We start from the raw sequence: 57671 nt of genomic DNA, 5'->3' as shown, positions 1-57671 counted from the left end.
CTTCGGTCGCACGGCCATCACTGCCGGCGCCTATTGGTTCTCTCAGGATGTAACCTACCTGGAAAATCGTTTATTAGCCGATGGTTATGGTGGCATTATCGATTGGACCGGTGGTGGTGTGCAGGATCACAGTACTTATGGATTCTTTACCCAGGCTGATATCGACTTGGACGAAGCCTGGGTGTTGACCCTGGGTGGACGCTACTCGAGTGAGGAGAAAGATGCGAAGATTGCCTCGATCCCGCTGAACTACTGCACCCTAAGTGGCTGCTCTAACTACGATCTTGATGATAGTGAAAGTTGGAGTGCGTTCACTCCTAAACTGGGCCTGCAGTGGACGGTTTCCGATGAAACTCAGCTCTACACTTTCTGGACCAAAGGCTTCCGCAGTGGTGGCTACAACTTCCGCAATACAAGTCGGAACTTCAAGCCCGAGGCAACAGATCAGGAAGAGCAGAGCAGCTTCGAAATTGGTGCCAAGGTAGACTGGCTCGATGGCCGCCTGCGTACCAATATGGCGGTGTTCCACAATAGTATTGACAATATGCAGCGGGAGGAGAATTTCTCCTCCCCAGAGGCTGGAGTGGTACAGGTTATCCGCAACACGGCAGATGCGACAATTCGTGGTGCTGAACTGGAGACCATGGCTGCGCTCAGTGAAAACCTGCTGCTTACCTTCAACGTGGGCTATGTAGATGGCGATTACGATAAGGTACTCGGTGACCTGAATGGTGACGGCCTTGTGGATGATAAAGACCTGGGTCTTGAGATCCCACGCCTGGCGCCATGGACTTATGGTATAGGGTTAGTGCATGACCTGTCCCTGGGCTCCCTCGGAACCCTGACTTCCCGCATTAACTACAATCATCGCGATGAAGCGCCATATACGGATGATAACAAGGGTATGCTGTCTGAAGTGGAAATGCTCGACTTCAGTATTGGTTATACTGCGGATAGCGGCCAATATACAGTTTCTGTATTCGGCAAGAACATGTTGGATGAAGTGAATGAGGCTAATGATACCCAGCTACCAGTTAACCTTGGTGGTATCGGTGCCAGCTTTACCCCGCTGAATAAAGGTCGTGTTATGGGGGTTGAGTTTATTTACGAACTCTAATCTCGGCTGAGAATTTGCTGCTTAGAGAAAATATTTTTTAAGTCAGCAGACTTCGAAACGGCTAGTTCCTTTTCGCAATTAAATGTTGTGATGGGGCTGGCCGTTTTTTATTGGGTTGCGTGTTGAGTAAAAATTGCTTGATGATTTTTGGTACTCTTGTGTCGATAGTGTGGCAATAAAAGTGAACCTATAAAGGGGAAAAATATGCGGTTTATTGATCTGCCTACATTTGGTGGGCCTGAAGTCATGCAATTGCAGGAGATGGATAAGCCTGCTCCCGGCGCAGACGAAGTCCTTATCCGTGTAGCCGCAGCTGGGGTTAATCGCCCTGATATTGTGCAGCGCCAAGGGCATTATCCGGCACCTCCCGGGTCATCGCCGGTATTGGGATTGGAAGTGGCTGGTGAGGTTGTTGAAGTTGGGGAAAAAGTTGTGCGCTGGCAGGTGGGAGATAAAGTTTGCGCCCTGACCAATGGTGGAGGTTACGCAGAGTTTGCAGTGGCTCCAGAGGGGCAATGCCTCCCGGTCCCCGCAGGCCTTAGTCTTATTGAGGCCGCTGCATTGCCGGAAACTTTTTACACCGTATGGACTAATGTATTTGACCGCGCCGGTTTAAAACCGGGCGAGGTGATTTTAATCCATGGTGGTTCCTCTGGTATTGGTACCACGGCGATCCAGCTGGCCCATCAATTGGGAGCCCGGGTTTTCACTACTGCGGGAACAGAAGATAAATGCGCAGCCTGTGTGGCTTTGGGAGCGGAGAAGGCGATTAACTATCGGGATGAAGATTTTGTCTCCGTTGTGCGCGAGATGACTGATGATCACGGAGCTGATGTTATCTTGGATATGGTGGGCGGTAGCTATATCAATAGCAATATTCGTGTGGCCGCAAACGACGGCAGAATCGTAAATATTGCCTACCTGGCTGGCGCTAAAGTAGAAGTAAATATGATGCCGGTGATGTTGAAACGACTTACATTGACCGGCTCAACTCTGAGGGCACGCTCGCCAGAAGCGAAAGCCGGTATTGCGAAATCGCTGGAACAGAAGGTTTGGCCGCTGATTGAAGCGGGTAAAGTGCGGCCGCAACTAGCCGCTGAATTTCCGCTGCAGCAGGCGGTTGAGGCCCATAAATTACTGGAGTCCGGCACTATCACCGGAAAAATCGTTTTAACCTTGTGAGGGCTTGTGGCTGCCTAGGGCGAGGAGTAAGTGGGCATCCGCTGAATGACACCCTCAGGCACATCCCCGGGTTCACAATAGATTTTGCCGGGCAGGCGCTGTAGAGGTGGGCGGACTGTCACATCATCGCTCATCATTTCCACATAGGCTTTGTAGAGGTTGCTGATATTGCGTACATACTGCACGGGCTCAGAGCCTCTCACATAGCCGTATCTAGCCCGTTTAAAGTACTGGGGCTGGGCCAGTTTCAGCATGGCGACTTCCACATTGTCGAACCACACATTGGGATCCAGTCCCAGTTCTTTAGCCAGCCGTTGGGCATCGAGTAAGTGGCCGTATCCTGCATTGTAGGAAGCGAGAGTAAACCAGAGTTTATTTACGGTTGGCAAAGCGGGATTAAAGCGATCTCGCACCCAATCCATATATTTTACCCCTGCCTTAATACCTCTTTCAGGCTCGAATAGCGGGGGAGGAAATCCCATTTCCTCGGCTGTGGCAGGCATTACCTGCATCAATCCCTGCGCGCCAACTGGAGATACGGCTTTAGGGTTGAAATTGCTCTCCTGCCACATTTGCGCGACGATCATGCGCCAATCAAAATCGTATTTAAAGGCGGATTCCTTCACCAACTCATCGTAAGGAGAGAGGTTTTCTCCCGGTATTACCCGGGAACTTACTCGCTGGGTAAATCGTTTGTTCGGCTCAAAATAAGCCTGGTATTGCTTCTGGTATTGGCTCGTTTTTCTGTAATTTTTCAAAAACTTATTCAAGTTCTGTAACAGGTGCCAATTTTGTCTTAATACCATCCAGCCCTGTGGGCGCGGGTCACCGATAAGGGTTCCGAGTACCAGTTGTGGCTGAACGGATGCCTCAATCTTTGCTCGACCGGAGTGGGATATGGTCGCATCTACCAGTCCGTCGGCGATTAGTGAGAAGATTTGTGACTGGGAAATATCTGGCGGCGCCACACGAATATCGACATCAATACCTGCTTCTTTCAGTGTTTCAGCGGTTTCAATAAATGACGAGTAGGCGCGCAGGGTTAACTTGCGACCATTCAGGTCCTGAATCTGGGTGATGGGAGGGCTGCCTTTACCACTGACAATCTGGTCTGTGGATTCGACATAGGGCTTGGTGAAGACCATGCCCTGGTCTTCACGGGCACTGGTAATATTGAGTTCAGCCCCGGCAAAGTCACCGCGACCCGCCCTCAACCAGTCGGCAAGGTCTTCTTCGTAGGGGACAACAATAACCTGGAGTTGGAGTTTGTGCTTATTGGCAAAAGCCTGGGCCAGGTCGTAGTCAAACCCCATTAATACCCCTTTCCATAAGAAATAGGTTGTCGGCCCATTGTAAGTGAGTAGCCTGATTACCCCCGATTTTTTAATACCCTTCCAATCGGTAATGCGTTCTTCCTGGGACTTAACCAGGTTACGGGTCAAAAAATTATCGAGAGTGGTATGTAGGCGTTTGGAGTCTTTGCGTACGCCCCAGGCAATATTTTGCACTTCAGATACATCTGCACCAATCCGCATGTCATCGCGGTAATTGCGCAAATCCTGGGCTGAAAAATCCTCCAAAATAGCAACCCGGTTCTTCTGGCCATTGATGATATCCAGCAGGGTATCTCGGTTACCATTAATATCAATTTCTCGAATAGTTAGGTTTGAGTTTGGATTTTCGGCAACAAGTTGCTCTGCAGTTTCTTTAATAGAGGAGCCGGCGGGGATAATAAATTCCAGGTCCTTTAATTTGCTCGCATCTGAAATATCTGGACCCTCAGGACCAGTGACGAGTACTAACCGCGAATGGCGAAGAGGAACTGTGAAGTCAATAATTTCTTCACGGGCGTCAGTGACAGTCAGGTTATAGGCGATTACATCTGCCTGGCCATCGATCAGCATTTGCACCGCGTCATCGGGTGTTTCAGCTTTTATCCACTTGGGTTCCAGCTTTAACTGTTTGGCCAGTTTGTTGGCAAGTTCGAAGTGACGGAGACTCACTACATCGTCACGAGGTAACAGGTCCTCGGAAGCACCGGTTAAATTAACGAACCGAATTGTGCCGTGTTTTCTTATGTCCCTAAGGTCACCGGCTTCGATGTAGTTGACTTGCTGTTCTTTAGCGGGGGTTACTTCAGGCAGTTGCCCTGATCGCTTGTCGGCATCCTGCGCTTCGGCAGCTGACATGGTGACTGATTCGGCTACTCCAGAATCACGCTCTGGTTCCGTGCAGGCTGCAAGGGCAAGCAGTAGTACTGAAAGTAGTATTAAAGTCCACTGGTTGAGGTGGATAGCAGTAGATTCACTATCCATATATTGCTCCGAAGGCACTCTACCTCAACCATTATAGTGTCGCTTGATTTGGGCTCTTGAATTGTTAAAGAAATCAGTTTTCGATGGTTTTAACTTTTGCAGTGAAGTTCCCTTTGGCCAGCTTAATATGGACTTGCTGGTCGGTATCCAATTCTGCACTATCGCGAATTGCGCGATTTTCTGAATCCAGAACAATGGCGTAGCCTCGCTGCAATACTGCCAGGGGACTGATGTTTTGTAGTAATTGGGCCCCGTGGGAGAGTTTGTCACTGCCGCGCTGTAATATCAGTTGCATCGCACGCTCCAGGTTTCCCTTGAGTTGGATTAACTGCTTTCGACTATTGTCGAGTCGGCGTGTCGGTAGGTTGTGGGCAAAAGCTCTGGAGGCGGAATCCAATTGGGATTTGCGACTTTGGATTTGCTGTTGGCAAGCTGCTACCAGGCGCATCTCCAAATGATCCAGCCGTTGGGCCTGGTTGAGGAGCTGCTCCTTGGGGTGGCGCAAACGGTTGCGTCGCAATTGAACCTGTTGAGATAAATGCTTTAGTTGGTTGTCCATGGCGCGGTGCAATCTGCGCTGGACCTGGTCAAGCCGCTGTAAAATTTCTGCAGCATTGGCGCTGGCTATTTCCGCCGCAGCAGAAGGGGTGGGTGCGCGCAGGTCTGCGGCTAAATCTGCAATAGTCGTATCGGTTTCGTGGCCGACTGCAGAAATAGTGGGAATAGGACTTGCGGCCAGTGCGCGGGCGACAATTTCTTCATTAAAAGACCACAGGTCTTCCAGGGAGCCTCCGCCGCGACCGACAATTAATAAATCGTGGCGACCACTGCGGCCCGCTTTTTCAATCGCTGCCGCGATTTGCTGAGCGGCACCCTGACCTTGAACGGCTACCGGCCAGATTTCAATTTGGGCAGAAGGGTGTCTCCTGCCCAATACGTGAATCATATCCCGTATTGCCGCGCCTGTCGGCGAAGTGACAATGCCGATATTGGTTGGCAAAAACGGAAGAGAGCGTTCTCTGCTTGTGTCGAACAGGCCCTCAGCATGCAGTTTTGCTTTGAGCTGTTCCAGCTGGCGCATCAGGGCGCCAAAGCCGGCCTCCTCCATATGCTCAACGATTAACTGGAATTCTCCGCGCCCTTCGTAGAGGCTCACCCTGGCCCTGATTAAAACCTCGCGACCATTTTGCGGCCGAAAGGCGACACTGCGATTGCGACCGCGAAACATGGCGCAGCGCACCTGGGCCCGCGCATCTTTAAGGCTAAAATACCAGTGCCCGGAGCTGGGCATGGAAAAATTGGAAATCTCCCCACTGATCCATAGAAGGGGCACACTGTTTTCCAGAAGATGTTTAACTTCCCGATTCAGGTCACTGACCGACAGCACGCTGCGCTTGGCATTTTGACTAGGGGGAATTGTCTGCATCGGTGAATCTCGTCGGGCGTATTGGGTGGAGCAATATTGCAGTATCGCCCTTATAGGTAAAGAGCTTTACTGTACAAATCCGTTTTTCTGCAAATTGATGTTTGCGCTTTGGGCGCGTAGGGGTATAATCGCGCCGATACCCAATCCCGCCTATTCGAGGTTTGAGTGTCAACAATGTCTGAATCCAATCTGCGCATCGCGCGCGAAGCCCTCACTTTTGACGACGTCCTACTTGTGCCCGGATATTCCGAGGTCACGGCCAAGGATGTGAGTTTAAAAACCCAACTCTCCCGCAACATTACCCTGAACATCCCCATTGTGTCCGCTGCTATGGATACGGTGACGGAAGCTCGCCTGGCCATTGCGTTGGCCCAGGAAGGGGGTATCGGCATTATTCACAAGAGTATGTCGATAGAAGAGCAAGCTCTTGCCGTTCGCGCGGTGAAGAAGTTTGAAGCCGGTGTTGTAAAAGACCCTATTACTATTGAGTCCGATGCCACTGTGCGCGAGTTGATCGCGCTGACCAGTCACCACAATATTTCCGGTGTGCCGGTAATGGATCGTGGCGATTTGGTAGGTATCGTTACCAGCCGCGACGTTCGCTTCTTAACTGATCTCGATGTCAGTGTCGCCAGCATCATGACGCCGAGAGAGCGTCTGGTGACGGCCCACGAAGATGCGAGCCCCGACGAAGTACGCGAACTGCTGCATAAACACCGTATCGAAAAGGTACTGGTGGTTAACGACAACTTTGAGTTACGTGGCCTGATTACTGTTAAAGACTTTAACAAAGCAGAGCAGTACCCGAACTCCTGTAAGGATTCCGACGGTCGCCTGCGCGTGGGCGCGTCTGTGGGCACCAGCCCGGACACCGATGATCGCGTAGCTGCATTGGTAGAAGCCGGCGTTGATGTGCTGGTAGTAGATACCGCTCACGGTCACTCCCGCAATGTGATTGAGCGCGTGCGCCGCATTAAGGAAATGCACCCCCAGGTGGACGTGATCGGTGGCAACATCGCTACGGCTGACGCAGCGCGTGCACTGGTTGAGGCCGGTGCGGATGCGGTTAAAGTGGGTATCGGCCCCGGTTCTATCTGTACCACCCGCATCGTAACGGGTATCGGCGTACCCCAGGTGACGGCAATTGCAGAGGTTGCCACAGCCCTTAAAGAATTTGGTGTGCCCATGATCGCCGACGGTGGTATCCGTTACTCCGGCGATATCTCCAAGGCAATTGTTGCCGGCGCCTCATCAGTTATGATGGGTTCCATGTTCGCCGGTACCGAAGAGGCGCCGGGCGAAGTTGAGCTCTATCAGGGCCGTACTTACAAGTCCTATCGTGGGATGGGTTCTCTCGGTGCTATGTCTCGCACCCAGGGTTCTTCCGATCGCTATTTCCAGGATGCGAGCAAGGGCGCTGAAAAACTGGTACCGGAAGGTATCGAAGGTCGAGTGCCTTATAAAGGCCCGCTGTCAGCCATTGTTCATCAGATGATGGGTGGTTTGCGTTCAGCCATGGGTTACACCGGCAGTGTCGATATCGAGACCATGCGCACTCGTCCTGAGTTTGTGCGGGTCACGGCAGCCGGTATGGGTGAGTCCCATGTCCACGATGTTCAAATTACTAAAGAAGCCCCCAACTACCCGGTGGGCCGACGCTAAGCCTTCGACCTTCTCCAGGTGAAAAAATTCAGACGGAACAAGCAGCAAACGGACCTTTAAGGTCCGTTTGCCGTTATTTAATCCAGTTATCGAGTAAGTCATGAGCCAAGATATCCATTCCAGCCGAATACTCATTCTCGACTTCGGGTCCCAGTACACACAATTGATTGCCCGCCGTGTCCGCGAGCTGGGCGTATTTTCTGAAATTCGCGCTTTCGATATGACCGAAGAGGAAATTCGTGAGTATCAGCCCAAGGGCATTATTCTCGCCGGTGGCCCCGAGTCGGTACCGGAAGAGGGCTCCCCGCGCGCGCCGGAAGTGGTTTATAACCTGGGCGTGCCGGTGCTGGGCATTTGCTATGGCATGCAGACCATGGCCCATCAGCTTGGGGGCACTGTACAGGGCAGCGATATTCGTGAATTTGGCTATGCCCAGGTAAAAGCTGAAGGCCAATCCAGCCTGTTGAGCGATATCAAAGATCATATCGCTGATGATGGCAGTGCCCTACTGGATGTTTGGATGAGCCACGGCGACAAGGTAGTGGCGATGCCGGAGGGCTTTGAGCTGCTGGCTTCCACCGATTCCTGTCCAATTGCCGGTATGTACCACGCTGAGAAGAATTTCTTCGGTGTACAGTTCCATCCGGAAGTGACTCATACCTTGCAAGGCATGCGTATTTATGAGCACTTTGTGATTGATATTTGCGGGTGTGAGAAACTCTGGACTCCCGCGAACATTATTGAAGACTCTATTGCTAAAGTCCGCGATCAGGTGGGCGAGGGCAAGGTGCTGCTCGGTTTATCCGGTGGTGTCGACAGCTCTGTGGTAGCCGCTTTGCTGCACAAGGCTATTGGCGATCAGCTGACCTGCGTATTTGTAGATAATGGCCTTCTGCGTAAAAACGAAGGCGACCAGGTAATGCAGATGTTCGCCGACAATATGGGCGTCCGGGTTATCCGTTCTGATGCGGAAGAGGATTTCCTTGGGCGCCTCCAAGGTGAAAAAGACCCTGAAGCCAAGCGCAAAATCATTGGTAATACCTTTATTGAGATTTTTGATCGCGAAGCTTCCAAGTTACAGGAGGTGAAATTCCTGGCTCAGGGCACTATCTACCCAGACGTTATTGAGTCTGCCGCCGCAAAAACCGGCAAGGCACATGTGATTAAGTCTCATCACAATGTGGGCGGCCTGCCGGAGGATATGCAGTTTGAGCTGATAGAGCCTCTGCGTGAACTGTTCAAAGACGAGGTTCGTAAGATCGGCCTGGAGCTGGGCTTGCCTTACGACATGGTTTACCGTCACCCCTTCCCGGGACCGGGTCTGGGCGTGCGGATTCTCGGTGAGGTAAAGCGGGAATATGCCGATATTCTGCGAGAGGCGGATGCGATCTTTATCGAGGAGCTGCACAACGCCGATTGGTATCACAAAACCAGCCAGGCCTTTGCCGTATTCCTTCCGGTAAAATCTGTGGGTGTTGTCGGCGATGGCCGCCGATATGAATACGTGGTAGCTCTTCGCGCGGTAGAGACTGTGGACTTTATGACAGCGCGCTGGGCGCATCTCCCCTATGAGCTGATTGAGAAGGTCTCGAACCGCATTATCAATGAGATAGAGCACATCTCTCGTGTGGTCTACGACGTTTCCAGCAAGCCTCCCGCGACAATTGAGTGGGAGTAACTGCAGAATCGAGAGGGGGTGCTTAGCACCCCTTTCTTTTTTTGTTTTGGGCTTCGCGTCTCATTTTCCACAGCGGCCCCTTCTCTCTATTCGATCTTTAATTGGTACGGATTGTCGCTAAACGCTTAGCTAAGTTTTCTCTAACTCGTTGATTTTTTGAGCGTTTCCCAGGTTGTTTATTTTTTCTTCATATTGTCACAAAGACCAAATGGCGGGCCTTTGCGGCCTACTACTCTAAGTTAGTCACAGAGATATCCACAGAATCTGTGGGTAGTGGATAATCCTGGTTAGATTGGGATTGAACTCGTGGGATAAGTTGAGGGAGTGGGAGGCGGGCACCTCCCACAGGGGCAGAGTTAGATTTCTCGACGGAAGCTAATTAGTGCGGCCGTGACCGCCACATTCAAGCTTTCCACACCGTTTTGCATGGGGATACGCACCAGTTCATTGCACTGAGCTGCGACGGCATCGCTAACACCGTGGGTTTCATTGCCCAGCACAAAAATTGTGGAGACTTTACTGGAGACCTCTTTCAAGGTGGTTCGGGCGTGGGATGACAGCCCACAAACCTGAGCCCTCGCTTTGCGGAACTCCCCCAGGGTGGCTGCCAATTTGTCACAGCGCAAAATCCGGGTTTTAAACAGGGTGCCTGTGCTGGCTTTGATAACGAGGGGGTCTATTTGTGCACAGCCTTTCTTTGGCAGGATGATTCCATCGATGCCGCCGGCACAGGCTGAGCGAATAATCATGCCCAGGTTTTGAGGGTTGGTTATGCCATCCAGGGCCAGAAGTTCATAGGTGTTTTTGTGCTCTGGGGCTGCAACCTTCTGTAAAAAGTCCTCCGCTCTGCCGTAGTGCGGTAGGGCCAGGTCGAGGGCTACACCTTGGTCCTGACGGGAATTCTTCGAAATCCGGGACAGGCCCTTGCGATCCCAGTAAGCAATTTCAATCTGACGCTCTTCCGCCAGGGTTTCCATTCGCTGGATTAGCTGGTCGCGCCGGTTGCTGCTGGCCAGATGTAATTTATGGACGGGTACAGATAAATCCTCGAGAGCCTCGAGTACAGGCTTGCGCCCATAAATTGTCAGGAGGCTATCGAAGAAGGCTTTTTTTTCCAGGTATTCGGAGGAGTCTTTCACCGCGTTGGCTCACTCAGCAGTTCGATCAATCTGGCTGCGCTCTCAGGTGAGAGCGAGCCGCGCCGCGCCAACTCTACACAGGCGAGGCCCAGATGGCGATAGCAAAGTGCCAGTTGGCTATCTACTGAGGCAAGGCTTTCCACCTGGGCACCAACGGTTTCCACATCCCCCCTGGCAATGGGGCCTGTCAGCGACCTCTCTGGTCCCAACGTCAAATTGTTTTGCAGAGTCTGTGAAACAATCGGCGCCAGCAGGCGAAGAGCGCTGTCCCGCTCTATGCCGGCGGCTGCAAAGCTCTGTAAACTCAGGTCCATTAGGGTGGTGAGGTAGTTGGAGGCGATCACTGACCCAGCGTGGTACAGAGACTTGTTAAGGGGATCAATAGCCAGTGTTTCACAGCCAATGGCTGCAAAAGCCGCAGAAATAACCTCTACCGCATGACTATCCCCTTCGACAGCGACGCTGGTTTTGGCAAATGTTTGCAGCGAGGTTTCCGGTTCGGCAAAACTGTGGACCGGGTGGGCACTGGCAACCAGGGCGGGTCCCAAGGGGGCTAGTTCTTTAGAGCTGAGAGCGCCACTGCAGTGGAATATAATAGTGCGCTCATCGACCAGCCCGCTATCGGCAAGCCTCTGCGCAAATATAGCGATTTCACTATCGATACAACCAATCAGCCATAGGTCTGCTGACGGCATTGCTGAGAGGGAATCAACAGCATTGCCTGCACCGATAAATCGACAGGCACTTTGTCCACTCTCGAGACTGCGGTTATAAATTGACTGCACCCCAAATACACCGCTCTCCTGCCACAGCCGCCCCAGGGTTTTACCAAGGCGACCTGCGCCAATAATATTGAGGCTTTGCATCAGCTACCAGCGAGGCAGTCGACGTAGGCGTTAACGGCATTCTCCAGGCCCATGCTGATAGCATCGACAGTAAAGGCGTGGCCTATGGAGACTTCCTGCAAGCCCGGTAATGTGCGATAGCGCGGTAGGTTAACCAGGTTGAGGTCATGGCCGGCATTAATCCCCAGCCCCAACTGATGTGCGTGCTCAGCGGCGGCACAGTGGGCAGAAAAAATTGTTTCCAGCTCTGGGCTCTGTTTGGTTACGGCTTCGGCGTAGGGGCCTGTGTAGAGCTCAATACGGTCAGCACCGACCTGTTTGGCCAGGCTGATTTGGTCCAGGTCTGGATCCATAAACAGGCTGACACGTATCCCGGCATTTTTAAGTTGATCAATTATCGGAACTAATCGATCTCCATCTTGCTTGAGGTCAAAGCCGTGATCAGACGTGAGCTGATCATTAGTGTCGGGAACCAAAGTGCATTGGTCTGGTTTGGTTTCCAAAACCAGCGGTATGAGGCCGGGGTAGTCCCCCAGGGGAGCGGCGAAGGGGTTGCCTTCAACGTTGAATTCTATGTTTTTGCGGCTGGCGCAGAGTTCTGCCAGGTCGCGCACGTCGCCGGGGCGAATATGTCGTTGGTCTGGACGGGGGTGTACGGTCAGCCCCTGGGCTCCGGCGTCGAGGCAAATGCGCCCGTGGGCGACCACATCGGGAAAGTTGCCTTCGCGGGAATTGCGAATTAAGGCGATTTTATTGAGGTTTACACTGAGAGCTATCACTGCTTATTCTCCCTTGCTGTGTTCAGCGACACTGTTGTCGCTGGAGGTAACTCGTTTTGCTGAAAGTATGCGGATTGGAATGTTGGGGGCCTCTGGGTGTTGGCGATAGAGGCCGCGGGGTTCCTGTTCGATTTTTTCTACGATATCCATACCCTCGATAACCTTGCCAAAAACCGCGTAGCCAGGCTTGTTCTCGCTGGCATCCAGGCGGGTGTTATCGACCAGGTTTATAAAAAACTGAGACGTGGCGCTATCGGGGTTGTTGGTCCGTGCCATGGAGAGAGTGCCGCGCAGGTTTTGCAGTCCGTTAGCTGATTCATTAGCGATAGCGTCGCGAGTTTCTTTCTTCTGGAAGTCGAAAGTGAAGCCCCCTGCCTGGACGACAAATCCTGGCACAACGCGGTGAAAAATAATGCCATCGTAGAAGCTGCTATCGGTATAGGTGAGGAAATTCTCTACTGTGACAGGAGCTTTCTTGGGGAACAGCTCGACGCGAATAATGCCCAAGTCGGTCTTAAGCTCCACCTGAGGGTTTTGAGCAAATATTGGAAGACTGAACAGAGTACAAAAAAGAAAAGTGAGTAACTTACGCATCATCCGTGTCCTTTGAATGTCCGGGGTCAATCGGTTTACTACTGTGTCAGCGTATGGCTAAAGAGAAAGGATAAATATTTGGGTATCGCTGCCTGCGGGGTGCTTCTCAGCACTCCCGCAGTCGTATAGTAAGCGATTTTGGTTGTAGCGAGGGAGATCAGTTGGCCCACTCGGAATTGCGTTTGCGCGGGCGCACATGGGGGGCAATCATCGCCAGAATAGCGCCTAATGCAACGGATAGGGCACCATACAATTGCCATTTGCGGGCATCGCTACCGGACAGGCGCTGAATTTCCGCTTCCGCCATGCTTTTTTCCTGTTTCAGCAACTCGTACTGATGCAGAAGCTTTTGATGGCGATCGTTGAGCGAAATTGCGTCGGCAGAAAGGGACTTCAGGCTTTTGAGTTCGGCGGCCAATTCCTGGCTCTGCTGCTGGGCAGAGGTCAGGGCGCTATTCAGTTCGCCGTTTTCTGTCTCCAACCGGCGAACTTCTCCCCCCAGATTACCTTCCATTTTTTCAAAGCGGGCCAGGTTGGCTTCTGCGGTTGCCAGCTTTAGTTTTGCCACGGGCTCACTGACAAGGTATTGGCGTCTGATCCAGCCCTCAGTGCCGTTGGGGGTGCGCACTTTTGCCCAGCCGTCCGAGGCGGCATCTTCGAGCAGAGCCAGCTCGGTACCACTGGCCAGGCCGCGGTGCAGAATCCGGAATTCATTGCCTTTGCCAGAGCGCATGGGCACGTGAAGTTGGTCGGTAATATAGCGGGTCTCCGCTGCAAGTGCTGCTGGCGCTGAGTTCAACAGCGCTACAGCGAGCACACCGGACAGTAATTTCTTCATTGTGATGCAGCTTGTTAGTTAGAGTTTTTATCAGGGCAGTACAAGCTTGTAGGGCTTGACTGTAACCGATGCATAGACGCCAGCTTCGATATAGGGGTCACTGTCAGCCCAGGCTTTGGCCTCTTCCAAAGAGGGGAACTCAGCAATTACCAGGCTGCCGGTAAAGCCAGCTTCACCGGGCTCTTCGCTGTCGATGCTGGGGTTTGGGCCGGCGGCCAGGAGACGGCCTTCATCTTTGAGAAGGTTGAGTCGGGCCAAATGACCGGCGCGGGCTTTTTTGCGTAAAGGGAGACTATCGCTAACATCTTCACTGATGATTGCGTACCACATTGTTTTTAATGCTCTTGTTAGTTTTTTTAGGTGTTATTGCGCAACCATCACTTCTTCCAGTTTCAACCCGGTCAGCTTGCCGATACGGGAGAATAGGAAAAAGAGTGCACCCATCAGAATCAGGGTTGATGGGATCGCAATAACCAGATATCCATAGGCGGTCATTTCGCCAAGTTCGGTGTTATAGGCCTCTGTGCCCGGCGGGCTGGTAACGATCATTTTGGCGAGAATGTAATTCAGCGCCGAGGAGAAAAAGAATGACCCGGCAACGATCCATGAAGTCTGGCGCAAGGTGCGGTCGAAGGCTGGCTGGTTACCATTGGCCTGTAATGACTCGGCGATCTTTGTCGTATTCAGAATTTGATCGTTGTACAGCAGGGTTTTGACCAGCGGCCAGCGGGTGTAAACGGATAGTGCCGTGGCAACACCCAGTAGGCCAGGGATTGCAGCTTCCTTAATCGCAATATACTGCGGGTCCAGCTTGAGCAAGCTGATGCCGCCAGTGAGCAGGATGCCAATAAACCCGAGGGCTGAGAAGAAATTGACCTTGCCCAGGCGCAGCAGGTCGCGAAGGCCATAGCCCAGCGGGAAGGCCAGGGCCACTATCAATGCCCAGGTTGGGCCCAACCAGTCATCCCCGGAAAGCTTGGTCAGTATCAATGTCGGAATAATGACATTGAAGGCAATATTGCTGAGAAACCCTTCTTTTTTAGGCTTCTCGGGAGATGTCGTGGTCGAATTCGTTTCGGTCATACTCAATTCCGGTGATAATGCCCGCTGGAAACTGGTGGGGCTGATTGCCCGTTCAATTTCCCCGCTGACAAAACTACTGTCAGACTTCGGCCCTGGCGAGTCACCTGTGAGTGACTGCTAGTCCGGGCCTTATCCCTGAAAACGCCGAGTGCCGCATAGACAGCGCAATAGGGCGATTGTTCCTGAAAAGACGGATATGGCGATCTTTTTCATCGTCGAACTGAGTGAGAGCCTGTTGTTGAAGACCCTTTCAGCCGATTTGAATACAGACCTGGTAGATCTGCACTGCCACAGTACCGCGTCTGACGGTATTTTAAGTCCTGCGCAGCTGGTGTCGAGAGCGAAATCCCAAGGTGTGACGATGCTCGCCCTGACCGACCACGATACGGTGGATGGTGTGCCTGAGGCTCAACAGGAAGGTGACTGTTTGGGCGTAGATGTGGTGGCGGGGATTGAGTTCTCCAGTCTTTGGGGGCGTAGACCCGTACATATTGTAGGTCTGAACATCAATCCCGAATCGGGGCCTCTGCAAGAAGCCATTCAGCTGCGTGAGCAGTTGCGCGAGGAGCGGGCAGAGCGTATTGCGGAGAAGCTGGAAAAACGCGGCTTTAGCGGTGCCTTGGAGGGTGGACGTGCCCTGGCGGGCGACTCGGTACTGGGTAGGCCCCATTTCGCACGATGGCTAGTGGAAGCTGGGCATATAGATGATACCGGTAAGGCATTTAAGCGTTACTTGGGTGCCGGCAAGGTGGGGGATGTGCGGGTCGAGTGGCCCCAGCTGGGAGAGACTATCGCCACTATTCACCAGGCCGGTGGCTGTGCGGTATTGGCTCATCCCCTCAAGTATGGATTGACCCGCACCCAGTTATTGCGATTGTTGGGGGCATTTCTGGAAGAAAAAGGAGATGCTGTCGAATTGTTGTGCGGTCGGCAGAACCCGACACAGACGAGGGAGTTGAGGAAACTACTATTCTCAGCTGCGGAAGCGGCGGGCAAATCAATGCCATATTGCTCTCTTGGCAGCGATTTTCACCAGCCGGAGCAGCCCTGGCGTGAATTGGGTTGTGTCAGGTTGCCCGCAGACGTCGAGCCGGTGTGGAATCTGTGGCACACTCTGCACCGGGAACAGCGGGGTCACGTTTCGCTGCCCTAATTCCGGCTTGTGAATTGGGGGCCATCGTCCGGCTTTAAGCCTGGTGGATGGCAGTGAGGTATTTTCAATCGGTAAGGCTTTTGGGGGGCTTTGTGGCGCAGTTTTTTCAGATTCATCCGGATAATCCTCAAGGCCGCCTGATCACTCAGGCAGCAGAGATCGTCGCCCAAGGGGGCGTTATTGTTTTTCCCACCGATTCAGCTTACGCCATAGGCTGTCGACTGGGAGAGAAGCTGGCGGTTGAGCGCATTCGAGGAGTGCGCCAGCTGGACAAGCAGCACAACTTCACATTGATGTGCCGAGACCTATCGGAGCTGGCGACCTATGCCAAGGTCGACAACCAGATGTTTAGGTTGTTAAAGAATCATACGCCGGGTTCCTATACCTTTATTATGCCGGCGACCGCCGAGGTGCCGCGCAGGTTAATTCATCCGAAGCGCAAGACCATCGGTATTCGTGTGCCGGATAATCCCATCGCCCTGGCCCTGATTGAAGAATTGGGCGAGCCGTTGATGAGCTGTAGCCTGATTATGCCCGGCGAAGAACAGCCCCTAACCGAACCTTACGATATCCGCGATACCCTGGAGCACCAGGTGGAATTGGTTATCGATGGCGGTTTCTGCGGGTTGGAGCCCACCACCGTGATCGACCTGACAGGTGATGAGCCCCAACTGATTCGTCAGGGATGTGGGGCAACTGACGAAATACTCGGCTGAAAGCTGCGGCGCCGTGTATAATCGCGCGTTTGCACGATTGAGGGTGGGGCAGGGTGTCCAGTGATGAGTTACTAGCAGAGGTCGGGGAGCAAGTGCTGGCCGAGGTTGCGGCGAGCGATGATGAAGCTCCTGCCCAGGCTGGCGATGCGGAATCGCAGGGCCAGGACTCGGATGAGGATTCCCCCCTGGCTTTGGTGCAGGGCGAAATCTTTAACGACCTCCCGCAGGATCTCTTTATTCCACCAGATGCTTTGGAAGTTGTTCTGGAGGCTTTCGAGGGGCCTCTGGATCTCCTGCTATACCTGATTCGCCGCCAAAACCTGGATATTCTCGAGATCAACGTCTCCGACATTACCCATCAATATATGGCGTATGTGGAGATGATGACGGCAATTCGCTTTGACTTGGCCGCCGAGTATCTGGTAATGGCCGCTATGTTGGCGGAAATAAAGTCGCGGATGCTGTTGCCGCGACCGCCTGAAGCGGAGGAGGAAGAAGGCGAGGACCCCCGCGCGGCTCTGATTCGCCGTTTGCAGGAGTATGAGCGTTTCAAAACTGCGGCTGAGGATCTCGATGAGATCCCCCGTGTTGGCCGGGATGTCCATCAGGCCAATGCAGAGGCTCCCGATCGCAGTATCACACGCCCCGACCCTGAAATTGACTTGAAAGAAGTCCTGGTCGCCCTGGCTGAAGTGCTGCGGCGTGCGGATATGTTTGAGAGCCACCAGGTTGAGCGGGAGAAGTTGTCCACCCGCGAGCGTATGACCCAGGTGCTGGATAAGATCCGCCACGGCCAGTTTGTGCCCTTTGTAAGCCTGTTTACCGTTGAGGAGGGTCGCCTCGGTGTCGTAGTGACCTTCCTGGCAGTGATGGAGCTGGTAAAAGAGTCACTGGTGGAGCTGGTGCAGAATGAAGCTTTTGGCCCGATCCACGTGCGCGCTCGCGCTGCTACCCACAGCAGTGAAAGCGAAGACGGTGCTGGCAGCGAGCTTGAGGATCAGACTCTCGAAGAGGTTGAAGATCCAGAGGACGCTGCAGAGGCCTCGGATAAAGCGTCAGAAATGTATTCGAGTTAGAAAATAGAAGATGACAATCGCCCCCGAATTACTGCGCAAAATCGTCGAAGGCGCCCTGTTGGCTGCTGGCCAGCCTCTCAGTGAAGAAAAACTGTTGTCTTTGCTGGACGAGGAAGAGCAACCCTCCAAGACTACCCTGAGAGATGTGCTTGAAGAAATCGCCCAGAGTTGTGCTGACCGAGGGTTTGAACTGAAGAAAGTCGCGAGTGGTTGGCGTTTTCAAGTGCCGGAAGACCTGGCCCCATGGGTGAATCGGCTGTGGGAGGAAAAGGCGCAACGGTATTCCCGTGCAACCTTGGAGACCCTGGCCATTATCGCTTATCGACAGCCGGTAACCCGTGGTGATATCGAGGATATCCGCGGCGTTGCGGTGAGTTCGCATATTGTTAAAACCCTGCTGGAGCGCGGTTGGATTAAAGTTGTGGGGCAGCGGGATGTGCCCGGTAAGCCGTCTCTCTACGCAACAACCCGGGAGTTTCTCGATTATTTTAATTTGAGCACCCTGGATGATTTGCCGACTCTGGCGGAGATCCGCGATATCGAGAGTCTGAACCAGATTCTGGAACAGGAAGGTTTGCCTCCAGAGCCGGTTCCAGAGGAGGGGGAGTCCGAGGTGGACAATAGTGCTTCGGAAGATTCTGAGTCAGGGCAAGACTCCGAGGCAGAACCCTCTACTGAAGCCCCTGCGGCTGAACACGAAGATATAGACGATGCCCTGGTGGAGGCTTTGGCTGAGGAAGTTGCTGCTGAAGCATCAGGCGCCGAGACCGAGTCTGAGCCCGGAGTAGTCGCCGAAGCAGTGCCCGCCGAGACGGATGCAGAGGAAGATCCAGTGGAAACTGCGGCAGCAGAGATCCAGTGGGAAATGGAGCAGGAAGACTCTGAAGGTAATTCGGAGTTGGATGTAAATGTTGATCTAAGTGAAGAGAGTGAACTTCACAGTGATGAGGGAAGCAGCGTTGAATCGCTGCAAGTAGAAGAAGAGAGCGAGAACTCTCTAACGGCAACGTTACCACCCAGCAGTATGTTTGCCGAAGACGACACAGTTGAAGAGGTCGCCGAGGAGTCGGTGGAGGCAAATGCTGATGTCGATGAAGATTCCAAAGAAGTAGTACAAGTGGAAAGCACCACCCCATGAGTGATGGTACCCCGCCAGCAGGCGAGAAATTACAGAAAGTATTAGCGCGCACCGGCCTCGGTTCGCGCCGTGAAATGGAGCGCGCAATTGATGCGGGCCGCGTAACCGTAAATGGAAAAGTGGCGGAGCTTGGCGAGCGCGTAACTGACGCGGATCATATCGAGTTTGATGGTAGCCGGCTGCCTTCGGCAGAGCAGAATCGCTGCCGGGTAATACTCTACAACAAACCGGTTGGAGAAATATGCTCCCGCCACGACCCGGAAGGCCGCCCGACGGTCTACGATCGCCTGCCGAGACTGAAAACCGGCCGCTGGATTTCTGTTGGGCGCCTGGATTTCAATACCAGTGGTTTGCTGCTGTTTACCAATAGCGGAGAGCTGGCCAATAAATTAATGCATCCCTCCTCGGTAATCGACCGCGAATACTTGGTTCGAATCCAAGGTGATGTGGATGAGGAAATGAGGCGGCGTCTGCTCAAGGGCGTGTTGTTGGATGATGGGTCGGCGCGCTTTACCGACATCGTAGAGAGTGGTGGTGAAGGTAAAAACCGCTGGTTCTACTGCGTAGTGATGGAGGGCCGCAACCGCGAGGTGCGTCGTCTGTGGGAGTCCCAGGGAGTTAGAGTTAGCCGCTTGAAGCGTGTGCGCTACGGCAGCGTCTTTATTCCCTCCCATGTGCGCGTCGGGCAGTGGATTGAGATGGAGCCCCGCGAGATCGATGACCTCTGCGTAACGGCGGGAATGCCGAAACTGGGCCAGCGCCCATTGACCCAGGGTGAGAAACAAAATCTGGAGCGCCAGCGTAGGAAGCTGCGCAAGTCACCGGCGCCAGCCGCGCGACGCAATCGACCGAAGTCGGTTTAAACAGAAAAAGCCCGCAAATTGCGGGCTTTTTTGTATTTCAGTAATCGCTACTGTTAATTGCTGAGTGTTACTGCTGGTTCTCCGGTGTTTCTCCAGCTTCCTCTTCATTCTGGTCTCGCAGCTCACTGGGGACACCCTGAGGGCCGTCACCCATTGCATCATCCACATCGGACGGAATATCTGAAACTGAATCGGTGGAGGTTCCGTCGGAGGTGCTATTTTCAGGTGCTGTTTCAACCAGGTTTTTTAGTTTTTCCAATCCTTGTTCATAAGACTCTCCCACCATTTTTTTCACTGCCAGGCCCATCCAGCGTTCTCTGGGGCCACCGCCGGTATCGCTGTGGAAGTTCCAGGTAAGAAGGGTGCCGCCATCCTTTGGTTCCAGTTGGAATTCTGCCGTGGCCTGGCTGCCATCACCAAAATCCAGTTTGGTGGCGACTACAGAATCTCTCTTGCTGGCGAAGATAGTTTGACTGCCGCTTCCGGCTTTGGAGTTTTCGCCGCGCCAACTCATTTTGGCGCCGACGCCTTCCTGGGGACCGCTGTACTCATAGAGTACCGAGGGGTCGATGTGGCGCCATGGGGACCACTCGTTGAATTTGTGGAAATTATTAACGTAGGGGAAAACCACTTGTGGCGGTTTGTTGATAAATACGCTGCGATGAACAGTGACTTCGCGTGGGAATAAGTATCCCGCGAGCACGAGAATTACCAGGGCAATAAGAATATAAATAATCCAGCGCATAGCGGGTTCCTTTGCTATTTGCGGGTGCAAGGAAGCAACCGCCAGAAAACTCTGGCGGTAGAGATGCTTATATTAGCTGCTGCGATGCTTAATCGTCGGCAATATGTAGCAGGGGGAGCTTAATCTCAACACACAGGCCCGCATCCCGGCTGTTTTTGGCGCTGATGCTTCCCAGGTGATGCAGGATGGTGCGCTGGGCGATAGCGAGTCCCAGTCCAAAGCCACCACTTTCCCGGGTGCGTGCACTATCTGTGCGATAGAAGGGGCGGAAAATAGCCTCCAATTCCTCATCTGCCACGCCGGAACCTGAGTCGATGACTGAGATGGTGCAGGATTCTGAGGATTCTTTAATCGACACCTTGACCCGGCCGTGCTCGGGACTGTACTTGATTGCGTTGCGCAGGATGTTCTCCAGGGCAGCGGTCAGGGAGCTGCCCCGGGTTGCGACAAGGAGCTCTTCCCCTTCGGAGAGAATTTCAAAGGATAGGTCTTTGTCAGCAGCTTCGCTGTGGAGGTCTTCCGCCAGGGCGCTTATCAGGGCATTTACTTCCACTACGTCATCCAGGGGGCGCTGCTCCTGGTTGCTAATAGGAAGTGATAGCACGTCGGCAATAATATCTTCCAGGTAGTCCGCTGCCTTGCCGATTTTATCCAGTTCTGTATCGAGCCCGTTAATTTGCTTTTGGCGGGCGATGGCCAGTGCCACTTGCAGGCGCGCTAATGGCGAGCGCAGTTCGTGGGAGACATCCTTGATCAGGCGGCGCTGCTCGGACATCGATTCTTGAAGCTGGGCGGTCATGGAGTCGAAGTCCAGGGCCAGGTCAGTCAGTTCATCATTCCGAGACTTTAGGGAGGGGGTCACGCGGTAGTCCAGTTCGCCGGCAGCGACGCGCTTGGTGGCGGCGCTCAGCTGTTCCAGTGGACGGCTCAGGTAGCGGGCCAACCAGTAGCAGGCTAGACCCGAGGCAATCATGGAGAGCAGCAACATCGGCCAGAAATTGCGCCACAGGAAGCGCAGTAATAGGCCTTCTTTGCTATCTCCAGCAACGACGACGATCCGCAGGGGGTCTCCGGTGCGCAGCGGTAGGAAGAAGCCTACAGTGGGCTTGTTATTTACCAGTTTGTGAGCTTCGCGATTGCGGTAATCAAGACTGTCGATCAACGAGCCCATATTTGATGGCACTTCGCGACCGAGGATGTCGTTGCCTTGTTGATCAACCGCATAAACCCGCCGTTTGACTTTTTTGGGGGCTTTCTCGAGCCAGTGCTGGAATTGTTCGGGACCGTGACGGCGGGCGATTCGCATATTTCGCATCACCTCGCGAAATAGGGCGGGGCCCTCCCAGCGTTCCTCTTGTCGGGGATCGCCGAATTCACCGAAGTGGGTAATGTAAATGGCGGCTACAACCATCACCATGGCGGTGATCCAGGCCCCAAAGAACATTTTCCAGAAGAGACTGCGCATCGTGGAAAACCTACTGCTTGCTCTGGGTGAGCATGTATCCGGCACCTCGGATATTGATAATCAGGTCGCGGCTGGCACCTTTATCCGCGAGCTTCTTGCGAATGTTACTGACATGGACATCAATGGAGCGGTCGTAGGGCATCAGCTTACGGCCAAGGGCACTTTCAGTGAGAACCTCTTTGCCAACCACTTCGCCGGCATGCTGAACCAGTACCTTGAGCACGGCGAACTCTGCGCCGGTCAGAGCCAAAGCCTGGTCGTTCCAATAACCCTGATGCTCTGCAGGCAGTAGTCGAATCTGGCCACTGCTAAGACTGTCGTCGCTCTCTTCAGTTTCGACTCGGCCGCGGCGGAGCACTGCGCGCAGTCGGGCCGCCAACTCCCTGGGATTGCAGGGTTTGGGCAGGTAGTCGTCGGCACCCATTTCCAGGCCGACGATACGATCCACAGTGTCCCCTTTTGCAGTAAGCATCAAAACCGGCAGGGAGCGGCTTGCTGCTGATGCCTCCTCCCTGAGTTTGCGCAGTACTTCAAAGCCATTGTGAACGGGCAGCATGACGTCCAGAACCAGAGCGTCAAAGCTCTCGCTCTGAGCGAGCTCTAATCCCCGGCCACCATCATTGGCAGCAGTTACTTGAAAACCCTCTCCGGTAAGGTACTCCCTTAGTAAGTCGGTGAGTTCGGTGTCATCGTCGATTAAAAGGATGCGGCTCATGGCGTTCTCTCAGTTTCTGTGTGGCCATTATATGCAAAGCGCTGGCGCTGGTTACCGCCGGCGATGGAGCTTTTTACCGTTCTTAACAAATGTTTACCGGCGTTTTCCCCCGTTTACATAAGCTGCGCTTACTATGAAGTCACTGAACGCGAACATGAGGACGAAGGAATGAAACACTGGAAACAAGCAATAGGAAGCTTGGCCTTGGTAGGTGTTCTGGTTGCCCCTGCGGCACTTGCTTTCGGCGGTGGTGAAGGTGGTCAGGGGCGTGGATTTGAATATATGGTCCGCCAGCTTGAGTTGACCGAAGGCCAGCAGGCACAGTTAAAGGCCAACCGGGAGAGCAACCGAGAGGCGAGAATGGCACAGCGCGAGCAAATGATCGAGCTGCGCAAGGAATTAAATGCGGCGATTGAGTCGGGCGCTGACCAGGCGACACTGGATCAATTGGGCGAAGAGCTAGGCAAGCTAAAGCTTCTGGAGATGCAGAACCGCAACGAAATGAAAGAACAGTTTAAGGCCATTCTGACTGATGAGCAGAAGGCCAAGCTAGAGCAGCTAAAGAGTGAGCGCAAAGCGCGCCAAATGAAACGGCGCGATGAAAGCTCTGCAAGCCAGGATTCAGAGTCCTAGGCCCCCCAACCAAAGACTCCTTGTGCGATCCGCTGGGTGCACCCTTCCCCAAGGCCCAGCAGGTTCATAACCCTTAGCCCCCGCTGCCCCGGGGGCATTTTTCTTTATTCCTGCCGAAACCTGATCAGATAGGTAACTTGCTGAGCCCGGTTATTGCTGGGAGAATACGCCGCCTTGTAATTTAGTATGTAGCGGCCCGGATTGGGCGGAGAGGGTTGACTGTGAGTAAAATCGGCTTGTTCTATGGCAGTGATGAGGGTAATACCGAGTCTGTAGCTTTGCGCATCCGCGCCCGCCTTGGCGAAGATAATGTAGACCTGTTTGATATTGCCGATGTCACCCAGTTGGATATTGCTAATTATCAGTATCTTATCTTTGGAATCCCTACCTGGGACTTCGGTCAGATTCAATCTGACTGGGAAGAGTTCTGGGAGGATGTCCAGGAAATCGATTTTAGTGGAAAGACCGTCGCTTTATTTGGCCTGGGAGACCAATTTGGGTACGGCGACTATTTCCTGGATGCGATGGGCATGCTCCACGATGTTATTGTGGAAAAAGGAGCCACTATAGTCGGTCACTGGTCCACTGAAGGCTATGAGTATGAAGCCTCAAAAGCTGAAGTCGAAAGTGGAGCAAAGTTTGTCGGTCTGGCTATTGATGAAGACCAGCAGGAAGAGCTGACCACAGAGCGGCTGAATCGCTGGTGTCAGCAAATAGCTGAAGAGCTTGCGCTTGACAGTGATGTTCTTGAGCTGGATGACTGATTCGTTATGAAAAACTCCCTGTTGTTCAGCGAGTTTTGGCCCTGGCTGGCAGAGCATACAAATTGCATCGTCAGGGCCGGAAGTAGTGATTCGGTAGTATACGATGATGATGACTACCACTGGCGCTTCACCGCTGAAGATGCCCGTACCAAGTTGGTTCAGGTAATGCGCGGTAAACGACCCGTCGCCGAGCTGTTTATTGAGCCTGAACATATAGCCGCTGTGCGTATTTCTCCCGGGGAGCGGGGAGAGTACAACTTTGACCTGGTAGCAGAAGTCCAGGGGCGCGAACAGGTTGTTTATTACTTTGTTCTGACTCACTCACTGGAAGATGTGGATACGAAACAAAATCCCTCCTCAGCCGCTCTCCATTAAAAACATTTTGATGTTGTGGAAGTTATGCTAGTCAGGCCTGTATAACTTCCGGATTAAATTTCTAACTTAAATTCTATCCCTCTCTTTTATTTCCCTTCACAACCATTAATTTGAAAATTTTTTTACAGTCGGTGCATTTTGTAAACTGTATTTATTATAAAAAGCGCTTGTTGTGAGTTCTTAACAAAGGTTTACCACAGTTATCCCCCGTTTACACGGCGCCCACTTACTATGTACTTACTGAATGCAAACGAGAGGGTTGAACGATGAAAAACTGGAAAACTGTAGTAGGTAGTTTGGCTTTGGCTGGCGTTGTAGCAGTACCAGCCGTTGGTATGGCATGTGATGGTAAAGGACGTATGGAAGGTCGCGGCCATGGACCAGAAAAAATTGCTAAAGAGCTGGACCTGACGGAAGCTCAAAAGGATCAACTGAAGGAGCTTCGCGAGTCCAACCGCGAAGGAAAAATAGCTAAGCGCGAAGAAATGCACAAAGCGTATGAAGAGTTGCGTGAAGCAATTCGTTCCGGTGCCGATCAGCAAACACTGGCAAGCCTGGGGGCGGAGATTGGCAAGCTGGAAGTCGCTAAAATGCAGAGCCGCAACCAGATGCGTACTCAATTTGAGTCTGTATTAACAGATGAGCAGCTCGCCAAGCTGGAAACCCTGAAGGCTGAAAAAAAGGATCGTCATATGAAGAAGTGGAAGGCGTATCGCGATCATGGTTAAGAGTGGGCATAGTTTAACTGCTTTAATGTTGCACCAGGTAATTTGAGGTGTAGCAGGTCCAGCTGCATCTACAGCAGCTGGTCGTAGTTCATAACGCGGCTTTGAATTAGAGTCGCTCTTTAAATCAATGACTAATGAATTAAACTACAATCTTCTCAGCCAGGAATGCACCGCGCGGATGCATGGATTACTCTTGACCGAGAGAGTTGTAGTTTAAGCCTGTGATAGTAAGATTCAAAATTTCATTGGATCTAAACCAGCTAATGGTGAAAATCCTTTCGGATCAATCTTTAATAACTACAAATTAGTAGATAAATACAGCACCTGAATTAGGGGTACCGTTGTTTTTCTTATCGCCACCAATACCAATGGCATTGCTATCTTCACCAGGGGCGCCCACTACAAGGGTATTTCCATCTGCGCTGAGACTTACAGAATGGCTGAACTCATCATTTTTTTCCGTTGTACTTGACTTGATATAAGCTCCTTTGCTCCAGATAGTATTTGAACGTGTATATATAAATTGCTCCAGAGTCCTGGGCATTATTATCTTGCTCATCACCATTAATACCACTGGCATGGCTGTCTTCGCCGAGAGCTCCGACTGCAAGAGTGTCCCCATTTTCACTGAGGCTAACGGAGAAACCAAACATGTCGCCTCCGTTTGCACAGTTGAGTTCGATATTGTGGGCATTGAGGTAGGATTGCTGGACCCAATCATCATTGGTTTGTGCAAATATGTATGCTGCTCCAGTGTAGTCAAGGGCATCATTGTTTTCCTGGTTGCCATTAATACCTGTAGCAAAGCTACGCTCACCAATAGCTCCTACTGCGAGAGTAGAGGCATCACTGCTTAGGTGAATGGCAGAGCCAAACAAATCGTATTTATCACTGTTGCTGGCTTTAATATGAGATTGTTGGGTCCAGGTGGTTTCGGATCGGGTGAATATATAAACGGCGCCAGAGCTGGCTACGCTATAACTGGGTGGAAAACTATTTATACCCTTAGCTCCGCTACTTTCAAAGGGGGCGCTAACTGCCAGGGTGTTTCCGTCATTGCTAAGGCTTACACTTCTTCCAAATTGGCTGTTTTGCCCTGCGTTACTAGCTTTTATATAGGCTTGTTGTTTTCAGTTGGTCTTGTTGTGATTGAAAATATATACAGCGCCAGAGTTAGAGTGGTCATTGCTAGTTTGGTCGCCGTTTATGCCTGAACTACTACTATCTTCACCGCGAGCGCCGACTGCAAGAGTTTTGCCATCGCCACTAAGGCTGACGGAGTAACCAAATGCATCGTCAAGATCACTGTTGCTGGGCTTTATATAAACTTGCTGGGTCCAAGTGTTGCTTGTGCGGCTAAATAAATATACGGCACCAAATCCGAATGAGTTAAAGCTACTATTACCTTGATCACCATTGATTCCGATGGCACTACTATTTTCACGATGAGCACCAATTGCGAGTTTATTGCCGTCATTACTTAAGCTAATAGAATGGCCAAAATAATCTCCCTTATCAGCATTACTGGCTTGGAGCGAAGCCTGTTCAGTCCAGTTAAGGTTGTTGCGCGTAAAGATATAAACTGTTCCGGGAGGGTTGGAATTTTCAGTTCGGAGTAATTCACCTGGCGCTCCGACAGCGAGAGTATTGCCATCGCCACTAAGAGCTATTGATCCTCCAAAATATTCACCCTCGGTAGAGTCGCTTGATTTTAAGTAACCAATACTATCAATAAGAGGGTCATTAGCAGCAAGAATATCTGAGTTGGAACACCCGTGGTTATTGCAGGACTGTAAGATATACTGAGTGTTTACTCTGGAGTGTAACGGCACTTCTAAGATATAACTTTCTGCCTCGTACTGGATATCACTTCCAATCTGACTAAACCCTGAAGCTCCATCAGGATTCTCTTGAAGTCGGTAGTAGATCGCTCCTTCAACATGATCCCAGTTGAACTCGAAGAGTTTAATTGACTTAAAACTTAAATTAACGTTTGAGGTTGATTAGGCATAGAGTTTGTCGATTCAATATTAGTTTCACTCCTGCTACATGCGATGAGCAAAGGTAAAACTATTGCGAAAGCAGCGAAAAAGGGTTTTATCATATTGATTGTGGAGTTTTAGGGTAAATTAAGATTAGAGGTTTGGCCGGTTTAGATGTAGGAAGTTTGTCAGGTAATTTTAAAGCTAATTATGCGTTAGGTAGGAAGTAGGAGGCAAATGCTAAAAAGAGCGGGCTTTGAAGGCCCGCCTAGACGATTAGCTAAAATTAACTAGTGCCGATAGTTAATTTCTTGCTAGATCTTCGCTTTTCCTATCAGGCTTGTGCTGGTCAAACCAATATAGAATCGATGCAACTTTTGCAACTAACTGACTTGGCCTGGCAGCGATACTGTGGGATGCCCCTGGTATGCGAACCATGGCAGCGTCAACGTCATTAAGTTTTAGTGCTTGATAAAACTGTTCTGTTTCTGACATCGGTGTGCGGTAGTCCTCTTCCCCGGTTAAGAGCATAGTGGGAGTGGTAACATTTCCGACATAGGTGAGCGGTGAGCGACGGCGGTATTCCTCAGGTTTCTCCCAGGGCATCCCTGAGAACCAATAGTTGGTAAAGAACCTGGAATAATCGGCAGTTAAGACAAAGCTTTCCCAGTTGATAACAGGCTTGGCAACAACAGCGGCCCTAAAACGGTCAGTTTTACCAATGATCCAGGCTGTCAATGTGCCTCCGCCACTGCCACCAGTAACAAACAACTGCTCTTCATCAATATAACCTTGAGAAATTACAGCGTCGACGCCAGAGATCAGGTCGTCGTAATCCTGGCTCGGGTAATTATGGTGAATTAAGTTGGCAAATTCATGGCCGTAGCTGGTGGAGCCTCGGGGGTTAGTGTACAGAACAACATAACCAGCAGCGGCAAATAACTGGACTTCGGCGGCAAATCTGGGGCCGTAATTAGAGAAGGGACCACCGTGAATTTCCAATAGAAGGGGATACTTCTTCTCGGGGTCGAAATTGGGTGGGTAAGCGACCCAGCCCTGAACATCTCGGCCATCAAAGCTCGATTTGTAGTTAATCTCCTCAATATTTGCCATCTCGCGCAGTGGCATCAGGTCGCCATTGAGCTCGGTGAGTGCCTGGGTTTTGCCGTTGCGCGCTAGAGCCAGTTCGGCCGGATTCTGAGGGGTCGTTTGTGTATAGGCGATGTCTCCGCGTTTGGAGACTGCAAAATTGGCACCGGAGTATGGGCGTCCCAGCGAAAGGCCTCCAGCGTCGTTGGCCATCAGGGTTTCGCTGGAACCAATTTTCTTGATGGCTATTTTGGTGGAGCCGTGATCGTCGTAGCTATAGGCAATTCGCTTGCTATCGCCCAGCCAGTGGAAGTTGGAGATGCTGCGATCCTTGGTAGTTTTTATTTTACGGGACTCTCCGCTATTGAGATCCAGGACGCGCAGAGTATGTTGTTGGTATCCGAGCTTTTGATCCTCAAAGCCTAAATAGGCCAGCTTCGTACCATCTGGAGAGATCTGCGGGTGATGGTCGGGACCATAACGTTCGGTAATCTGCTCGATACTGCCGGTTTTTAGGCTTACCTTGTAAATTTCCGAGTTCATCAGCTCGATTTCGTGATCGGGATGACGATTGGCTGAGAAGTAAATTGCATCGTTATTTTTACTCCAGGCGAGACTGCTGTGATGATCGTACTCGCCTTCGGTAAGCTGGCGAGGGGTACCGCCCTCTCGAGGGATCACAAAAACCTGTACATGCCCCTGCTTTAAATAGCCCATGCCATCTGAACGATAAATGCTGCTGTCGATAAACTGTGGTGGCTTAGCCCACTCTGCGCCTTCCGGGGCACTGGGGAGCTTTACTGGCAGAGGTTTGCTTTCCGGTACGAACATAGTGAAAGCTATTTGCTTACCATCCCGTGACCACTGGATATTGGAGGGGGATTTTGGCAGGTGAGTAATCTGCAGGTTCTGGCCATTATCTAACCACAGCAGGTGGATCTGTGGGCTGCCACTGCGGGTGCTGATAAAAGCGATAGTCTTCCCGTCTGGGGATAGCTGTGGGGAGTAATCGGAGTGGTCTCCAGAGGTCAGAGGGCGGTGATCTTTGCCATCGGTACCGATACGCCAAAGGTTCGCGCGCTTGCCGTCTTTCATTTTGTTCATTGAGTTGCGGACGTAATAAATACTTTTTCCGTCACTGCTGAACTGAGGGCTACTCGCGTATTCGAGGTTAAATACATCCTCGTAACTAAAATTGGGTAGTTGGTTATCAGCGAGCGCAGGGCTGGCGATAAACATCGCTGCGACAATTTTTATTAGCCGGTTCATGATCTTTAGGCTCCTCCTTTTTGTTTCCTAGAGGATACATGAGGAAGGGGGGGCAAAGGGAATGATCCGTTGACTGGTGTGCTCGATGGGATAATCCGTGCTGGAGCAGCAGGGTGGCTGACCTGCTACTCCGTTTTTTGGCCGAATATGCCTGTAAAATTTTGAATTAGTTGGTTGCCAAGTCCTCGCTTTCATTTTCTCTATCGGATTTGTGTTGATCAAACCAGTAGAGGGTCGAAGCTACTTTAGAGATTCTCTTACTGGGTCTATCGGAAAAGTTATGGGATGTGTTTGGAACGCGCACCATAGCCGCCTCTACATCATTTAACTTTAGTGCTTGGTAAAACTGTTCGGTCTCGGATATCGGGGTGCGATAATCGTTTTCTCCTGTCAATAGCATGGTCGGTGTAGTGACATTGCCAATATAGGTGAGTGGAGAGCGGCGTCGATACTCCTCGGGGGTCTCCCAAGGCATCCCGGAAAACCAGTAGCGAGTAAATATTTTGGAGTAATCGGCAGTTAGAACAAAGCTCTCCCAATTGATTACCGGTGCGACAACTACCGCAGCCCTGAATCGTTCAGTTTTACCAATAATCCAGGCCGTCAGTGTGCCGCCGGCACTCGCACCTGTGACAAATAATTGATCCTCATCGATATAGCCTTGGGCGATAACTGCATCGACACCTGCCATTAGGTCATCGTAATCCTGGCTAGGGAAGTTGTGATGGATCAGGTTGGCAAACTCATTGCCGTAGCTGGTAGAGCCACGAGGGTTCGTGTAGAGCACGACATAGCCTGCGGCGGCAAATAGTTGCATTTCGGCAGAAAAGCGCGGGCCGTAGTTAGATAGTGGGCCACCGTGAATCTCAAGTAACAGGGGGTATTTATTTTGGGAGTCGAAATTTGGAGGGTAGGCTATCCAGCCCTGGATATTGCGACCATCGAAGCTGGATTTATAGTTGATCTCTTCCACATGGGCCATATTGCGTAACGGTATCAAATCACTGTTGATCTCCGTGAGTGTTTTTATCTTGCCGCCACGAGAAATTGCAAGTTCTGCGGGAATTTGAGGTGTGGTTTGTGTATAAACTACGTTTCCACGTTTGGAGACAGCAAAATCTGAAAAACTATAGGGAGCGCCTAATGTCAGTCCACCGGCGTCATCCGCTATCAAGGTTTCCTTTCCGCCAATTTTCTTAATGGCAATTTTGGTTGAGCCATGATCGTCATAGCTGTAAGCAATACGCTTACTGTCAGCGAGCCACTGAAAATCGGAAACGCTACGATCGCTGGCAGTTTTTATTAGCTGGTTTTTTCCACTAGCGAGGTCGATCACTCGCAAAGTGTTTTGGTGGTAGGGAAGCCGCTGATCTTCATAGCCTAAATATGCCAGCTTTCTTCCGTCAGGTGAGATTTGAGGTTGAAAATCGGGGCCAAATCTTTCGGTTACTTGCTCAATATTTCCATCGTTGATATTTACCTTGTAAATTTCTGAATCCAGCAGTTCAATTTCATGATTTGGGTGGCGATTTGCTGAAAAGTAAATGGTCTTATTATTTTTGCCCCAGCTGAGTTGGCTGTTGTGCTCGTAGTTCCCACTGGTGAGCTGACGGGGGGTGCCTCCTTCACGGGAAATCATGAAAACCTGTGAATTGCCCTGCTCTAAGTATCCCTGGCCCTCAATGCGATATAAGCTCTTGTCGATAAACTGAGGTGTTTCCTCCCACTCGCCCCCTTCTGGTGGTGTGGGAAGCTCCACTGGCAGCGGTTTGCTCTCGGGCACGAACATGGTGAAGGCGATATGCTGACCATCGTGGGACCACTGGATATTTGATGGGGCTTTTGGTAGATGGGAAATTTGCTCGCTTTTACCATTGTCCAGCCACAACAAATGTATCTGGGGCTTTCCACTCCTGTCGCTGATGAAGGCAATGGTTTTTCCATCTGGAGATAGAAGTGGGGAGTGGTCGTGAAAATCTCCCGAAGTTAGGGGGCGATGATCTTTGCCATCATCGCTGACATACCAGAGGTTTGCCCTTGTGGTATCTGCCATTTTGTTCAGGGAGTTGCGCACGTAATAAATATTTTTATCGTTAGTGCCAAACTGTGGGTCGCTGGCGTACTCCAGGTCGAAGATATCCTCGTAGCTAAAATTGGGTGAATGTTCATTTGTATTTGCGTGGGTGGAAAATGCCAGGCTTGCAATAACTGCCGCAGCGATAAACGTTTTAAACCTATCCATGGTCTGTGAGCTCCTTTTTTTTGTTGGATTCAGCATACCGAAGGGATTGTGTCAGAGGGGATAAATACGCTGAAATGCAGTATTGAGGGGATAGTCAGTTTATTTGGCGTATAAACCTTTTGGAGTTTTACTTTCCCAGCGAGGAAAGCCGGGGCAAGTCAAAAGTAAACTTGATACTTTCGCCTTTTTTGAGCCCACAAACTAAGCCAGGTTAATCGAAATGGTAGCTCTATTAATACTTTCCGATAAATATCTTTGAGGGTATCAAACTGGTAGGCCTCAACCATTTCGTCACACTGTGTGAATAGCAGTTTTTTGGGTTCTAGTTCAGTAACCACAATTCTGGTGGGCACAGTATTAATGAGAGCTGGGGGCAGGGTGTGTATTGGGCTAACGGCACAAAGGGCGACCTACCACTACGATGATTGCGGCTGTATTGAAAAAGTGGTGAGCTACGGTACTTGGTGGCTTTAGGTTTCACTCTGCCATGTGTTAGCCGTCTCCTCTACGAAACTTTGATAGCTTCGCGGGCCCTGCGGCAAAAGTGCGGCCTGAGCCTCGAGATCTTTCTGATGGATTGGATGGCCGTTTGTTTTGAACCAGCGATGCATGACCAGAAGATCGAAATTCAGCCACGGAGGCACCATGGTTTCGATGCTGTTGGCAAATTCTTCCGGCGTTAGGTCAGGGTAGATGACGGTGTGCCCAAGTGCTATAGACCAGAGTGCGGCGGTTTCATTGCCGTTAGGGCATCCAAACTCGACAAAAGAAATACTTAGTTCTTCGCCCTTATGTCTAAGAGTGCTGACGCTGCTGCGAGCGCAACATCACGGATATCAATACGTGCAACCGGGTGGGGCCCCAACGGCGTTGCATAAGCACCTGCAGTGATCACATCCTTCTGAACAAGATCATTCTGAGCGAAGTAGGTGGGCCGTAGTATCGTGTGCGCGATCCCACTTGCTCGCAACGCTGTTTCAATAGCGAATTTTCCACCCGCATGGGGAATCATCGGTGCGCGAACTGCAAGATCGCTCGATAGATAAACGATGTGCCTGGGGGGTGATTCAGCGGCGATCGCCAGTGTGGAGAGGCCTTGATGGGTCTCCTTGGGACTATTTGCGATGAGTAGAAAGACACTCTCAACTCCCTTAAATGCGGACCTCAGGGTGGGAGGGGCGTCCATATCGGCAATGACTGTATCAATATCATCGGGGAGACTTGCGGCATAGGCAGTCGATCGTGTGGCGACCCGGATCTTTGCCCCACTCGCATACAAGATCGGAATGAGGGCCCGGCCGACGTTTCCTGAGCCGCCAAAGATAAGGACAGTCATCGATGTAATCCATTGATGCTCAGGGCCAGACTGCGCAAAAGAATGCGCGAAAAGGTTTGTCGGCGTGCCACCCTACCGGGGCATTCAATGGTACGAAGAAGCTGTCGCCGGCGTGGAAGGTCTCTTCGCTGTTTGACGTTGTGACCCGTACCGACCCCTCCAGCATACATATCAGCTCGCTCCGACTGAAATCTGTGATATCGCAACGACAAGGGCCGGATATTAATGTGCCGACCTGGATCCTGCCATCACCAGACTCGTATGCCAGATGCCGGGCCTAGTGTGGCTCTAGAGCGCTGAGACTGGTCTCTCTGTAGTTGTCTTCTGAAATATTTGGAAGCGGGCGCACGACTCTCAGCTTAGACGGATCAGTCTCTGCAGGATACTCATCATTGAATAAATTGATAAAGTACTTGCGGTAGTATACCGGCATGTCCCATGCGCAATTAAGGCCTTGCGGGAGGAAAAATGGCTCTCCAGCAGAGATAACTTCTTTGTGTCCTGTTTCGTCGATAATGCCGACGTGGCCCTCGATCAGAAGCATGAACTCAAAGAGCGGATAGGGATTGAGCCCTGTGCTGCTTCCGCCAGAGCAATCCCAGGTCCCAGTGCAGAGGCCGTTGCGCTCAAAGGCTTTATACCCTCGCTGGATAGGTGTCGGGCCGGTAAGAAAAGAGGGAGGGATGACAGCCCAGGACTCAAGGCCTTCGCCACTTGGGTTGTGCGGGTCCAACTTGATTACGCTTTTCATGGCGTCTTTCTCGAGGGCTCGAGTTGGTGGCAGGAGCCGCGCGACTCGAGAATCAGTGAGCGGTTGGTGGTCGTCGGCGCGATTCACTAAGTATCCCCGCCGCAACTCATTTAGTAGTCTAATCCAACTTGGCGACAGCTGTTGCTCTCGATAAATTGTGTCGGCCCGAGCCACCCTGCACGGTCTGGAGCAATGGGGTGTTGTATTGGCAGAGTTGGCAAATACGCTGAATAGTAATATTCAAGAGGTAGCCAGTTTTTGGCAAGATAAACCTGTTGGAGTTTTACTGCCCCAGCCATGAAAACTGGGGCCTCTCAAAAGAATATTTTGATTTTTCGCCCTTTTCGAGCCTCTAGGTTGAGTCGGATTAATTTAAGTGAGTAGCTCTTTTAAGACTTCCCGATAAATATCTTTGAGGATATTCAGGTGGTCGGCCTCAACCCTTTCGTCCACTTTATGAATAGTGGCATTTACCGGTCCCAGTTCTACGACCTGGGCTCCGGTAGGGGCAATAAAGCGGCCATCGGAAGTGCCGCCGGCGGTCGATAGCTCCGTTTTTTCCCCGGTGATGGTGAGAATTGCCTGCTGAGTTGCCTGAACCAGTGGGCCTGCGGCAGTGAGAAAAGGCAATCCGGATAATTTAAAATTCGCCTCGTACTTGAGGTTGTGCTTATCCAGGATTGCGCGGGCCCGAGTCTCAAGGTCTTCGGCGGTTAATTCAGTGGAAAAACGCCAGTTGCAGAGTAAATCCACTTCGCCGGGAATAACATTGGTTGCGCCGGTGCCGCCATTGATATTGGAAACCTGGAAGCTGGTTGCGGGGAAGAATTCATTCCCCTGGTCCCACTCTTCGGCAGCGAGTTCAGCGAGAGCAGGGGCCAGGGTATGTATCGGATTCTCGGCCAAGTGAGGGTAGGCTACATGGCCTTGGGTGCCGAGAACTTTTAGTTCCAGGCCGAGTGAGCCCCTGCGCCCATTTTTTATAATATCGCCAACCCGTTCACTACTGGATGGCTCGCCGACGATACAGCAGTCAATCTTTTCTCTCTGCTCCTCGAGCCACTCGACAACCTTAACGGTGCCGTTTGTTGCGGGGCCCTCTTCGTCGCTGGTGATCAGAAATGCTATGCGACCACTGTGGTCTGGGTGTGCCGCAACGAACTCCTCACAGGCAACCACCATGGCTGCCAGGGAACCCTTCATGTCCGCCGCACCGCGGCCATATAGAAAACCGTCGCGAATTTCAGGCTCGAAGGGGGGGCAGCTCCAGTTTTCTTCTGGGCCTGTGGGTACCACATCGGTGTGTCCGGCAAAGGCGAGTAGGGAGCCTTCACTAGAGCCATCGCGTACAGCCCAAAAATTATCGGTGTCACCTCTGCGCAATTTTGTTACCTGGAATCCTATTTTTTCCAGGCGCTGGATCATAAGGTCCATACACCCCGCATCTTCTGGGGTAACAGAGCGGCGGCGAATCAGGTCGAAAGCGAGTTGGAGGGTGGGAGTCACTTGGGCTTTCCTTGTATAGGGAGATGGGCCGCAAAGAAGCGGCTAGAGGGGTGGGGTGCATCGGTGCGGAACTGAAGTTCCGCACCGTGCAATTTTAATTGCTGTGTAGAGTTTCATTGAGCTCGATAGCACTCTTGTTGGTGAGACATTCCACTGCACCATTAGTGGAGTTGCGGCGGAATAGTAAATCGGATTTTCCGGCCAGGTCTCTGGCCTTGATGTGCTCTACCAGCTTGCCGCTGTCATCGAGCAGGGCGATTTTAGTTCCAGCGGTAATGTAGAGCCCCGCTTCTACTGTGCAGCGGTCGCCAAGGGGAATGCCGATGCCGGCATTAGCGCCGAGTAGGCAGTTATCGCCTACCGAGATAACGATATTCCCGCCGCCGGAAAGCGTGCCCATGGTGGAGCTGCTGCCACCGAGATCGGAACCGGCGCCGACAAATACCCCGGCGGAAATACGGCCTTCAATCATACCGGGCCCTTCGGTGCCAGCATTAAAGTTAACAAAGCCCTCGTGCATGATTGTGGTGCCTTCCCCAAGGTATGCGCCCAGGCGCACTCGAGCGGTGTGTGCGATACGAACCCCAGCCGGTACTACGTAGTTGGTCATTTTGGGGAATTTATCCACGCAGGAGACATCCAGGTATTCACCTTTGAGTCTTGCATCCAGTTGTCGCTGCGGTAATTCCTCGAGATCAATGGCTCCCTGGTTGGTCCAAGCGACATTAACCAGCTTGCCAAAAATACCGTCGAGTTTGGTCTCGTGGGGTTTTACCAGGCGGTGGGAGAGAAGATGTAGCTTTAGGTAGGCCTCCGGCACGGACTGCGGGGCTTCGTCAGTAGCCAAAATAACTACTGCGAGTGGTCTTTGGGAATTGGCGAATTGCTGCAGGATTTCCGCCTGGTCAGCGGCGCCTGCACTGTGGAGAGCATCGGCTAATTTCTGTAGCTGGGTGGAGTCCAGAGGCAGACTGTGATTTCCCTCTGCCACGCCGAGAGTTTCAGTAACCGCGTTAGCGATTTCTGCGCTAGGTTTAAACAGGGGTTTGGGGTAGTAAACTTCGAGCCAGTCGCCCTTGCTGTTACAGGTGCCGACACCAAAACCGATGCTGTAAATATTGCTCATGGTGGTTTTCTCCTAATTCGACTAGCTTTGCAGTTGTTCGAAGGTCGCCTCTTTAAAACCGAAAAGGGTTTCCTTTGAGGTGGTGGTGACCGGGCGTTTGATTAAGGTAGGGGTCGCACTGGCCAGATCTAAGGCGAGTGCATTGTCCATTTCGTTTTTCTGTTCATCGCTCAGTTCACGCCAGCTCGTTGAGCGGCGATTCAGGACCTCTTGCCAGCCAAATTTATCCAGCCATGCTTGAAGGGGGACATCTTCCATGCCGTCTACGCGAAAATCGTGAAAGCGATAATCGACTCCATTTTTCTCCAGCCATTTGCGGGCTTTTTTTACGGTGTCACAGTTTTTAATGCCGTACAGAGTAATCACGGTTACGCCTTTTTGGTTTTCTTGGGGTTTTTACGGTTGGGGTAGCAGGTTGTGCAGATTTCACAGACGGTGCCGTCGCAGCCCCGTGCAGAGCAGAACTCGCGACCGTAGAAAATAATCTGCAGGTGCAATTTATTCCACTTGTCTCTTGGGAACAGCCGCTTCAGGTCTTTTTCCGTCTGGGTGACATTTTTGCCATTCGTCAGGCCCCAGCGTTGGGCCAATCTGTGAATGTGAGTATCGACGGGAAACGCCGGGTGCCCAAAAGCCTGTGACATAACCACGCTCGCCGTCTTGTGTCCGACCCCGGGTAGGGTCTCCAGCGCGGCCATATTCTCGGGCACTTCGCCGTGGTATTCGTTGATCAGGATCTGCGAGAGCTTGCTGATGGCTTTGGATTTTTGCGGTGAGAGGCCACAGGGGCGAATGACTTTTTGGATCTCCTCTACCGGGACCTGCGCCATATCGCTAGGGTTGTCTGCCAGCTGCCAGAGCGCAGGGGTTATCTGGTTGACACGCTCATCGGTGCATTGCGCGGATAGGAGTACCGCAACCAACAGGGTATAGGAGTCTTTGTGATCGAGAGGAACGGGAGTTTCCGGGTAGAGTTCCTCCAGGCGCTGTAAAATATAAGTAACGCGCTCTTGCTTGAGTAGATTTTTTACTGCCATTGTTAAGATATGCCTGGGCGTGGAGTTCCTGTATGTGCTCGAGTTGTCAGTTGTTCTTGAAAAGTGAGTTGGCCTTACCTGCAAAATGCCTTTATACGGTGCGCTGCGTCGATGCACTCTTGCAGTGTCGCTACCAGTGCCAGACGCACATACTCGCGACCAGGGTTCAAGCCGATGCTATCGCGGGCGAGAAATGCACCGGGAAGTACCGTGATATTTTGCGCCTCATAGAGTTCCCTGGCAAAACGCTCACCATCCCCGACCTTGGGCCATAGGTAAAAGCTTGCCTGTGGCTGTTGTACCTCGAGGCAGCCGTCGAGAATTTCGAGAACTGAAGAAAACTTTTTACTGTAAAGCGAGCGATTCTGGCGGACGTGTTCCTCATCCTGCCAGGCTGCGATCGAAGCATGTTGATTGGGCAGCGGCATGGCGCAGCCGTGGTAAGTTCGATAGAGCAAAAACTTTTGCAGTAGATCGGCATCACCGGCGACGAAGCCCGAGCGAAGCCCGGGTAAGTTCGAGCGCTTTGATAGGCTGTGGAATACTACACAGCGGCGAAAGTCTGTTCGTCCCATTTCCTCGCAGGCCTGTAATAGTCCTACCGGCGGTGATGACTCGTCAAAATACAGCTCCGAATAACATTCATCGGAGGCGATGGTGAAATCGTAGCGGTCTGCCTTCTCTATCAGCTGTTTAAAATCTTCAGCTTCGAGAAGAGCGCCGGTGGGGTTGCCGGGAGAGCAGAGGTAAAGCAATTCGCATTGCTGCCAAACCGATTCCGGCACCGAGGTGAAATCTGGTTTGAATTGGTTTTCTGCCGCACAGTTAATAAAGTGCGGCTGCGCCCCGGCGAGAAGGGCCGCGCCCTCATAGATCTGGTAGAAGGGATTGGGCATCAGGACTTTGCTGCCTGCGGAAACGGTCGCCTGGGCGAATGCAAAAAGTGCTTCCCGGGTCCCGTTCACCGGCAGCACCTGGCTATCTGCGCTCACACTGGCGAGCTGAAAGCGCTGGCTCAGCCAATCGGCGATCGCCTGCCGCAGGGGCTCTATTCCCTTGGTCAGTGGGTAGGCGGCAAGCTTGTCCAGGTGCCGAACAAGCTCTGCACTGACAAACTCTGGTGGGGCATGCTTGGGCTCACCGATGGACAGTGCAATATGCGGTTTGTCCGCCGCTTGGAGGCCCTCTTTCAGGGCTTGCAGCTTGGTGAATGGGTAGGGCTGCAGCTGTTCCAGATTTGGGTTCATGGTCGTGAGCGGGCCTCGGGCGTTTTTTCGGTTAGGCGTCTTGGTTGTTCAGTTCCAGGCAAATGGCTTTTTCCAGTGCGCCGTTGGCCTCGATGTCGGTAAGTGGTGATCCCTCGGCGTCGGTAATATGAAAAATATCTTCGACTCGTTCACCGAGTGTCGAAATTTTTGCATTGTGCAGGCGCAGATCGTGGGAAATAAAAATTCGCGCGATGCGGGCCAGCAAGCCGGGTCTGTCGGCACTGGTAATTTCCAGGGTGCTGTAATGATCGCCGGGCTCAGTGGAAAGGTGAGCCTGGCTCTTCAATTCAAACATTTTAAGGCGGCGGGGCGTACGTCGCTGAATGATCTTTGAGTAGTCCTCAACCAGGGCTAATTCCTGCTGTAGTGTGTCGCGAATCTGCGCTAGGCGCTGGGGTTCGTCCAGTAGCGGTTGGCCCGCTTCATCCAGCACGTAAAAAGTATCCAGCGTATAACCGGAGGCAGAGTTGTACAGGCGCGCATCGTGGACGTTCAGGTTGAGCATATCCAGCCCGGTAACCGCTGCGGCAAATACGTTGGCTCTATCAGGTGTGTAGACAAAAACCTGGGTAGCGCCGTCGTGCTCGCCAGGCCCTGAGTTTCGCGTTAAAACCAGAGTGTCTTTTTGGCTGGTGTCCGGGCTGCTGTGCAGTTCGTGGATGGCTGAAGTGTGCCAGGTGATATTGTCAGCGGTTTCGCGAACAAAATAGTCATCCCCCATTTGTGCCCAGATATTTTCCACAGAGGCTTGCGGAAGTCCCATAGCGTCCAGTTTTTCCATTGCCTGGCAGCGGGTTTCCTCGATGATTTCTTCCCGGTCGATGGGGTTTTCCAGGCCTCGGCGCAGGGCGTGCCGGGTGGCCTGGTAGAGCTGGCGCATCAAACTGGCCCGCCAGCTGTTCCAGAGTTCCGGGTTGGTGGCATTGATATCTGCGACTGTGAGGGCGTACAGGTAGTCCAGATGTTCGCGGTCACCCATTTCACGGGCGAAAGCGTGCACGACTTCGGGATCACTGATGTCCTGCTTCTGTGAAACCTGGCTCATCAATAGATGCTTTTCTACAAGCCAGCAAACCAGACGCCGGTCGCGGGCGGGCAGGTGGTGGCGCTGGCAGAATTCCGCTGCATCCACAACGCCCAGTTTGGAGTGGTCGCCACCGCGTCCTTTGGCGATATCGTGGTAGAGACCGGCAATATACAGCAGTTCCGGTTGGCGCATGCGCTCGAGAATTTCCGCTGCAATCGGGAATTTTTCCCGCGCCTCGGGGCTCCGGAAGCTGCGCATATTGCGCACAACTTGCAAGGTGTGGGCATCCACGGTGTAGATATGGAATAAGTCGTGCTGCATTTGCCCGGTTACCTGCCCAAATTCTGGTAGGTATCGCCCGAGAATGCGGTAGCGGGTCATTCGGGATAGCTGGGTTGACAAGCCCCGGGGTGAGCGAAGCAGCTGCATAAACAACTGGGTATTTTTCGGATCTGCGCGGAACTGGTCGTCGATCAGGTGTCGGTGCTCGCGAATCAGGCGGATGGTGGAGGCCCGTACTCCGCTAATATCCGGGTTGTTGGCCATCAGCACGAAGATCTCTAGCAGGGCCGAGGGCTCCTGGTTAAATACCTGGGAGTGGGTAACCTCAATATTGCCGTCGCGCAGCTGGAATCGCTCATTTAGCGGAATGACCAGTTGGCTGCCTTTGCGCTGAAGGATGGCTTCGCCGAGATATTGGAGAAGTACATCGTTCAATTCCTGCAGTGCCATCACGATGCGGTAGTAGTTGTGCATAAACTGCTCAACGGCGAGCTGGGTGTCGCTATCCACATAACCGAATTGCTTCGCCAGTTCTCTTTGGTAGTCAAACAGCAGTCGCTCTTCCGCGCGGCCGGCGAGTAGGTGCAAGCCGTAGCGCACACGCCAGAGGAAGGTTTCCCCGGACTGTAATATGGCGAACTCTTCCTCGGTAAAAAATGCCTTGCCCTGCAGTTGCTTTAGGGTGCGCACTTGGAAAAAATATTTGGCAACCCAGGCAATTGTCTGGATATCCCGCAGGCCCCCGGGAGAGTTCTTAATATTGGGCTCAAGAATATATTCAGCAGCCTGCTGATTGCTGTGCCGCTTTTTCTGTTCGGCGAGCTTGGCTTTGAAGAATTCTTCGGTGGGCCATAGCCTTTTGTGTTCCATTTGTGCAGTTAGTTGCTCGCCAACAGTGCTGTCGCCGACAACTGTGCGGGATTCGGTGAGGTTGGTGGCCACGGTGATGTCCTTCGCGGCCAACTCCAGGCACTCCTCGATATTTCGTACAGAGTGGCCGATATCCAAGCCCAGGTCCCATAAAAAGGCTACCAGGCGCTCTATGTTGTCGATGGTATCCGGGGTTGGGTGATCGCTGGAGAGGATGAGTAAATCGATATCGGAGTGGGGGTGTAGCTCTCCGCGCCCGTAGCCGCCCACAGCGAGAAGCCCTATATCGTCTCTCCACTCGAACTGGTGCCAGGCGTAATGCAGAAGGCAGTCTATAAACAAGGCTCGCTCGTGTACCAGCGTGACAACGTCCTCTCCCTCGCGAAAACGCTCTGCCATTTGCCGTTCGGCTGCGCCGACAGCATCTTTGAATATCTCCAGAGTGGGTTTGTCGCCGGAGCTTAAATCCCTGCGAAAACGGGACTGATCAAAGAAAAACAGGGGGCGTTCAAAATAGGGAGGGCTGACCGGCTGCATGGGAAGTCCGTTTGGCTCTTGGGCTGCCGCAGGTGGGGAGCGGCTTGGGTTCGGTTTGCGGAGATCCGCTACTGTAGTGCCGCGAGTAATGCACTTATTCCTCGCGGCACTGTCAGTACGGCTTTAGAAGTTCTCCTCGCTGCGCGCTGTGAGTACTTCTACACCGTCGCTAGTCACTGCCATGGTGTGTTCCCATTGAGCGGAGAGACGGCGGTCCTTGGTTACCGCAGTCCAGCCATCTCCCAACACTCGCGTGGCCGCTTTGCCTGCGTTAATCATGGGTTCAATGGTGAAGGTCATGCCCTCTTTAAGCTCTTCACCAGCTCCCGGCTGACCGTAGTGAAGAATTTGTGGGTCTTCATGGAAGACGTCGCCGATGCCGTGTCCGCAGAAGTCGCGTACCACTGAGTAATAGTTTTTCTCAGCGTGCTGCTGGATGACGTGGCCAATATCGCCGAGGGTAGTGCCGGGGCGGACAATTTCGATGGCTTTGTACATGCACTCCTGGGTGATTTGTACCAGGCGTTCAGCGTGGGCGGCGGGCTTGCCGGCAAAGAACATCTTGCTGGTGTCACCGTACCAGCCATCTTTGATAACGGTCACATCGATATTAATGATGTCGCCCTTCTTGAGAATTTTGCTCTCGGAGGGGATACCGTGACACACCACTTCGTTGACGGAAGTGCATATAGATTTTGGGAAGCCGCGATAACCGAGGCAGGCTGGGATCGCTTTCTGTACCTTCACGATGTGTTCGTGGCAGCGTCGATCCAGTTCTTCGGTAGTGACTCCTGGAACGACATACTCGCCAATCATTTCCAGCACCTCTGCGGCGAGGCGGCCTGCGGTGCGCATCTTGGCGATTTGTTCTGGGGTCTTAATGGCTGAGGTCATGCGTATCCTTTGTTTCTGGGTTGGGGCGGGTAGCGCCCAAGAGGCGGGCTATTGTAGCGGATTGCTGGCTGTAGGACACATTTTGCCGCTATTGGCGCAAGGATGGCTCAGGCGTCCCGCCAATAGCATTGAGGCGTGATCATTTGCGCGAAATCGGCGCCAATTCTTCACTATGGGGTGCACTTGTGGTATAAAGCGCGCCGCCTGGGGATACTCCCTGGGCGAGTAAAAGCCGCACACGCATCGACACATGTGTCTGGGTGCCCTGAAAGGGGTTGACGCATGGGATACGTGGAGGACTAACCCGTATATATAGAGGTTTATTATGCCGCAAGTAAGTATGCGCGATATGCTGCAGGCTGGTGTTCACTTTGGTCACCAGACCCGCTACTGGAACCCGAAGATGGGTCAATTCATCTTTGGTGCCCGCAACAAGATTCACATCATCAACCTTGAGCACACTGTACCGGCTTTCAACGAAGCCCTACAGATCATCAAGGGCATGACTGCTCAAAAGAAAAAGATTATGTTTGTTGGCACCAAGCGTGCTGCACAGAAGTCTATCAAAGAGCAGGCAGAGCGTTGTGGCCAGCCTTACGTCAGCAACCGCTGGCTGGGTGGTATGCTCACCAACTACAAAACCATCCGCGCTTCCATCAAGCGTTTCCGTGAGCTGGAAGCCCAGTCTCAGGACGGTACTTTCGAGAAGCTGACCAAGAAAGAAGCTCTGATGCGTACCCGTGCCATGGATAAGCTTGAGCGCTCCATCGGTGGTATCAAGGATATGGGTGGCCTGCCTGACGCGATCTTCGTAATCGACGTTGAGCACGAGCGCATCGCTATCCAGGAAGCTAACAAGCTGGGTATCCCCGTAATCGGTGTTGTCGACACCAACAGCGATCCCGCTGGTGTTGATTACGTGATCCCCGGTAACGACGACGCTATCCGCGCAATCAAGCTGTACACCACAGCTGTAGCCGACGCAGTACTTGCCGGCGCTGCAGAGGCTGGTAACACCGTTGCGAAGGACGAGTACGTCGAAGCTAACGATGACGAAGCCGCTGCAGAGTAATTTGCAGGGCTAAGTGGTGTAACACAGTCGTTTTACACTGCGAACTCAAAAAGGGGCCCGAATTACGGCCCCTTTTTTCTAATTTTTAGTGACAGAACCCCGAGGATTGAATCATGGCGATTACCGCGTCTATGGTAAAAGAACTGCGCGAGCGTACCGGCCTGCCGATGATGGAGTGTAAGAAAGCTCTGACGGCTGCTGATGGCGACATCGAAAAGGCGATTGAAGACCTGCGCAAAGCCTCCGGCCTGAAGGCCGCTAAGAAAGCTGGCCGCACCGCTGCTGACGGCGTTGTTGCCGCTAAAGTTGCAGAAGACGGCAGCTACGGCGTACTGGTTGAAGTGAACTCCGAGACTGACTTCGTTGCTCGCGATGAAAACTTCCAGGCGTTTGTTGCCAAGGTTGTGGAGAAGGCATTTGCCGATCGCCAGCAAGACGTAGCTGCCCTGATGGAAGGCGAGCTGGAAACTGCTCGTGAAGCACTGGTTCAGAAAATCGGTGAGAACATCGGCGTGCGTCGTATCGAGCTGGTTGAAGCCCCAGTTGTAGGTGCTTACGTTCACTCCAACAACCGCATCGCTGCCCTGGTAGCTCTGAGCGGTGGAGAGATCGAGCTGGCTAAAGATGTTGCCATGCACGTGACTGCGGTTAACCCGCAGGTGAACAAGCCGGAAGATATGCCTGCTGACGTCCTGGAAAAAGAAAAGGACATCATCAAGGCTCAGCCGGATATGGAAGGCAAGCCGGCTGAAATCGTAGAGAAAATGATGGGTGGCCGCATCAAGAAGTTCCTGAAAGAGAACAGCTTGGTAGAGCAGCCTTTTGTTAAGAACCCGGACGTAAGCATTGGCAAACTGGTAAAAGATGCCGGTGCCGATGTGGTTTCCTTTGTTCGCTTCGAAGTGGGTGAAGGTATCGAGAAGGAAGAGGTGGATTTCGCAGCGGAAGTTGCGGCCCAGGTTAAGTCCTCTTCTTAATCGCATATTATTGGGTGCCCTCGGGCACTCAATCGCAGTGGGGTGCTTCTGCTGGGGTTTCTTGCCCACAGTGGAGCACCCCTCTGTGTAAATGACTGAAATTGTTGTAATGTTCAGCGGCAAGGCCTGGCCACTAACAGGTACATTGAAGGGGACTAACGAATGCCCGGTATTAAAGACCGCAAGTATAAGAGAATTTTGTTAAAGCTCAGCGGCGAAGAGCTGATGGGTGATCAGGGTTTCGGTATCAGTCCCAAGGTGCTGGACAAAATGGCCCTGGAAATTGGGCAGCTGGTTGGTATCGGGGTCCAGGTGGGCCTGGTTGTTGGCGGCGGCAACCTGTTCCGTGGGGCTGCGCTGAGCGCTGCAGGCCTCGACCGTGTGACCGGTGATCACATGGGAATGCTGGCCACGGTAATGAACGCCCTGGCACTGCGCGATGCCCTGGAAAGATCTGACATCTCCTCGAGAGTGATGTCCTCGATTCAAATGAGCGGTATTGTCGATCACTACGATCGCCGCGCGGCTATTCGCTACCTGGAGCGTGGCGAAGTTCTGATTTTTGCTGCCGGTACCGGCAACCCTTTCTTTACCACTGATTCTGCAGCTTGTCTGCGCGGTATCGAAATTGAAGCCGAATTGGTTTTGAAGGCGACCAAGGTCGATGGCGTCTACTCTGCTGATCCCAAACTCGACCCGACAGCAACTCGCTATGACCAGTTGACTTACGATGAGGTTCTCGACAAGAAGCTCGGCGTGATGGATTTGACAGCTATCTGCCTGTGTCGCGAGCACAATATGCCTGTACGTGTATTCCGCATGGATAAGAGCGGGGCGCTGTTGAATATTGTGGTTGGCGGCGTGGAAGGCACCTTAATTGAAGAGGAAGTGAAATCGTGATTGAAGATATAAAAACAGACGCGAAAGCTCGTATGGGTAAGGCACTTGATGCCCTGGCTGGAAATTTCAATAAGATTCGCACCGGCCGTGCACACCCGAGTATTCTCGATGGCATCCACGTCTCCTATTACGGTTCTGATACTCCGTTATCTCAGGTTGCCAATGTTACTGTTGAGGATGCGCGCACTCTCTCCGTAACTCCCTGGGAGAAAAACCTGGTCCCGGATATTGAAAAGGCCATTATGAAGTCCGATTTGGGCCTCAACCCCAGCACAGCTGGTGCGGTTATCCGTATTCCAATGCCTATGCTTACCGAAGAGACCCGCAAGAACTTCACTCGCCAGGCAAAAAGTGAGGCAGAGACAGCGCGGGTTTCCATTCGCAATATTCGTCGCGATGCGCTGGCGGACGTGAAATCACTGGTCAAGGACAAGGAAATTTCTGAGGACGATGAGCGTCGCGCAAGTGACGACATTCAGAAAATTACCGATCAGTTTGTCGCTGATGTGGACAAAGCATTGGCAGCGAAAGAAAAAGACCTGATGGAAATTTAATGAGCATCGGTGGTACCGAGCTAAATGCTCCCGGCCCACGTCACATCGCCATTATTATGGATGGCAATGGGCGCTGGGCCGCCCGCAAGGGCCTTTCCCCTTCAGCCGGCCACAAGGCCGGCGTCGAGCGTATCCGCGACCTGCTTTCAGCTTGTAAAGCTCGCGGAGTCAAAGCGCTTACTCTGTTCGCCTTCTCCAGCGAGAATTGGCAGCGTCCCCCAAAGGAGGTCGAGCTGCTGATGAGCCTGTTTAATTCCTATTTGCGCAAAGAGGCCCGACGGATGCGGGAGGAGGGGGTTCGCCTGAGAGTTATAGGTCGACGGGACCGATTCTCTCCGCGCTTGCAGCGCGCTATAGCCGAAGCGGAAGATATCACCCGTGCTGGGACTGAGGGCGACCTGATAATTGCCGCTGATTATGGAGGGCGCTGGGATATTGCCCAGGCGGCCAGTAGATTGGCTCAAGAGGTTGCCGATGGCGCGCGTTCCCCAGAGTCGATTACTGAGGATGCGCTTGGCAAATACGTACAACTTCAAGATCTGCCACCGGTAGATCTTTTGATCCGCTCCAGCGGTGAGCAGCGTATTAGTAACTTTATCCTCTGGCAGGCCGCTTACAGTGAATTTTATTTTACTGATACGCTTTGGCCTGACTTTGACGAAGCCGAACTGGATGAGGCTATCGCAGAATATGAATTACGTGATCGCCGCTTCGGCGGTCGCGCCGTGGGGGATGACGCGATCGCTCAAGCGTAATCCGGGCAAGTCTGCAACGCCGGGCTTGCGATACAAATTGGTTGGAAATCTTTGCCGACAAGCTCTTGATCTGTGCAGTTTATCCAGACAGAGTTGTCTAGCTACTTACAAAGGGGTTTGCGGTGCTAAAACAAAGAATAATTACTGCTTTGGTGCTATTGGCACTGTTTATGGGGGTATTGTTTTTACTTCCAATGCAGTGGTTTTCGCTGATATTTGTGGCGGTTATCTTGCTGGCGGGCTGGGAGTGGGCCAACCTCTCGAATTTGAATCGAGCCTTGCGCTTCGTTTTTTTGGCCGCACTGGGGTTAACCCTAATGGTCACGGCTCAGTACGTCTTTTCAATGAATTTTGATGATCCGGATATCGATCGCGGTCGCCAGATTCTGGCTGTAGCCTGTGGTTGGTGGGCGCTCGCTTTCTTGTGGGTGCAGAGCTACCCGTCCAGTGCTGCTCTGTGGGGTAACCGTTGGGTACGAGGCCTGATAGGCCTTGTTGTGTTAGTTCCAACCTGGTTGTCACTAGTGATTTTGCGTGGTTTGGATCACGGCGCTTGGCTAGTCCTTTATGTAGTAGCGATCGTTGCGGCGGCGGATGTTGGTGCTTACTTCGTTGGTCGTAAATTTGGTAAGCACAAGTTGGCTCGAGAGGTTAGCCCTGGTAAGTCGTGGGAGGGCTTTTTCGGTGGCTTGGGTGCCTGCTTAATTTTGGCTCTGGTCACCTCTTATCTTTTTGAGCTTCCAGTGAAAAATACTGTTCTATTTACTTTTGGTGTTCTTGTTACTGCGTTGGCCTCGGTTATTGGTGACCTAGTGGAAAGCATGTTCAAGAGGCATCGGGGGATCAAGGACAGTAGCCATATGTTGCCTGGTCATGGCGGTATTCTTGACAGGGTAGATAGCCTTTCCGCTGCTCTGCCGGTGTTCGCAATGGCTGCACTGGCCAGCGAATTGCCGAAATACCTATAAAGGCTTTTCCACTCCAGCTTCTGTATTTAATTCGATAGCGCCCAGTTTAATGCTGGGCGTGCAACTGTTTGGTGGCAGCAATATTGCTATCAGAGGTACGAAAAGGGCCTATGCAAGTAATTCTCCCGCAACAAATTACCGTTCTCGGCTCCACTGGTTCTATCGGCGTGAGCACCCTGGATGTGTTGACGCGACACCCGGAAAAATATGCTGTTTTTGCTCTTACCGCCCGTGAAAGGGTTGCCGACCTTGCTCAGCAGTGTCGGCGGTTTAAGCCTCAATATGCTGTTGTTGTCGATGAGGCGCGAGCTGAAGAGTTGCGAGTACTGCTTGGCGATGAAGTGGATACGGAAGTTCTAAGTGGGGTGGAGGGTTTGTGTCGTGTTGCCTCCGATACTCTGGTCGATACAGTCATGGCGGCGATCGTAGGAGCTGCGGGATTGCGCCCAACCTTGGCGGCAGTAGATGCGGGCAAGAAAGTGTTACTGGCGAACAAGGAAGCGCTTGTTATGGCGGGCCCAATATTTCAGAGGGCCTTGAATAAGAGTGGCGCGCAACTGTTGCCGATTGATAGTGAGCACAATGCAATCTTTCAATGTTTGCCATTCCCCTGTGAGGATCTCGAAGCTGCGGGCGTGGAAAAAATACTGCTTACGGGTTCGGGCGGGCCATTTCGCACACGGGCTGCGAATGAGTTGGGGGCGGTGACGCCGGATGAAGCTTGTGCACACCCCAATTGGTCGATGGGCCGGAAGATCTCTGTTGACTCCGCCACAATGATGAATAAAGGGCTCGAATTTATAGAAGCGTGCTATTTGTTTAATGCGCGCCCTGAGCAGATTGAGATAGTCGTGCACCCCCAGAGTATTATTCACTCGATGGTACAGTACCGGGATGGCTCTTTACTGGCGCAGATGGGTAATCCGGATATGCGCACGCCTATCGCCCATGCCCTGGCTTTTCCCCTGCGCATTGATGCAGGGGTACCAGCTTTGGATCTGATTGCGCAAGGCAGGCTGGATTTTGAGGCCCCGGATTTTAATCGTTTTCCTTGTCTGCGTTTGGCGCGAGAGGCTGTAAATGAGGGAAAAAGTGCTCCAACAGTCTTAAATGCAGCGAATGAAATTGCAGTAGAAGCCTTCCTGGAGGGGCGTTTAGCATTTACTGATATTGCATTGGTGATAGAAAAAGTGATGAATAGGGCTCCCGTTGTTGAACTGTCGGGGCTCGAGGCAGTCGAAGCCATTGATTTCAATGCGCGAGAACTGGCCAAGCAGGCGCTTGCCGCCCTATAAACACATTGCCCGGCGTATAATGGCCGCTAAATTGCGTATGACAAGAAGTTGTAGCTGAGTATGGATCTAATTCAGACGGTAATCTGGGCCTTGGTGGCTCTCGGTGTACTGGTATCTTTCCACGAGTTTGGGCATTTTCTTGTAGCACGTCTGTGTGGTGTTAAGGTGCTGCGGTTTTCTGTGGGGTTCGGCCGCCGGTTGATCTCCCGCTATGATCGCCACGGTACCGAATTCACTATTTCCGCTATCCCCCTCGGCGGTTACGTAAAAATGCTCGATGAGCGCGAAGGGCCTGTAGCGGCTGAAGAGCTGGATCAGGCGTTTAACCGCAAGAGCGTATGGGCGAGGATGGCGATTGCCGCTGCCGGCCCTGCCGCTAACTTTCTTTTGGCGGTAGTCTTTTTCTGGGCTGTGTTCCTCGGTGGAACAGCGGGCCCAGTTCCTATTGTGAAATCCGTTGAGCCCGGGAGTATTGCTGCGTCGGCAGGCCTTGAGTCCGGGCAGGAAATTGTTGCTGTTGATGGTGAGGCTACCCCTACTTGGCAGGCCCTCAATTGGCGCCTGGCAAACCGCCTGGGTGATAGTGGCACCATAGAATTCTCTGTGCGCTATCCGGATTCCAACCTCGAATACCATATGGTGGCGGATATCAATCGCTGGCTTGCCGGCCGAGAAGTTCCCGATCCGCTCGGGGAGATTGGTCTGCAGCTCTGGACTCCACCGGTGAGTATGACTCTTCATAATGTGGTGGAGGGAAGCCCGGCAGCCTCAGCTGGGCTCAAGGCTGGAGACAAGATTGTCTCGACCGATGGCCGTGACTTTTCATCTTTTCAAAGCTGGACCGATTATGTGAGAGCCCGCGCTGGTGTTCCAATGGATATCACTGTCGAGCGTGGAGGCGAACCGCTGACGGTGTCTGTAACACCGGCGGAGATCAAGCTGGACAGCGGTGAAACCATAGGGCAGGTCGGAGTGCAGCCGGTATCAGAGACTTGGCCGGATGATCGAGTACGGATTTACCACTATGGGGTGGGTGGCGCTTTAGTTAAGGGCTTGCAGGAGACCTGGGATAAAACAGTCTTTACCCTGAATAGTTTGAAGAAACTATTATTTGGTCAACTTTCGACCAAAAACTTGAGTGGCCCCATTACCATTGCTAAAGTGGCGGGTACTTCCGCGGAAGCGGGATGGCAGTCTTTCCTGTCATTGCTGGCGTTGCTCAGTATTAGTCTTGGTGTACTCAATCTGTTGCCTATCCCGGTACTCGATGGTGGTCACCTCCTTTACTACGGTATTGAGGCGATCAAGGGGTCCCCTGTGTCAGAGAGGGTGCAGGTGATTGGTTTACAAGTGGGCATGGCCCTGGTGCTCTGCATTATGGGGTTGGCTCTGTACAACGATATTTTACGTTTGTAGTGCCCTGGATTGGCTTTTTTCCGGGCTGATAATGTGAGTGAGATTTTTATACGTGTGAGACGTTTTGTCTTAGCACGATTTTGTTGTGAGAAAAAGCGACTCGGAAGCGGTATGAAGTATTTGCTGAAAGCGATCTTTCTGGGCCTGGTGCTGCCTCTCAGCGCTTTGGCACAGTCGTTCGTTCTCAGCGATATCCGAGTAGACGGGTTACAGCGGGTTTCTGCAGGTACAGTTTTTTCAGCGCTTCCGATTCGGGTAGGCGACGAAGTTGAGCCTGGCGAGATTCAGGATGCAACCCGAGTATTGTTTCGCACTGGTTTTTTTGAAGATATTCAGATTGGCCACGAAAACAGCGTTCTTGTTATTACCGTGAGAGAACGACCGGCTATATCAAAGATAGATATATCCGGGAACAAGGCGATTGCCACTGAGGATCTACTGAAGGCGATGAAGGAATACGGTCTTGCCGAAGGCCAGATCCTAAAGCGTTCGACCCTCAGGGGGTTGACCCAGGAGTTTGAACGCCAGTACGTGGCGCAGGGTCGATATGGCGCCAGTGTTAAAGCGGAGCTCAAGGAGCTGCCGCGCAACCAGGTTGAACTGCGGGTTGCTGTCGATGAAGCGGTTGTTGCTGCGATTAAACATATTAATGTCGTAGGAAATCGTGCCTTTTCTGATAAAGAGCTGGAAGAGATTTTTGAGCTTAAAACTACTGGCTGGCTCTCTTGGTTGCGCAGTGATGATAAGTATTCTAGTGAGAAACTCACTGGTGATTTGGAGCGCTTAAAGTCCTTTTACCTGGATCGTGGATATCTTGATTTCCAGATTGATTCGGCTCAGGTATCTCTAGGGCCGGACAAGAAGAGTGTATTCATTACCATTAACGTGGTTGAGGGTGGTGTTTACACGGTTAGTGAGGTGGAAATTGCTGGAAACCCGATAGTAGCGGAGGAGGAAATCAACCGCCTGCTATTGGTGCGAGAAGGTCAGCGGTTCTCCCAAGCGAGGGTGACGACCACTTCAGACTATATTGCTAAACGCTTGGGCAACAAAGGTTACGCTTTTGCCGAAGTGAATGGTGTTCCTGAGGCCAATGAAGGCGAGAGTACAGTAAAAATCACCTTCTTTATTGACCCGGGAAAGCGTACTTATGTGCGACGTATTAGTTTTCGCGGGAACACTCGCACCGCAGATGAAGTCTTGCGGCGTGAACTGCGCCAGATGGAGTCAGCTTTGGCTTCCTCTGCGCGTATAGAACAATCCAAAGTGCGTCTTGAGCGCCTTGGATACTTGAAGGTAGTGAAAGTTGAAACAACTAAGGTGTCCGGCACCTCAGACCGGCCCGTTGTTGATTACATGGTAGAGGGGCAACCCTCTGATTCTGGGGGAGCGGGGCGCTAGTTGGCGCTGTAACTCCTGGATTGCGAATAAAAACACCTGGAATTAGTAGATGAAACATTTCCTGAAAGCGGCTTCTCTTAGCCTGGCACTGCCTCTCAGTGCTTTAGCACAGTCATTTGTAGTTGATGACATCCGTGTGGAAGGGCTGCAGCGCGTCTCTGCCGGTACCGTATTCTCAGCTCTCCCTGTGCGAGTAGGGGATGAGGTGGAGACTTTGGAAATCCAGAGTGCCACTCGGGCACTGTTTCGCACAGGTTACTTTGAGGATATTCAAATCGGCCAGGAAAATGGTGTCCTGGTCATTACTGTGCGCGAGCGACCTGCAATTTCCAAGATCGAGATTACGGGCAACAAGGCGATTGCAACAGAAGACTTGTTGAAAGGCATGCAGGAGAATGGCCTTTCAGAGGGGCAGATCTTCAAGCGTGCAACCCTTGAGGGGTTGGCCCAGGAGCTGCAGCGTCAATATGTTGGCCAGGGACGCTATGACGCCAGTGTTAAAACTGAAGTAAAAGAGTTGCCGCGCAACCAGGTTGAGCTTCGCGTAATTGTTGATGAAGGCTCAGTAGCCGCAATTAAGCACATCAATATTGTCGGCAATAAAGCGTTCTCCGATGAAGAGCTTGGAGAGATTTTTGAGCTGCAAACCACCGGCTGGTTGTCGTGGTTGCGCAGTGATGACAAGTATTCCCGAGAGAAATTGACCGGCGACCTGGAGCGTCTCGAATCCTATTACCTGGATCGTGGGTACCTGGACTTTAAAATTGATTCCACCCAGGTTTCCCTGAGTCCGGATAAAGAGAGTGTATTTATCACCGTCAATGTATATGAAGGCGATGTTTACACCATTAGTGAAGTGGACCTGGCGGGTGATCCTGTAGTACCAGAGGAAGAAGTTAAGCGCTTGCTACTGGTGCGGGAAGGGCAGACCTTCTCCCAGGTTCGCATGACAACAACCTCGGATTATATTACCAAGCGCCTGGGGAATGAGGGCTATACCTTTGCTGAGGTTAATGGTATCCCCGAGCCCAATAAAGAAGAGAAAACGGTAAAAATTACCTTCTTTATCAACCCCGGCAAGCGGGCTTATGTCCGCCGAATTAATTTCCGGGGTAATACTCGCACTACAGATGAGGTTTTGCGCCGCGAGATGCGTCAGATGGAGTCAGCTTCTGCTTCCTCTGCCCGTATAGAGCAGTCAAAAGTCCGCCTTGAGCGCCTGGGCTACTTCAAGGAAGTAGAGGTGGAAACCTCAGAAGTACCGGGCACATCTGATCAAATTGATGTTGAATACACGGTTGAAGAGCAGCCCTCAGGCTCTATCGGCGGCACAATTGGTTGGGCCCAGAGCAGTGGCTTGGTGTTGGGAGCCAATATCCAAGAGAATAACTGGTTAGGTACAGGTAAATCCGTAGGTATTGGGTTAAATGCCTCAACCTACCAGACTTCTGTGAACTTCTCTTACCTCGATCCTTACTTCACACCGGATGGTGTGAGTCGTGGATTTAATATTTCCTATACAGAGAATGATTATTCCGAGGTTAACCTTTCTGACTACAACACTACTTCTTATGGCGGTGGTGTTAGCTTCGGTTATCCGATGTCGGAGATTTCCCGGGTGGGTCTGAATGTTAGCTTTAACCATTTGGAGCTTTCTGCTTCAAGAAGTTCAGTGCAGGAAATTCAGTCCAGTCCAAGCCTCTTCGATGATACTTCTCTGGATGGTATTACTGAGGCAGAGGCGGTCGAGATAGTAGAAGCCTTAAATGATGGGGTAGCTGAAGATCTAGCTATGACAATAGATACAAGCCAGTTTAATACTTCGGCTGATGGCTTTATTGATCGCTATGGTGATGCATTTAACAATCTGAGTTTAACTGCTTCATATGCTCGATCTACGCTCAATCGAGGTGTTTTGGCAACCCGCGGAGCATCGCAAAATTTTTCTGCTGAGTTTACTGTGCCGGGTAGTGATTTGGAGTACTACAAGCTTGTGTACACTGGGCAATATTTCAGGCCCTTGACAAGGAGCTTGACCTTGCGTTTACGTACTCGGTTGGGGTATGGGGATGGTTTTGGAGAGCTAGATGAGTTGCCTTTCTTTAAGAATTTTTATGCTGGTGGTTTTGGGTCTGTACGAGGGTTTGAGCGCAATACTTTAGGGCCCAGATCTACACCGGCAGAATTTTATACGCGCTTGCCGTGTGCAACAAATGGTGAAGAGTATACACAATACTGCTACGAAGTTGACAGTGAGGGTAACTTGACGATTGATGGCTATACTGACGCTGATCCCTTTGGCGGTAATATCCTGATTGAAGGCAGCGCAGAAGTTATTTTCCCATTGCCATTCGTTAAAGATCAACGCTCCTTACAAACTGCTTTCTTTGTTGATGCGGGTAATGTGTTTGATACCAGCTGTGGTGATACTCAAATCAACTGTTACGATGTGGACTTTGGTAAGATGAATGTCTCTGCGGGGATAGGCTTGACCTGGATCACCGGCTTTGGCCCGCTGACATTCAGCTTGGCGAAAGCCCTTAAGAAAAATGAAGATGACGATGTGGAAGTATTCCAGTTCACTCTGGGTAACAGCTTCTAAATTTGTCAGATAAAATGAATTAGGCGTATATCAGCGCAATTAAAATAAAATCTATTGGAGAGACCGACGTGCTTAAGAATGTAAAAATTGTTGCAGTATTACTTGCAGGTATGACCTTGTCCGGCGCAGCGCTGGCGCAAACCAAGGTTGCGGTACTTAACCTACAAGCTGCGATCATGAGCACAGATGCAGCTAAAACCAAGGTTAACTCCTTGAAGACCAGCTCTGAATATTCGAAGCTGCAGAGCAGTGCCGAGTCAATTCGTTCTGAACTGCAAAAAATGGCTGAAGATGCCAAGAAAAACAGTGTGACCTGGTCCGATGAGCAAAAGACTGAGTACCAGCGCAAAATGAATTTCCAGCGCTCAGATTTTGAGACAACGGTGAAAAAATTGCGTGCAATGGAAGCTCAAGTGGGTCAAGAGATCCAGGCTTCTATGGGACCAAAGGCTAGGGATGCCCTGGACGCACTGATTAAAGAGCAGAAGCTTGACGTAGTGCTGGATTCCAATACTGCCTACTATGTAAGTCCTAGTGTCGACCTGACAGAGGCTGTTGTTAAGCGTATGAACGCAGCCAAGTAAGTCGATAGTCTTCTATGAAAGATAGCTTTTCTCTTGCCCAGTTGGCGCAAGAGCTGGGGGCCGACTTGCGGTTGGCGCCCGGTTCAGATTCCAATCAAAAAGTTCAGGGTTTAAATACACTGCAGGATGCCGGTGCAGAGCACTTGGCTTTCCTCGCAAGCCCTAATTATCGACGCTTTCTGAAAACGACCAAAGCTGCCGCAGTGCTGGTATCGGAAGAGTTTGTTGAAGAGTGCCCGGTAACGGCCTTATGTGTTGCGGACCCCTACTTGGCCTTTGCTCAAGCAACAGCCCTGTTCGATACAACTCCTGAAGCACCTATTGGTATTCACCCCTCTGCAGTGGTTCACCCCACGGCAGAGATTGGTGCTGGTGTCAGTGTGGGGCCCGGCTCTGTGGTCGAGGCCTACGCAAAATTGGAGCCTGGAGCGATTGTTGGTGCTAACTGCTATGTTGGCGAGGGCAGTTTAGTCGGTGCAGGAACACGCCTGTATGCCGGCGTTGTTTTTCATCATAACTGCTCTATCGGTGCACACGGTATTATTCACAGCCAGACGGTTATTGGAGCCGATGGCTTCGGGTTTGCGCCTAATAAAGGCAGCTGGGTGAAAATTCACCAGCTTGGTGGAGTGCAAATTGGCGAAGATGTGGAAATTGGAGCCAATACCTGTATAGACCGTGGAGCTTTGGGTGATACGGTGATTGGGCGAGGAGTCAAGATCGACAATCTGGTCCAAATCGCGCACAATGTGAAGATTGGTGACTACGCGGCCATAGCCGGGTGTGCCGTAATTGCCGGTAGTGCTGAGATAGGGAAGCATTGTCTTCTCGGTGGCTGTAGCCGTATTAACGGGCACATAACGATTGCAGATGGCAGTCAGGTGTCGGGTAACACGTTTGTTACTAAGTCGATAAAGGATACTGGTAGCTACTCTGGAGCGCTATCCTTTGCCGATAGTTCTACCTGGCGTCGTAATGCTGTGCGTTTTGGTCAGTTGGATCAAATGGCGCGCAGATTGAAAGATTTGGAAAAACAGGTTCAGGCACTGTCCCAAAAGAGTGGGACAGACGATTGAACTTTAGTTATTAATTAATTTGGCTTTGTTGTTTTCGGGGCGTTTTACGCCCCGAAGTGGTTTCTGGGGGCATTTGGAATGATGGATGTACGTGAAATTCGCGAGTATCTGCCGCACCGTTATCCTTTTTTGTTGGTGGATCGTGTAGTAGAACTCGAAGAAGGGAAGTATATAAAAGGCTATAAAAACATTTCTGGAAATGAGGAAGTTTTTAATGGCCACTTTCCGGAAATGCCTATTTTCCCGGGAGTGATGATTGTTGAAGCCCTGGCTCAGGTCTCGGGAATCCTCGGCTTTAAAACGTTTGGCAAAAAACCGGAAGATGGATATCTGTATCTGTTCGGTGGGGTTGATAAGGCGCGCTTTAAGCGTCAGGTGATCCCAGGTGATCGCCTTGAGCTCGAGTCTGAAGCGGTATCTGTTCGCAGAAATATCTGGAAATTCGCTTGTAAAGCCAGTGTTGATGGCGAGCTGGCAGCTTCTGTTGATATCCTATGTGCCGTCAAAAAGGTTCAGTAATTCTGTAAAGCTCGCTGGAGAGTTAGATTCAGGATTTTCCGGGTAGCCTTTGTTTTTAAGGGTACAGGTTACCCAGTACGATTAATGCCGAGGAGTAGATCCCAGAATGCAGACAAGTATCCACCCTACAGCTATTGTCGACTCTACGGCAGTAATTGGTTCCGGGGTGAGTATTGGTGCTTACACCATTGTTGGAGCCGGCGTAGAGATAGGTGATGGCTGTGATATTGCCTCTCATGTGGTGCTTAGTGGGCCGACCAAACTGGGGAAGAACAACCGAATCTACCAGTTTGCTTCCGTAGGGCAGGATACCCCGGACAAAAAGTATCGTGGTGAAGAGACGACACTCGTTATTGGCGACAATAACGTGATTCGCGAGGGGGTTACGATCCACCGTGGTACCGTTCAGGACCGAGGTGAGACCACTATTGGTGACGAAAACCTGATCATGGCCTATGCCCATATTGGCCACGATAGTGTTGTTGGTAATCACACTATTATGGTGAATAACTGTGGTTTGGCCGGTCATGTTGTTGTTAAGGACTGGGCGATTCTGAGTGGTTATAGTTTGGTTCACCAGAACTGTACTGTGGGAGAGCATGCTTTCCTGGGAATGGGTGCTGCTATCGGTAAAGACGTCCCTGCTTATGTTATGGTTGCCGGAAACCCTGCCGAAGCAAAGACCATTAACTCAGAAGGGCTGCGCAGACGGGGCTTTTCTAGAGAAGATATTGCCCTGATCAATAAAGCTTACAAGACCGTTTATCGTCGCGGTCTTACTATGCAAGAAGCGCTGCAGGCCTTGATGGAGTTGCGCGAACAATCTCCAGTTATTCAGCCGTGGATAGAGTCTTTGCAATCTTCCACCCGCGGCATTGTTCGCTAATTCACTTCTCTTTGGAGCTGTTTTGTGCAGCTCCGATTGCACTTTATGCAACTCCCATTTAATTCCAACATAAACAGCTCCCCAAGAGGAGGGATATAGGCGTGTCAGAAAAAAATAAGCCGATACGAATTGGTATCGTTGTCGGTGAGGCGTCAGGAGATATCCTCGGTTCTGGTTTAATGGCCGCATTAAAAACTCGGCTTCCCAATGTAGAGTTTGAGGGGATTGCCGGGCCGCGCATGCTGGAACTGGGTGCTAAAAGTTTATTTCCTATGGAGCGGCTGTCGGTAATGGGGCTGGTAGAGCCTTTGAAGCGCCTTCCAGAACTGTTGAAAATCCGCAGATCTCTCCGTCGCCACTTTACTGATAACCCGCCCGATCTATTTATTGGTATAGATTCCCCGGACTTTACATTGACTCT

General features: G+C 51.8%; 55 protein-coding genes and 1 pseudogene (2 of these 56 cut by a window edge). 29 read left to right on the top strand and 27 right to left on the bottom strand.

Features of this window, described 5'->3' with window-relative positions:
- Both ACJJI4_RS14175 and ACJJI4_RS14170 read left to right on the top strand, forming a co-directional pair.
- Nucleotides 1-1117, top strand: partial view of a TonB-dependent receptor gene (locus tag ACJJI4_RS14175; RefSeq protein WP_444925572.1) — the final stretch only. It extends 1163 nt beyond the left edge of the window; only the last 1117 of its 2280 coding nucleotides appear in the window; its start codon lies beyond the left edge, outside the window; it ends in the stop codon at nt 1115-1117.
- A 204-nt stretch (nt 1118-1321) separates the two neighbouring features.
- Nucleotides 1322-2299: an NAD(P)H-quinone oxidoreductase gene (locus ACJJI4_RS14170; RefSeq protein ID WP_444925571.1), complete on the top strand. Its 978-nt coding sequence runs from the start codon at nt 1322-1324 to the stop codon at nt 2297-2299.
- Nucleotides 2300-2313: 14 nt separating this feature from the next.
- On the opposite strand, the gene ACJJI4_RS14165 is transcribed toward ACJJI4_RS14170, so the two are convergent.
- Together ACJJI4_RS14165 and xseA are read right to left on the bottom strand one after the other, a co-directional pair.
- Nucleotides 2314-4614, bottom strand: coding sequence for a transporter substrate-binding domain-containing protein (locus tag ACJJI4_RS14165; protein ID WP_444925570.1), 2301 nt, complete (start codon nt 4612-4614; stop codon nt 2314-2316).
- Nucleotides 4615-4687: 73 nt separating this feature from the next.
- Nucleotides 4688-6040, bottom strand: a complete 1353-nt coding sequence (gene xseA / locus ACJJI4_RS14160; protein WP_444925569.1) for an exodeoxyribonuclease VII large subunit — start codon at nt 6038-6040, stop codon at nt 4688-4690.
- A gap of 174 nt (nt 6041-6214) precedes the next feature.
- Here xseA and guaB point away from each other — a divergent pair, with 174 nt between their 5' ends.
- Together guaB and guaA are read left to right on the top strand one after the other, a co-directional pair.
- A complete protein-coding gene (guaB, locus tag ACJJI4_RS14155; protein ID WP_444925568.1) occupies nt 6215-7702 on the top strand; it encodes an IMP dehydrogenase in 1488 nt (495 codons plus the stop codon).
- A 100-nt stretch (nt 7703-7802) separates the two neighbouring features.
- Nucleotides 7803-9380 carry a glutamine-hydrolyzing GMP synthase gene (gene guaA, locus ACJJI4_RS14150; protein ID WP_444925567.1) on the top strand — a complete coding sequence of 526 codons (1578 nt, stop codon included), beginning with the start codon at nt 7803-7805 and terminating at the stop codon, nt 9378-9380.
- A gap of 356 nt (nt 9381-9736) precedes the next feature.
- On the opposite strand, the gene ACJJI4_RS14145 is transcribed toward guaA, so the two are convergent.
- The 7 genes from ACJJI4_RS14145 to ACJJI4_RS14115 all read right to left on the bottom strand — a co-directional run bounded on the left by ACJJI4_RS14145 (nt 9737) and on the right by ACJJI4_RS14115 (nt 14658).
- Complete coding sequence (locus ACJJI4_RS14145) at nt 9737-10519, bottom strand: TrmH family RNA methyltransferase (RefSeq protein ID WP_444925566.1); 783 nt, start codon at nt 10517-10519, stop codon at nt 9737-9739.
- Nucleotides 10516-11385 carry a Rossmann-like and DUF2520 domain-containing protein gene (locus tag ACJJI4_RS14140; RefSeq protein WP_444896519.1) on the bottom strand — a complete coding sequence of 290 codons (870 nt, stop codon included), beginning with the start codon at nt 11383-11385 and terminating at the stop codon, nt 10516-10518. The genes ACJJI4_RS14145 and ACJJI4_RS14140 overlap by 4 nt, the downstream gene beginning before the upstream one ends.
- Nucleotides 11385-12143, bottom strand: coding sequence for a pyridoxine 5'-phosphate synthase (locus tag ACJJI4_RS14135; protein ID WP_444914390.1), 759 nt, complete (start codon nt 12141-12143; stop codon nt 11385-11387). The genes ACJJI4_RS14140 and ACJJI4_RS14135 overlap by 1 nt, the downstream gene beginning before the upstream one ends.
- A gap of 3 nt (nt 12144-12146) precedes the next feature.
- Nucleotides 12147-12737, bottom strand: a complete 591-nt coding sequence (locus ACJJI4_RS14130; RefSeq protein ID WP_444928237.1) for a peptidylprolyl isomerase — start codon at nt 12735-12737, stop codon at nt 12147-12149.
- 157 nt (nt 12738-12894) lie between these two features.
- On the bottom strand, nt 12895-13575 hold the full coding sequence (locus ACJJI4_RS14125) for a TIGR04211 family SH3 domain-containing protein (RefSeq protein ID WP_444896521.1): 681 nt from the start codon (nt 13573-13575) through the stop codon (nt 12895-12897).
- Between the two features lie 30 nt (nt 13576-13605).
- The gene (locus ACJJI4_RS14120) at nt 13606-13905 is read right to left on the bottom strand and encodes a YciI family protein (RefSeq protein WP_108734042.1); all 300 of its coding nucleotides are present in this window, start codon (nt 13903-13905) and stop codon (nt 13606-13608) included.
- Nucleotides 13906-13938: 33 nt separating this feature from the next.
- Entirely contained in the window at nt 13939-14658 is a 720-nt protein-coding gene (locus ACJJI4_RS14115; protein ID WP_282933704.1) for a VC0807 family protein, read from the bottom strand.
- On the opposite strand from ACJJI4_RS14115, the gene ACJJI4_RS14110 reads away from it, so the two are divergent.
- The 6 genes from ACJJI4_RS14110 (at nt 14636) to rluB (ending at nt 19604) form a co-directional block, all read left to right on the top strand.
- The gene (locus ACJJI4_RS14110; RefSeq protein WP_282933703.1) at nt 14636-14779 is read left to right on the top strand and encodes a hypothetical protein; all 144 of its coding nucleotides are present in this window, start codon (nt 14636-14638) and stop codon (nt 14777-14779) included. The two genes, ACJJI4_RS14115 and ACJJI4_RS14110, sit on opposite strands and share 23 nt — an antisense overlap.
- 75 nt (nt 14780-14854) lie before the next feature.
- Nucleotides 14855-15811, top strand: coding sequence for a PHP domain-containing protein (locus ACJJI4_RS14105; protein ID WP_444925565.1), 957 nt, complete (start codon nt 14855-14857; stop codon nt 15809-15811).
- Between the two features lie 92 nt (nt 15812-15903).
- Nucleotides 15904-16527 carry an L-threonylcarbamoyladenylate synthase gene (locus ACJJI4_RS14100; RefSeq protein ID WP_282933701.1) on the top strand — a complete coding sequence of 208 codons (624 nt, stop codon included), beginning with the start codon at nt 15904-15906 and terminating at the stop codon, nt 16525-16527.
- Between the two features lie 53 nt (nt 16528-16580).
- On the top strand, nt 16581-17603 hold the full coding sequence (locus ACJJI4_RS14095) for a segregation and condensation protein A (protein ID WP_444925564.1): 1023 nt from the start codon (nt 16581-16583) through the stop codon (nt 17601-17603).
- A gap of 10 nt (nt 17604-17613) precedes the next feature.
- Nucleotides 17614-18741 (top strand): SMC-Scp complex subunit ScpB, encoded by a 1128-nt coding sequence (gene scpB / locus ACJJI4_RS14090; protein ID WP_444925563.1) that lies wholly within the window; start codon nt 17614-17616, stop codon nt 18739-18741.
- On the top strand, nt 18738-19604 hold the full coding sequence (gene rluB / locus ACJJI4_RS14085; RefSeq protein ID WP_444907630.1) for a 23S rRNA pseudouridine(2605) synthase RluB: 867 nt from the start codon (nt 18738-18740) through the stop codon (nt 19602-19604). Before scpB ends, rluB begins: the two co-directional genes overlap by 4 nt.
- A 67-nt stretch (nt 19605-19671) precedes the next feature.
- On the opposite strand, the gene ACJJI4_RS14080 is transcribed toward rluB, so the two are convergent.
- The 3 genes from ACJJI4_RS14080 to ACJJI4_RS14070 all read right to left on the bottom strand — a co-directional run bounded on the left by ACJJI4_RS14080 (nt 19672) and on the right by ACJJI4_RS14070 (nt 22529).
- Nucleotides 19672-20349 carry an SRPBCC family protein gene (locus tag ACJJI4_RS14080; protein ID WP_444925562.1) on the bottom strand — a complete coding sequence of 226 codons (678 nt, stop codon included), beginning with the start codon at nt 20347-20349 and terminating at the stop codon, nt 19672-19674.
- Between the two features lie 88 nt (nt 20350-20437).
- Nucleotides 20438-21814, bottom strand: coding sequence for an ATP-binding protein (locus ACJJI4_RS14075; protein ID WP_444925561.1), 1377 nt, complete (start codon nt 21812-21814; stop codon nt 20438-20440).
- A gap of 10 nt (nt 21815-21824) precedes the next feature.
- Nucleotides 21825-22529, bottom strand: a complete 705-nt coding sequence (locus tag ACJJI4_RS14070) for a response regulator (protein WP_444914384.1) — start codon at nt 22527-22529, stop codon at nt 21825-21827.
- 168 nt (nt 22530-22697) lie between these two features.
- On the opposite strand from ACJJI4_RS14070, the gene ACJJI4_RS14065 reads away from it, so the two are divergent.
- From ACJJI4_RS14065 to ACJJI4_RS14050, 4 genes are all read left to right on the top strand, one after another.
- The gene (locus ACJJI4_RS14065; protein ID WP_444925560.1) at nt 22698-23162 is read left to right on the top strand and encodes a Spy/CpxP family protein refolding chaperone; all 465 of its coding nucleotides are present in this window, start codon (nt 22698-22700) and stop codon (nt 23160-23162) included.
- 221 nt (nt 23163-23383) lie between these two features.
- Nucleotides 23384-23926, top strand: coding sequence for a flavodoxin (locus ACJJI4_RS14060; protein WP_444925559.1), 543 nt, complete (start codon nt 23384-23386; stop codon nt 23924-23926).
- Between the two features lie 6 nt (nt 23927-23932).
- Entirely contained in the window at nt 23933-24301 is a 369-nt protein-coding gene (locus tag ACJJI4_RS14055) for a hypothetical protein (protein ID WP_444925558.1), read from the top strand.
- Nucleotides 24302-24567: 266 nt separating this feature from the next.
- Nucleotides 24568-25029: a Spy/CpxP family protein refolding chaperone gene (locus ACJJI4_RS14050; RefSeq protein ID WP_444914382.1), complete on the top strand. Its 462-nt coding sequence runs from the start codon at nt 24568-24570 to the stop codon at nt 25027-25029.
- 304 nt (nt 25030-25333) lie between these two features.
- Here the strand turns inward: ACJJI4_RS14050 and ACJJI4_RS14045 are convergent, their stop codons facing one another.
- The 15 genes from ACJJI4_RS14045 to map all read right to left on the bottom strand — a co-directional run bounded on the left by ACJJI4_RS14045 (nt 25334) and on the right by map (nt 42245).
- Nucleotides 25334-25573: an FG-GAP repeat protein gene (locus ACJJI4_RS14045; RefSeq protein ID WP_444928236.1), complete on the bottom strand. Its 240-nt coding sequence runs from the start codon at nt 25571-25573 to the stop codon at nt 25334-25336.
- The gene (locus tag ACJJI4_RS14040; RefSeq protein WP_444928235.1) at nt 25479-26144 is read right to left on the bottom strand and encodes an FG-GAP repeat protein; all 666 of its coding nucleotides are present in this window, start codon (nt 26142-26144) and stop codon (nt 25479-25481) included. The genes ACJJI4_RS14045 and ACJJI4_RS14040 overlap by 95 nt, the downstream gene beginning before the upstream one ends.
- Nucleotides 26145-26159: 15 nt before the next feature.
- Entirely contained in the window at nt 26160-26861 is a 702-nt protein-coding gene (locus tag ACJJI4_RS14035; protein WP_444925557.1) for an FG-GAP repeat protein, read from the bottom strand.
- Nucleotides 26862-27314: 453 nt separating this feature from the next.
- Nucleotides 27315-29369, bottom strand: coding sequence for a S9 family peptidase (locus ACJJI4_RS14030; protein WP_444925556.1), 2055 nt, complete (start codon nt 29367-29369; stop codon nt 27315-27317).
- A 166-nt stretch (nt 29370-29535) separates the two neighbouring features.
- Nucleotides 29536-31611 carry a S9 family peptidase gene (locus tag ACJJI4_RS14025; RefSeq protein ID WP_444925555.1) on the bottom strand — a complete coding sequence of 692 codons (2076 nt, stop codon included), beginning with the start codon at nt 31609-31611 and terminating at the stop codon, nt 29536-29538.
- Between the two features lie 775 nt (nt 31612-32386).
- Entirely contained in the window at nt 32387-32947 is a 561-nt protein-coding gene (locus ACJJI4_RS14020; protein ID WP_444925554.1) for an SDR family oxidoreductase, read from the bottom strand.
- Between the two features lie 19 nt (nt 32948-32966).
- A complete protein-coding gene (locus tag ACJJI4_RS14015) occupies nt 32967-33215 on the bottom strand; it encodes a cupin domain-containing protein (protein ID WP_444928234.1) in 249 nt (82 codons plus the stop codon).
- A 9-nt stretch (nt 33216-33224) separates the two neighbouring features.
- Nucleotides 33225-33698 (bottom strand): cupin domain-containing protein, encoded by a 474-nt coding sequence (locus tag ACJJI4_RS14010; RefSeq protein ID WP_444925553.1) that lies wholly within the window; start codon nt 33696-33698, stop codon nt 33225-33227.
- Between the two features lie 372 nt (nt 33699-34070).
- Nucleotides 34071-35204: a succinyl-diaminopimelate desuccinylase gene (gene dapE, locus ACJJI4_RS14005; protein WP_444925552.1), complete on the bottom strand. Its 1134-nt coding sequence runs from the start codon at nt 35202-35204 to the stop codon at nt 34071-34073.
- 94 nt (nt 35205-35298) lie between these two features.
- Nucleotides 35299-36330, bottom strand: a complete 1032-nt coding sequence (gene dapD / locus ACJJI4_RS14000; RefSeq protein ID WP_444925551.1) for a 2,3,4,5-tetrahydropyridine-2,6-dicarboxylate N-succinyltransferase — start codon at nt 36328-36330, stop codon at nt 35299-35301.
- Between the two features lie 21 nt (nt 36331-36351).
- Complete coding sequence (locus tag ACJJI4_RS13995; RefSeq protein WP_108734022.1) at nt 36352-36696, bottom strand: ArsC family reductase; 345 nt, start codon at nt 36694-36696, stop codon at nt 36352-36354.
- 2 nt (nt 36697-36698) lie between these two features.
- On the bottom strand, nt 36699-37367 hold the full coding sequence (nth, locus tag ACJJI4_RS13990; protein ID WP_444917819.1) for an endonuclease III: 669 nt from the start codon (nt 37365-37367) through the stop codon (nt 36699-36701).
- Between the two features lie 74 nt (nt 37368-37441).
- On the bottom strand, nt 37442-38614 hold the full coding sequence (gene dapC, locus ACJJI4_RS13985) for a succinyldiaminopimelate transaminase (RefSeq protein WP_444925550.1): 1173 nt from the start codon (nt 38612-38614) through the stop codon (nt 37442-37444).
- A 31-nt stretch (nt 38615-38645) separates the two neighbouring features.
- Nucleotides 38646-41351 carry a [protein-PII] uridylyltransferase gene (locus ACJJI4_RS13980; protein ID WP_444925549.1) on the bottom strand — a complete coding sequence of 902 codons (2706 nt, stop codon included), beginning with the start codon at nt 41349-41351 and terminating at the stop codon, nt 38646-38648.
- Between the two features lie 123 nt (nt 41352-41474).
- Nucleotides 41475-42245 (bottom strand): type I methionyl aminopeptidase, encoded by a 771-nt coding sequence (gene map / locus ACJJI4_RS13975; protein ID WP_444925548.1) that lies wholly within the window; start codon nt 42243-42245, stop codon nt 41475-41477.
- Between the two features lie 325 nt (nt 42246-42570).
- Here map and rpsB point away from each other — a divergent pair, with 325 nt between their 5' ends.
- The 15 genes and pseudogenes from rpsB to lpxB all read left to right on the top strand — a co-directional run.
- The gene (gene rpsB, locus ACJJI4_RS13970; RefSeq protein ID WP_282933677.1) at nt 42571-43317 is read left to right on the top strand and encodes a 30S ribosomal protein S2; all 747 of its coding nucleotides are present in this window, start codon (nt 42571-42573) and stop codon (nt 43315-43317) included.
- A 113-nt stretch (nt 43318-43430) separates the two neighbouring features.
- Entirely contained in the window at nt 43431-44294 is an 864-nt protein-coding gene (gene tsf, locus ACJJI4_RS13965) for a translation elongation factor Ts (protein WP_444925547.1), read from the top strand.
- 162 nt (nt 44295-44456) lie between these two features.
- On the top strand, nt 44457-45194 hold the full coding sequence (gene pyrH / locus ACJJI4_RS13960; RefSeq protein ID WP_282933675.1) for a UMP kinase: 738 nt from the start codon (nt 44457-44459) through the stop codon (nt 45192-45194).
- Complete coding sequence (frr, locus tag ACJJI4_RS13955) at nt 45191-45748, top strand: ribosome recycling factor (protein WP_282933674.1); 558 nt, start codon at nt 45191-45193, stop codon at nt 45746-45748. Before pyrH ends, frr begins: the two co-directional genes overlap by 4 nt.
- Nucleotides 45748-46503: a polyprenyl diphosphate synthase gene (gene uppS, locus ACJJI4_RS13950; protein WP_444925546.1), complete on the top strand. Its 756-nt coding sequence runs from the start codon at nt 45748-45750 to the stop codon at nt 46501-46503. Before frr ends, uppS begins: the two co-directional genes overlap by 1 nt.
- 122 nt (nt 46504-46625) lie before the next feature.
- Nucleotides 46626-47471 carry a phosphatidate cytidylyltransferase gene (locus ACJJI4_RS13945; protein ID WP_444925545.1) on the top strand — a complete coding sequence of 282 codons (846 nt, stop codon included), beginning with the start codon at nt 46626-46628 and terminating at the stop codon, nt 47469-47471.
- A 110-nt stretch (nt 47472-47581) separates the two neighbouring features.
- Nucleotides 47582-48766 (top strand): 1-deoxy-D-xylulose-5-phosphate reductoisomerase, encoded by a 1185-nt coding sequence (ispC, locus tag ACJJI4_RS13940; protein ID WP_444925544.1) that lies wholly within the window; start codon nt 47582-47584, stop codon nt 48764-48766.
- A gap of 60 nt (nt 48767-48826) precedes the next feature.
- Complete coding sequence (gene rseP / locus ACJJI4_RS13935) at nt 48827-50182, top strand: RIP metalloprotease RseP (protein ID WP_282933671.1); 1356 nt, start codon at nt 48827-48829, stop codon at nt 50180-50182.
- A 111-nt stretch (nt 50183-50293) separates the two neighbouring features.
- Nucleotides 50294-51571 (top strand): annotated as a pseudogene (gene bamA / locus ACJJI4_RS13930) (outer membrane protein assembly factor BamA); the annotation flags it as partial.
- Between the two features lie 61 nt (nt 51572-51632).
- Nucleotides 51633-54185 (top strand): outer membrane protein assembly factor BamA, encoded by a 2553-nt coding sequence (bamA, locus tag ACJJI4_RS13925; RefSeq protein WP_444925543.1) that lies wholly within the window; start codon nt 51633-51635, stop codon nt 54183-54185.
- A 68-nt stretch (nt 54186-54253) separates the two neighbouring features.
- A complete protein-coding gene (locus ACJJI4_RS13920; protein WP_413662813.1) occupies nt 54254-54769 on the top strand; it encodes an OmpH/Skp family outer membrane protein in 516 nt (171 codons plus the stop codon).
- A 14-nt stretch (nt 54770-54783) separates the two neighbouring features.
- A complete protein-coding gene (lpxD, locus tag ACJJI4_RS13915; RefSeq protein WP_444925542.1) occupies nt 54784-55845 on the top strand; it encodes a UDP-3-O-(3-hydroxymyristoyl)glucosamine N-acyltransferase in 1062 nt (353 codons plus the stop codon).
- A 78-nt stretch (nt 55846-55923) separates the two neighbouring features.
- Nucleotides 55924-56364, top strand: coding sequence for a 3-hydroxyacyl-ACP dehydratase FabZ (gene fabZ / locus ACJJI4_RS13910; RefSeq protein WP_108734005.1), 441 nt, complete (start codon nt 55924-55926; stop codon nt 56362-56364).
- A 106-nt stretch (nt 56365-56470) separates the two neighbouring features.
- Nucleotides 56471-57250, top strand: a complete 780-nt coding sequence (lpxA, locus tag ACJJI4_RS13905; protein ID WP_444896539.1) for an acyl-ACP--UDP-N-acetylglucosamine O-acyltransferase — start codon at nt 56471-56473, stop codon at nt 57248-57250.
- Between the two features lie 101 nt (nt 57251-57351).
- Nucleotides 57352-57671, top strand: the 5' end (the start) of a protein-coding gene (gene lpxB / locus ACJJI4_RS13900; protein WP_444925541.1) for a lipid-A-disaccharide synthase. Its footprint extends 850 nt past the window's final position; 320 of the gene's 1170 nt are visible here — the first part of the coding sequence; the start codon lies at nt 57352-57354; its stop codon lies off the right edge, out of view.

It is taken from the genome of Microbulbifer maximicatervae (SeqCode) (assembly GCF_052467305.1).
This window is presented reverse-complemented; position numbering and strand designations above follow the sequence as displayed.

Excerpts from the sequence above, each read along its gene's own strand:
- ACJJI4_RS14140 (WP_444896519.1), bottom strand. The coding sequence starts at position 11,385 with ATGCAAAGCCTCAATATTATTGGCGCAGGTCGCCTTGGTAAAACCCTG.
- ACJJI4_RS14070 (WP_444914384.1), bottom strand. The coding sequence starts at position 22,529 with ATGAGCCGCATCCTTTTAATCGACGATGACACCGAACTCACCGACTTA.
- ACJJI4_RS14020 (WP_444925554.1), bottom strand. The coding sequence starts at position 32,947 with ATGACTGTCCTTATCTTTGGCGGCTCAGGAAACGTCGGCCGGGCCCTC.
- ispC (WP_444925544.1), top strand. The coding sequence starts at position 47,582 with ATGCAAGTAATTCTCCCGCAACAAATTACCGTTCTCGGCTCCACTGGT.
- ACJJI4_RS14050 (WP_444914382.1), top strand. The coding sequence starts at position 24,568 with ATGAAAAACTGGAAAACTGTAGTAGGTAGTTTGGCTTTGGCTGGCGTT.
- ACJJI4_RS14120 (WP_108734042.1), bottom strand. The coding sequence starts at position 13,905 with ATGTGGTACGCAATCATCAGTGAAGATGTTAGCGATAGTCTCCCTTTA.
- ACJJI4_RS14065 (WP_444925560.1), top strand. The coding sequence starts at position 22,698 with ATGAAACACTGGAAACAAGCAATAGGAAGCTTGGCCTTGGTAGGTGTT.
- ACJJI4_RS14080 (WP_444925562.1), bottom strand. The coding sequence starts at position 20,349 with ATGCGCTGGATTATTTATATTCTTATTGCCCTGGTAATTCTCGTGCTC.
- guaA (WP_444925567.1), top strand. The coding sequence starts at position 7,803 with ATGAGCCAAGATATCCATTCCAGCCGAATACTCATTCTCGACTTCGGG.
- ACJJI4_RS14030 (WP_444925556.1), bottom strand. The coding sequence starts at position 29,369 with ATGAACCGGCTAATAAAAATTGTCGCAGCGATGTTTATCGCCAGCCCT.
- map (WP_444925548.1), bottom strand. The coding sequence starts at position 42,245 with ATGACCTCAGCCATTAAGACCCCAGAACAAATCGCCAAGATGCGCACC.
- lpxD (WP_444925542.1), top strand. The coding sequence starts at position 54,784 with ATGAAAGATAGCTTTTCTCTTGCCCAGTTGGCGCAAGAGCTGGGGGCC.
- lpxA (WP_444896539.1), top strand. The coding sequence starts at position 56,471 with ATGCAGACAAGTATCCACCCTACAGCTATTGTCGACTCTACGGCAGTA.
- rpsB (WP_282933677.1), top strand. The coding sequence starts at position 42,571 with ATGCCGCAAGTAAGTATGCGCGATATGCTGCAGGCTGGTGTTCACTTT.
- ACJJI4_RS14055 (WP_444925558.1), top strand. The coding sequence starts at position 23,933 with ATGAAAAACTCCCTGTTGTTCAGCGAGTTTTGGCCCTGGCTGGCAGAG.
- ACJJI4_RS13980 (WP_444925549.1), bottom strand. The coding sequence starts at position 41,351 with ATGCAGCCGGTCAGCCCTCCCTATTTTGAACGCCCCCTGTTTTTCTTT.
- guaB (WP_444925568.1), top strand. The coding sequence starts at position 6,215 with ATGTCTGAATCCAATCTGCGCATCGCGCGCGAAGCCCTCACTTTTGAC.
- ACJJI4_RS14010 (WP_444925553.1), bottom strand. The coding sequence starts at position 33,698 with ATGAAAAGCGTAATCAAGTTGGACCCGCACAACCCAAGTGGCGAAGGC.
- uppS (WP_444925546.1), top strand. The coding sequence starts at position 45,748 with ATGAGCATCGGTGGTACCGAGCTAAATGCTCCCGGCCCACGTCACATC.
- ACJJI4_RS14025 (WP_444925555.1), bottom strand. The coding sequence starts at position 31,611 with ATGGATAGGTTTAAAACGTTTATCGCTGCGGCAGTTATTGCAAGCCTG.
- ACJJI4_RS14105 (WP_444925565.1), top strand. The coding sequence starts at position 14,855 with ATGGCGATCTTTTTCATCGTCGAACTGAGTGAGAGCCTGTTGTTGAAG.
- bamA (WP_444925543.1), top strand. The coding sequence starts at position 51,633 with ATGAAACATTTCCTGAAAGCGGCTTCTCTTAGCCTGGCACTGCCTCTC.
- ACJJI4_RS14045 (WP_444928236.1), bottom strand. The coding sequence starts at position 25,573 with ATGCCCAGGACTCTGGAGCAATTTATATATACACGTTCAAATACTATC.
- rluB (WP_444907630.1), top strand. The coding sequence starts at position 18,738 with ATGAGTGATGGTACCCCGCCAGCAGGCGAGAAATTACAGAAAGTATTA.
- xseA (WP_444925569.1), bottom strand. The coding sequence starts at position 6,040 with ATGCAGACAATTCCCCCTAGTCAAAATGCCAAGCGCAGCGTGCTGTCG.
- ACJJI4_RS14115 (WP_282933704.1), bottom strand. The coding sequence starts at position 14,658 with ATGACCGAAACGAATTCGACCACGACATCTCCCGAGAAGCCTAAAAAA.
- rseP (WP_282933671.1), top strand. The coding sequence starts at position 48,827 with ATGGATCTAATTCAGACGGTAATCTGGGCCTTGGTGGCTCTCGGTGTA.
- pyrH (WP_282933675.1), top strand. The coding sequence starts at position 44,457 with ATGCCCGGTATTAAAGACCGCAAGTATAAGAGAATTTTGTTAAAGCTC.
- scpB (WP_444925563.1), top strand. The coding sequence starts at position 17,614 with ATGACAATCGCCCCCGAATTACTGCGCAAAATCGTCGAAGGCGCCCTG.
- dapD (WP_444925551.1), bottom strand. The coding sequence starts at position 36,330 with ATGAGCAATATTTACAGCATCGGTTTTGGTGTCGGCACCTGTAACAGC.
- nth (WP_444917819.1), bottom strand. The coding sequence starts at position 37,367 with ATGGCAGTAAAAAATCTACTCAAGCAAGAGCGCGTTACTTATATTTTA.
- fabZ (WP_108734005.1), top strand. The coding sequence starts at position 55,924 with ATGATGGATGTACGTGAAATTCGCGAGTATCTGCCGCACCGTTATCCT.
- ACJJI4_RS14170 (WP_444925571.1), top strand. The coding sequence starts at position 1,322 with ATGCGGTTTATTGATCTGCCTACATTTGGTGGGCCTGAAGTCATGCAA.
- ACJJI4_RS14125 (WP_444896521.1), bottom strand. The coding sequence starts at position 13,575 with ATGAAGAAATTACTGTCCGGTGTGCTCGCTGTAGCGCTGTTGAACTCA.
- ACJJI4_RS14165 (WP_444925570.1), bottom strand. The coding sequence starts at position 4,614 with ATGGATAGTGAATCTACTGCTATCCACCTCAACCAGTGGACTTTAATA.
- ACJJI4_RS14075 (WP_444925561.1), bottom strand. The coding sequence starts at position 21,814 with ATGCGCAGTCTCTTCTGGAAAATGTTCTTTGGGGCCTGGATCACCGCC.
- dapC (WP_444925550.1), bottom strand. The coding sequence starts at position 38,614 with ATGAACCCAAATCTGGAACAGCTGCAGCCCTACCCATTCACCAAGCTG.
- ACJJI4_RS14130 (WP_444928237.1), bottom strand. The coding sequence starts at position 12,737 with ATGCGTAAGTTACTCACTTTTCTTTTTTGTACTCTGTTCAGTCTTCCA.
- tsf (WP_444925547.1), top strand. The coding sequence starts at position 43,431 with ATGGCGATTACCGCGTCTATGGTAAAAGAACTGCGCGAGCGTACCGGC.